This window comes from Streptomyces sioyaensis (assembly GCF_004122735.1).
GTDB lineage: Bacteria > Actinomycetota > Actinomycetes > Streptomycetales > Streptomycetaceae > Streptomyces > Streptomyces sioyaensis.
Window position 1 is genome coordinate 1 of sequence record NZ_SDIF01000035.1, and the last position, 57,671, is coordinate 57,671.

Annotated in this window: 43 protein-coding genes and 1 pseudogene (1 of these 44 running past the window's edge); 26 read left to right on the forward strand and 18 right to left on the reverse strand. The window is 70.8% G+C overall.

The annotated features are described in order from the left end of the window. The 7 genes and pseudogenes from EST54_RS34255 to EST54_RS14870 all read left to right on the forward strand — a co-directional run. Positions 1 to 674, forward strand: a pseudogene (locus EST54_RS34255) (biotin transporter BioY); the annotation flags it as partial. Beyond that, positions 671 to 1,033, forward strand: coding sequence for a nucleotide pyrophosphohydrolase (locus tag EST54_RS14840; protein WP_129248093.1), 363 nt, complete (start codon positions 671 to 673; stop codon positions 1,031 to 1,033). The pseudogene EST54_RS34255 and the gene EST54_RS14840, both read left to right, overlap by 4 nt. Before the next feature lie 419 nt (positions 1,034 to 1,452). Further along, positions 1,453 to 1,908: a DUF6099 family protein gene (locus EST54_RS14845; protein WP_129248094.1), complete on the forward strand. Its 456-nt coding sequence runs from the start codon at positions 1,453 to 1,455 to the stop codon at positions 1,906 to 1,908. Between the two features lie 421 nt (positions 1,909 to 2,329). Then, positions 2,330 to 3,295, forward strand: coding sequence for a prolyl aminopeptidase (gene pip / locus EST54_RS14855; protein ID WP_129248095.1), 966 nt, complete (start codon positions 2,330 to 2,332; stop codon positions 3,293 to 3,295). Positions 3,296 to 3,507: 212 nt separating this feature from the next. Then, positions 3,508 to 4,743 carry an arginine deiminase gene (locus EST54_RS14860; RefSeq protein WP_129248096.1) on the forward strand — a complete coding sequence of 412 codons (1,236 nt, stop codon included), beginning with the start codon at positions 3,508 to 3,510 and terminating at the stop codon, positions 4,741 to 4,743. Positions 4,744 to 4,923: 180 nt separating this feature from the next. Beyond that, the gene (argF, locus tag EST54_RS14865) at positions 4,924 to 5,928 is read left to right on the forward strand and encodes an ornithine carbamoyltransferase (RefSeq protein WP_129248097.1); all 1,005 of its coding nucleotides are present in this window, start codon (positions 4,924 to 4,926) and stop codon (positions 5,926 to 5,928) included. 213 nt (positions 5,929 to 6,141) lie between these two features. After that, entirely contained in the window at positions 6,142 to 7,779 is a 1,638-nt protein-coding gene (locus tag EST54_RS14870; protein WP_129248098.1) for an amino acid permease, read from the forward strand. Here EST54_RS14870 and EST54_RS36165 read toward each other — a convergent pair. Next, entirely contained in the window at positions 7,745 to 8,695 is a 951-nt protein-coding gene (locus EST54_RS36165) for an ATP-binding protein (protein ID WP_174857442.1), read from the reverse strand. The two genes, EST54_RS14870 and EST54_RS36165, sit on opposite strands and share 35 nt — an antisense overlap. A gap of 344 nt (positions 8,696 to 9,039) precedes the next feature. On the opposite strand from EST54_RS36165, the gene EST54_RS14880 reads away from it, so the two are divergent. Beyond that, entirely contained in the window at positions 9,040 to 9,867 is an 828-nt protein-coding gene (locus EST54_RS14880; RefSeq protein ID WP_129248099.1) for an enoyl-CoA hydratase family protein, read from the forward strand. 2 nt (positions 9,868 to 9,869) lie between these two features. Beyond that, positions 9,870 to 12,191 carry a bifunctional salicylyl-CoA 5-hydroxylase/oxidoreductase gene (locus tag EST54_RS14885; protein ID WP_129248132.1) on the forward strand — a complete coding sequence of 774 codons (2,322 nt, stop codon included), beginning with the start codon at positions 9,870 to 9,872 and terminating at the stop codon, positions 12,189 to 12,191. A gap of 107 nt (positions 12,192 to 12,298) precedes the next feature. Here the strand turns inward: EST54_RS14885 and EST54_RS14890 are convergent, their stop codons facing one another. Both EST54_RS14890 and EST54_RS14895 read right to left on the reverse strand, forming a co-directional pair. Beyond that, positions 12,299 to 13,276 (reverse strand): ScbA/BarX family gamma-butyrolactone biosynthesis protein, encoded by a 978-nt coding sequence (locus EST54_RS14890; RefSeq protein ID WP_129248100.1) that lies wholly within the window; start codon positions 13,274 to 13,276, stop codon positions 12,299 to 12,301. A 145-nt stretch (positions 13,277 to 13,421) separates the two neighbouring features. Next, positions 13,422 to 14,039 (reverse strand): ScbR family autoregulator-binding transcription factor, encoded by a 618-nt coding sequence (locus EST54_RS14895; RefSeq protein WP_006602525.1) that lies wholly within the window; start codon positions 14,037 to 14,039, stop codon positions 13,422 to 13,424. Positions 14,040 to 14,232: 193 nt separating this feature from the next. Between EST54_RS14895 and EST54_RS14900 the strand changes: the two genes are divergently transcribed. After that, positions 14,233 to 15,261: an MDR family NADP-dependent oxidoreductase gene (locus tag EST54_RS14900; protein WP_129248101.1), complete on the forward strand. Its 1,029-nt coding sequence runs from the start codon at positions 14,233 to 14,235 to the stop codon at positions 15,259 to 15,261. 64 nt (positions 15,262 to 15,325) lie between these two features. Here the strand turns inward: EST54_RS14900 and EST54_RS14905 are convergent, their stop codons facing one another. Beyond that, the gene (locus tag EST54_RS14905) at positions 15,326 to 15,961 is read right to left on the reverse strand and encodes a TetR/AcrR family transcriptional regulator (protein WP_129248102.1); all 636 of its coding nucleotides are present in this window, start codon (positions 15,959 to 15,961) and stop codon (positions 15,326 to 15,328) included. 453 nt (positions 15,962 to 16,414) lie between these two features. On the opposite strand from EST54_RS14905, the gene EST54_RS14910 reads away from it, so the two are divergent. Further along, on the forward strand, positions 16,415 to 17,179 hold the full coding sequence (locus EST54_RS14910; RefSeq protein ID WP_129248103.1) for an HAD family hydrolase: 765 nt from the start codon (positions 16,415 to 16,417) through the stop codon (positions 17,177 to 17,179). 17 nt (positions 17,180 to 17,196) lie between these two features. Here EST54_RS14910 and EST54_RS14915 read toward each other — a convergent pair whose 3' ends face one another. Together EST54_RS14915 and EST54_RS14920 are read right to left on the reverse strand one after the other, a co-directional pair. After that, complete coding sequence (locus EST54_RS14915; RefSeq protein ID WP_129248104.1) at positions 17,197 to 18,048, reverse strand: PaaX family transcriptional regulator; 852 nt, start codon at positions 18,046 to 18,048, stop codon at positions 17,197 to 17,199. 4 nt (positions 18,049 to 18,052) lie between these two features. Then, a complete protein-coding gene (locus EST54_RS14920) occupies positions 18,053 to 19,660 on the reverse strand; it encodes an AMP-binding protein (protein WP_129248105.1) in 1,608 nt (535 codons plus the stop codon). A gap of 409 nt (positions 19,661 to 20,069) precedes the next feature. Between EST54_RS14920 and EST54_RS14925 the strand changes: the two genes are divergently transcribed. After that, positions 20,070 to 21,203 (forward strand): acyl-CoA dehydrogenase family protein, encoded by a 1,134-nt coding sequence (locus EST54_RS14925; RefSeq protein ID WP_129248106.1) that lies wholly within the window; start codon positions 20,070 to 20,072, stop codon positions 21,201 to 21,203. A gap of 267 nt (positions 21,204 to 21,470) precedes the next feature. Then, positions 21,471 to 22,271: a VOC family protein gene (locus EST54_RS14930; RefSeq protein WP_129248107.1), complete on the forward strand. Its 801-nt coding sequence runs from the start codon at positions 21,471 to 21,473 to the stop codon at positions 22,269 to 22,271. Positions 22,272 to 22,300: 29 nt separating this feature from the next. Here EST54_RS14930 and EST54_RS14935 read toward each other — a convergent pair whose 3' ends face one another. The 7 genes from EST54_RS14935 to EST54_RS35905 all read right to left on the reverse strand — a co-directional run bounded on the left by EST54_RS14935 (position 22,301) and on the right by EST54_RS35905 (position 30,524). Next, complete coding sequence (locus tag EST54_RS14935) at positions 22,301 to 22,654, reverse strand: winged helix-turn-helix domain-containing protein (RefSeq protein ID WP_129248108.1); 354 nt, start codon at positions 22,652 to 22,654, stop codon at positions 22,301 to 22,303. After that, the gene (locus tag EST54_RS14940; protein ID WP_129248109.1) at positions 22,645 to 23,169 is read right to left on the reverse strand and encodes a hypothetical protein; all 525 of its coding nucleotides are present in this window, start codon (positions 23,167 to 23,169) and stop codon (positions 22,645 to 22,647) included. Before EST54_RS14940 ends, EST54_RS14935 begins: the two co-directional genes overlap by 10 nt. Positions 23,170 to 23,297: 128 nt before the next feature. Further along, positions 23,298 to 25,217, reverse strand: a complete 1,920-nt coding sequence (locus tag EST54_RS14945) for an ArnT family glycosyltransferase (protein ID WP_129248110.1) — start codon at positions 25,215 to 25,217, stop codon at positions 23,298 to 23,300. A gap of 41 nt (positions 25,218 to 25,258) precedes the next feature. Continuing rightward, entirely contained in the window at positions 25,259 to 26,299 is a 1,041-nt protein-coding gene (locus EST54_RS14950) for an NlpC/P60 family protein (protein ID WP_129248111.1), read from the reverse strand. A gap of 49 nt (positions 26,300 to 26,348) precedes the next feature. Next, positions 26,349 to 26,831, reverse strand: a complete 483-nt coding sequence (locus EST54_RS14955) for a poly-gamma-glutamate biosynthesis protein PgsC/CapC (RefSeq protein ID WP_129248112.1) — start codon at positions 26,829 to 26,831, stop codon at positions 26,349 to 26,351. After that, the gene (gene pgsB, locus EST54_RS14960; RefSeq protein WP_129248113.1) at positions 26,828 to 28,162 is read right to left on the reverse strand and encodes a poly-gamma-glutamate synthase PgsB; all 1,335 of its coding nucleotides are present in this window, start codon (positions 28,160 to 28,162) and stop codon (positions 26,828 to 26,830) included. Before pgsB ends, EST54_RS14955 begins: the two co-directional genes overlap by 4 nt. A 19-nt stretch (positions 28,163 to 28,181) precedes the next feature. Next, the gene (locus EST54_RS35905) at positions 28,182 to 30,524 is read right to left on the reverse strand and encodes a HAMP domain-containing protein (RefSeq protein ID WP_129248114.1); all 2,343 of its coding nucleotides are present in this window, start codon (positions 30,522 to 30,524) and stop codon (positions 28,182 to 28,184) included. Between the two features lie 999 nt (positions 30,525 to 31,523). Between EST54_RS35905 and EST54_RS14970 the strand changes: the two genes are divergently transcribed. Continuing rightward, positions 31,524 to 32,897, forward strand: a complete 1,374-nt coding sequence (locus EST54_RS14970; RefSeq protein WP_239012679.1) for an alpha/beta hydrolase family protein — start codon at positions 31,524 to 31,526, stop codon at positions 32,895 to 32,897. An 87-nt stretch (positions 32,898 to 32,984) separates the two neighbouring features. On the opposite strand, the gene EST54_RS14975 is transcribed toward EST54_RS14970, so the two are convergent. Beyond that, the gene (locus EST54_RS14975) at positions 32,985 to 34,514 is read right to left on the reverse strand and encodes a helix-turn-helix domain-containing protein (RefSeq protein ID WP_129248115.1); all 1,530 of its coding nucleotides are present in this window, start codon (positions 34,512 to 34,514) and stop codon (positions 32,985 to 32,987) included. Positions 34,515 to 34,602: 88 nt separating this feature from the next. On the opposite strand from EST54_RS14975, the gene EST54_RS14980 reads away from it, so the two are divergent. Both EST54_RS14980 and EST54_RS14985 read left to right on the forward strand, forming a co-directional pair. Then, entirely contained in the window at positions 34,603 to 35,595 is a 993-nt protein-coding gene (locus tag EST54_RS14980; protein ID WP_129248116.1) for an SdpI family protein, read from the forward strand. A 1-nt stretch (position 35,596) separates the two neighbouring features. Continuing rightward, a complete protein-coding gene (locus EST54_RS14985; RefSeq protein WP_129248117.1) occupies positions 35,597 to 35,956 on the forward strand; it encodes a GntR family transcriptional regulator in 360 nt (119 codons plus the stop codon). 61 nt (positions 35,957 to 36,017) lie between these two features. On the opposite strand, the gene EST54_RS14990 is transcribed toward EST54_RS14985, so the two are convergent. From EST54_RS14990 to EST54_RS15000, 3 genes are all read right to left on the reverse strand, one after another. Then, positions 36,018 to 37,313: an MFS transporter gene (locus EST54_RS14990; RefSeq protein WP_244942523.1), complete on the reverse strand. Its 1,296-nt coding sequence runs from the start codon at positions 37,311 to 37,313 to the stop codon at positions 36,018 to 36,020. 130 nt (positions 37,314 to 37,443) lie between these two features. Then, positions 37,444 to 38,328, reverse strand: coding sequence for an RNA polymerase sigma factor SigJ (gene sigJ, locus EST54_RS14995; protein ID WP_129248119.1), 885 nt, complete (start codon positions 38,326 to 38,328; stop codon positions 37,444 to 37,446). A 266-nt stretch (positions 38,329 to 38,594) separates the two neighbouring features. After that, positions 38,595 to 38,951, reverse strand: a complete 357-nt coding sequence (locus tag EST54_RS15000; protein WP_129248120.1) for a YciI family protein — start codon at positions 38,949 to 38,951, stop codon at positions 38,595 to 38,597. Positions 38,952 to 39,200: 249 nt separating this feature from the next. On the opposite strand from EST54_RS15000, the gene EST54_RS15010 reads away from it, so the two are divergent. Next, positions 39,201 to 39,983, forward strand: coding sequence for a class I SAM-dependent methyltransferase (locus EST54_RS15010; RefSeq protein ID WP_129248121.1), 783 nt, complete (start codon positions 39,201 to 39,203; stop codon positions 39,981 to 39,983). A gap of 257 nt (positions 39,984 to 40,240) precedes the next feature. Continuing rightward, positions 40,241 to 42,955 (forward strand): aconitate hydratase AcnA, encoded by a 2,715-nt coding sequence (acnA, locus tag EST54_RS15015; protein ID WP_129248122.1) that lies wholly within the window; start codon positions 40,241 to 40,243, stop codon positions 42,953 to 42,955. Between the two features lie 138 nt (positions 42,956 to 43,093). Here the strand turns inward: acnA and EST54_RS15020 are convergent, their stop codons facing one another. Next, positions 43,094 to 46,552: a GH92 family glycosyl hydrolase gene (locus EST54_RS15020; protein ID WP_129248123.1), complete on the reverse strand. Its 3,459-nt coding sequence runs from the start codon at positions 46,550 to 46,552 to the stop codon at positions 43,094 to 43,096. A gap of 433 nt (positions 46,553 to 46,985) precedes the next feature. On the opposite strand from EST54_RS15020, the gene ngcE reads away from it, so the two are divergent. From ngcE to dxs, 8 genes are all read left to right on the forward strand, one after another. After that, positions 46,986 to 48,422, forward strand: coding sequence for an N-acetylglucosamine/diacetylchitobiose ABC transporter substrate-binding protein (gene ngcE, locus EST54_RS15025; protein WP_129248124.1), 1,437 nt, complete (start codon positions 46,986 to 46,988; stop codon positions 48,420 to 48,422). Between the two features lie 42 nt (positions 48,423 to 48,464). Further along, positions 48,465 to 49,388, forward strand: a complete 924-nt coding sequence (locus EST54_RS15030; protein ID WP_129248125.1) for a carbohydrate ABC transporter permease — start codon at positions 48,465 to 48,467, stop codon at positions 49,386 to 49,388. An 11-nt stretch (positions 49,389 to 49,399) separates the two neighbouring features. Further along, positions 49,400 to 50,329, forward strand: coding sequence for a carbohydrate ABC transporter permease (locus EST54_RS15035; RefSeq protein ID WP_239012678.1), 930 nt, complete (start codon positions 49,400 to 49,402; stop codon positions 50,327 to 50,329). 307 nt (positions 50,330 to 50,636) lie between these two features. Next, on the forward strand, positions 50,637 to 51,836 hold the full coding sequence (locus EST54_RS15040; protein WP_129248126.1) for an ROK family transcriptional regulator: 1,200 nt from the start codon (positions 50,637 to 50,639) through the stop codon (positions 51,834 to 51,836). 187 nt (positions 51,837 to 52,023) lie between these two features. Continuing rightward, on the forward strand, positions 52,024 to 53,070 hold the full coding sequence (locus EST54_RS15045) for a substrate-binding domain-containing protein (RefSeq protein WP_129248127.1): 1,047 nt from the start codon (positions 52,024 to 52,026) through the stop codon (positions 53,068 to 53,070). Between the two features lie 312 nt (positions 53,071 to 53,382). Beyond that, positions 53,383 to 54,183 carry an ATP-binding cassette domain-containing protein gene (locus EST54_RS15050; protein ID WP_129248128.1) on the forward strand — a complete coding sequence of 267 codons (801 nt, stop codon included), beginning with the start codon at positions 53,383 to 53,385 and terminating at the stop codon, positions 54,181 to 54,183. Beyond that, a complete protein-coding gene (locus EST54_RS15055; protein WP_129248129.1) occupies positions 54,180 to 55,481 on the forward strand; it encodes a sugar ABC transporter permease in 1,302 nt (433 codons plus the stop codon). Before EST54_RS15050 ends, EST54_RS15055 begins: the two co-directional genes overlap by 4 nt. Before the next feature lie 215 nt (positions 55,482 to 55,696). Further along, positions 55,697 to 57,671 carry the 5' portion of a 1-deoxy-D-xylulose-5-phosphate synthase gene (dxs, locus tag EST54_RS15060; protein WP_129248130.1) on the forward strand. It continues 47 nt past the right edge of the window, so only the first 1,975 of its 2,022 coding nucleotides appear in the window; the start codon lies at positions 55,697 to 55,699; the stop codon falls past the right edge of the window.

Genomic DNA, 57,671 nt, shown 5'->3' on the forward strand with positions numbered 1-57,671 from the left:
GGAGTGCGGGAAGTGGGGAGGCGGGCGGCTGGGGCCACGGCGCGCAGGAACAGCGCGACGAGGGGCGGCTGCGGTCCGCCTGCGACAACCTGCCCACGGTGCTGGCGCGTACCAGCCGGGAGTGTGCGCGACGGCATGCGGTGCTGGTGGCGGCGGTACGGGAGGCCTGCGCCGGACCCGTCGAGGGGCTGCACACGGTGCCGCTCCGGCCGGACGGAACGGGGGCGGCCGATGCCGGTGCGGCCGTCGCCGGTGCGGTGGTGGGACGCGATGACGGGCGCCCGGGCGGCGGGTCGTCGGGTGCGCGGGCCGTGCCGGCGGCCGGGGGAGCGGAGGGGGTGCGGGCCGTCCTCGACAGGGGTGAGCTGGGGAAACTGCCCGTCGAACAGCTCGGCGACGGTGAGCTGCGGTTTCTCGCGCTGGCGCTGGTGCTGCTCACCGGGCCGGACGTGCTGGCCATGGACCCGGTCGGCGAGGTCCCGTCGGCCCATCAGCAGATGACGGTGCTGGCGGACGGGATGGACCGCTGCATGGACGGCAGGCAGGCCCGTGAGCTGGTGTCGTTGGCCGCGCGGATGACCGAGCGCGGGCATGTGCGGCTGCTGGGGACGGTGCGGGACCCCACGGTCGCCGACGGACTGCCCGGCGTACAGGTGCTACACCTGGGGGTATGAGTGAAGATCTTCATGCGCTGCAGCGACGGCTCGCCGAGTTCGCGGCCGCGCGGGACTGGCAGCAGTACCACACCCCCAAGAACCTGGCCGCGGCGCTGAGTGTCGAGGCCGCGGAACTCGTCGAGATCTTCCAGTGGTTGACGCCGGAGGAGTCGGCGACGGTGATGTCGGATCCGCGGAAGGCCGGCCGGGTCGAGGACGAGGTCGCGGACGTGCTGGCCTATCTGCTGCAGTTCTGCGAGGCGTTGGGGATCGACCCCCTGACGGCGCTCGCGGCGAAGATCGAGCGCAATGAGTCGCGCTTCCCGGCGGTGCGGTCGGCACGACCGGACCGGCCGCGGGAGGGCGAGGAGGAGTAGAGGAACAGAGGAGTAGGGGCCGGGTCCGGGCGAGGCGGTAGCGGGGCGGGGGCCGACGGGGCGGGGGCGTCGGCCCCCGCCCCGCCGCGTGAGGTGGCCGCTCGCGCACTCGCACCGCGCACTCTCGGTGTCCGGCTCCGGGGCTTCTGCGCCGACTCCCGGTGTTCACTTGGGCGTTCACTCCGGGCGTCTTGTGTGACGTGTGCCGGTGGTGTGAGGGGTGGGGCGGTCGTGGCGCGAGGGGAAGACGCGTGCATGAGCCCGCCCCTTCATCACTCTATGGAGTCATGGATCTTTCCACATCGCCTTGGTTGTCCACAGATTTGCGAATTCCCCTGGCTTTTTTGGGTGTTCACCCTCACTCTGGGTAGTGAAAAGAGTGCAGGGTGCATGCGATTGATGAGGAGAGGAGGGAGCGGATGGACGCAGTGCGGATCATCGCGGCGAGTCGGCGCGGTGTGGCGGAGGCGAACACGATTCAGGGAGTGATCGTCGAGGCCTGGCAGGCGCAAGCCCTGGCAGAGGCGATAGGCAGCCATCTGGCGATATTCGGTCCGTACGAAGTGCGGTCCAGGGCCCGGGGGTTAGGCGATGCGGGCGGGCGGTTCAGCGGGGGACTGCTGTGCCCGACATCGTCCACCGGTGCGCTGCGGGCGGGTCAGTTGACCGAAGTCCGCGACGTCAAGGAGGCGTTGACGAGCCTGTGCCGATTGCTGCGGGAGGTGTGTGAAGCGCTGGTGGCCGTGGTGCTGCTGGCGGACGAGGACGGAATGTACTGGACCTGCGTCGAGGCGATGGACACCGTCGACGAATCAAGAGACCGCGTCGCCGGAATACTGGAGAAGCTGGAGGTACGCGACCGCAACCCTGCCTGAGGTGGGACGTCCCCACCGCGACCGCGTCCACGCGGAACGAACACCCCGAGCGGTACGCCACCGCCCCGGGGCCGGGAGCGCTCACGCCCGACACGCCCACGGCCCGCCCACCGTCGTCACTGCTTCCCCGCCGGCCCCTGCCCGTCTCCTCGCCCCTCCCCGTCGTCTCCTCGCCCCTACCCGTCGCCCTTTCGTGCCCTCGCGGGTGGCGTATGTGCTTCGGGGGTACTCGGTGTGCCGTGTCCTTGGTGCGTCCCTGTCCCCATCAGTACGTATCCCCGTTGGCCAGCTGGGTCGGCTACGCCAGAGGCGACTGGGCCGAGTACGGCACCGCCCGGGCTGCGGACAAAGCGGGAGACGTCGGTCCAGCCGTCGATTGGCCTCGCGAGGTTGTTCGTCGTGCCTTCAGGAGGAGACTGTCATGGCCCAGCCGTTTCCATCCGTCGAACCGTACGCGCACGGCCTCCTCGACGTCGGCGACGGAAACCAGATCTACTGGGAGAGCAGCGGAAACCCCAAGGGGAAGCCGGCCCTCTGTGTGCACGGCGGCCCCGGAGGTGGGGGGCGCCGCGGCAGCCGCACGATGTTCGACCCCGAGGTCTACCGAGTCGTCCTGTTCGATCAGCGTGGCTGCGGTGAGAGTCGGCCTCATGCCTCCGACCCGGCCGTCAGCCTTGAACACAACACCACCGACCACCTCATCGCCGATATGGAGCGGCTCCGCGAGCACTTGGGCATCGAGCGCTGGCTCCTCTACGGCGGCTCCTGGGGCTCGACGTTGATCCTCGCCTACGCTGAGCGCTACCCCGAGCGGGTCTCCGAGATCGTCATCGTCGGCGTCACCATGACCCGGCCGGAAGAGACCGACTGGCTCTACTGCGGCGTCGGACGCCTGCTGCCCGGCCCCTGGGAGGCGTTCCGTGACGCACTGCCGGAGCCGGACCGCGGCGGCAATCTCGTGGCCGCCTACGACCGGCTGGTGAACAGCCCGGATGAGGCCGTCCGGGTCAAGGCGGCGCGGGACTGGTGCGCTTGGGAGGATGCTGTCATCGCCCACGAGGTACTCGGCCGTCCCGGTTACTACAGCGACAAGCCTGACGACGCCCTGATGGCCTTCGTCCGGATCTGCACGCATTACTTCGCCAATGATGCCTGGCTTGAGGACGGACAACTGCTCCGTAACGCGCACCAGCTGGCGGGTATCCCGGCGGTGCTGATCCACGGCCGACTCGACCTGGGCAGTCCGCTGAAGACGGCGTGGGAGCTGTCCCGGGCATGGCAAGACGCAGAGCTGAAGGTGATCGACGACTCGGGACACACAGGCAGTCCCCTGAGGCGGGACGCGATCCTGGAGGCGATCGCGCGGTGTGGAAGGAGCGGGCGGTGACCGGCTCCGCGCCACGGTGCGGGGTTCCTCACCTCAGAACAGAGCCAGGGAACGGGCGGAGTGCGCCGTCGGAACACCGCCTCAAAACGTCCCTGGCCGCGCTGCTCGCCGATCCCTGGATGTCGGCCTTGCCGCCGTCCCGCGGGCCGACCCAACCGTCCGACATCCCCCGACTCCCTCCGCAAAGTCGTCGGAGCGGCCAAGATGGGTGGATGGGATTCCAAGTCGACTCCGAGGCCGGGCGGCTGCGCCGGGTCATCCTGCATCGCCCCGATCTGGAGCTGAAGCGGCTCACGCCCTCGAACAAGGACGCCTTGCTCTTCGACGACGTGTTGTGGGTGCGCCGGGCGCGGGCCGAGCACGACGGGTTCGCCGACGTGCTCCGGGACCGTGGGGTGGAGGTCCACCTCTTCGGGGATCTGCTGGCCGAGAGCATGCAGATTCCCGAGGCGCGGAGGCTGGTCCTCGACCGGGTCTTCGACGAGAAGGAATACGGGCCGCTGGCCACCGACCACCTGCGGGCGGCCTTCGACGAGCTTCCGGTCCCGGAGCTGGTCGAGGCGCTGGTCGGCGGCATGACCAAGCGCGAGTTCCTGGAGCGCCACCCCGAGCCCACCTCGGTGCGCTTCCATGTGATGGATCTGGACGACTTCCTACTGGGACCGCTGCCCAACCACCTCTTCACCCGCGACACCTCGGCCTGGATCTATGACGGGGTGTCGATCAACTCCATGCGCTGGCCTGCCAGGCAGCGCGAGACCATGCATTACGAGGCGATCTACCGGCACCACCCGCTCTTCCGCGGCGAGGACTTCCATGTCTGGTCGGAGGGTCAGGCGGACTTCCCCTCGACGATCGAGGGCGGGGACGTCCTGGTGCTGGGCAGCGGCGCCGTGCTCATCGGGATGAGCGAACGCACCACGCCGCAGGCCGTGGAGCTGCTCGCGCGGGGGCTGTTCGCAGCGGGTTCCGCCCGCACGATCGTGGCGCTGGACATGCCCAAGCGCCGGGCGTTCATGCATCTGGACACCGTCATGACCATGATCGACGGGGATACGTTCACCCAGTACGAGGGTCTGGGCATGCTCCGCTCGTACACCATCGAGCCGGGGTCGGGCGACCAGGACCTCAAGGTCACCGACCATCCGCCGGAGCACATGCACCGCGCCATAGCGGCGTCGCTGGGCCTGTCCGACATCCGGGTGCTGACCGCGACCCAGGATGTGCACTCGGCCGAGCGTGAGCAGTGGGACGACGGCTGCAATGTGCTGGCGGTGGAGCCGGGTGTGGTGGTGGCGTACGAGCGGAACGTCACCACCAACACCTTCCTCCGCAAGCGCGGCATCGAGGTGATCACGATCCCGGGAAGCGAGCTGGGACGCGGGCGCGGCGGGCCGCGCTGTATGAGCTGTCCGGTGGCGAGGGACGCGGTGCCGGGGGCAGCCTGAGGATGCCCCGCACCCTTCGGGGCGGGGCCGGCTCCCGCAGCGGCCAGCGGCTCCGCGCTTCCGGCCAGGGGCTCCGTGCTCTCCGTGCTTCCACCGGGGGCTCCGTATAGAGATACGTATGCTCGTATACACTTCCACTATTCGAGTCCGTCCCGACCGCCGCGAATCAGGAGCCCACCCATGGCGATAGACCTCAGGGGCCGCCATTTCCTCAAGGAGCTGGACTTCAGCGCCGAGGAATTCCGCCGACTGACCGAGCTGGCGGCCGAGCTGAAAGCGGCCAAGCGCGCCGGCACCGAGGTCCCCCGCCTCCGGGGCAGGAACATCGCCCTGATCTTCGAGAAGACCTCGACCCGGACCCGCTGCTCCTTCGAGGTCGCGGCGGCGGACCAGGGCGCCTCGACCACCTACCTCGACCCGTCCGGCTCGCAGATCGGGCACAAGGAGTCGGTGAAGGACACCGCCCGGGTGCTCGGCCGGATGTTTGACGGCATCGAGTTCCGCGGCAGCCGGCAGGCCGACGTCGAGGAGCTGGCGGCCCACGCCGGGGTGCCCGTCTTCAACGGGCTGACCGACGAATGGCATCCCACACAGATGCTCGCCGACGTGCTGACCATGATCGAGCACGGTCCGGGCCGCCCTCTGGAGGAGACCGCCTTCGCCTACCTCGGCGACGCCCGGAACAACATGGGCAACTCCTACCTCGTCACCGGTGCCCTGCTCGGCATGGACGTCCGGATCGTGGCGCCGAAGCAGCTGTGGCCCGAGGAGTCGGTCATCGCGCAGGCGCGCGCGCTCGCCGGGACCAGCGGCGCCCGCCTCACGCTCACCGACGACGTCACCGAGGGCGTGCGCGGTGCGGACTTCGTGACGACCGATGTCTGGGTCTCCATGGGCGAGCCCAAGGAGGTGTGGGACGAGCGGATCGCGCTGCTCGCCCCGTACGCGGTCACGATGGACGTGCTGCGCGCCACCGGCAAGCCGGACGTGAAGTTCCTGCACTGCCTGCCCGCGTACCACGACCTGGGCACGGCGCTCGGCCGGGAGATCCACGCCCGGCACGGTCTGTCGTCGCTGGAGGTCACCGACGAGGTCTTCGAGTCCGCGCACTCCGTCGTCTTCGACGAGGCGGAGAACCGGATGCACACGATCAAGGCGGTGCTGGTGGCGACGCTCGCCGGCTAGGACGGCAGGGCGGCAGGGCGGGCAGGGTTCCCCCACGGCACCTCGGGCGCTGCCCCAGCCATCCGCACAGCCATCCGCCGCAACGGGCGATCATGCAGGTCAAGCGGTTACCATCGAGCCGCTCGCGGGGTTCGGACCCATCGGTCCGGACCCCGCTTCGTGTGTGGCCCACCCGCGCCGCGCGCACCGCACCATCAGAGAGAGAACCACCCCATGCGCCCGCCCGTCTCCCGCCGCCGTCCCCCGGAGGCGCTGCGCGCCGCACCGTCCGCGGCCTCGTCCGGACCACGGATCAAGTCCCCCGATCTGCTCATCGCCGAATCGGGTGCGGACCTCGAAGGCCACGGCCTGCGGCGCAGCATGGGGCTCTTCCAGCTCATCTGCTTCGGCATCGGCGCGATCGTCGGCACCGGCATCTTCGTCGGTCTGTCCGACACCGTCGCCCAGGCCGGTCCCGCCGTCCTCGTCTCCTTCGTGCTGGCGGCCGTCACCTGCGTCTTCACCGCTTTCTCCTTCGCCGAGCTGGGCGGCGCGATACCGGTGTCCGGCAGCTCGTACTCCTACGCCTACGCCACCCTCGGCGAGCGCACCGCCTTCCTCGTCGGCTGGTGTCTGCTGCTCGAATACGGCATCTCGGTCTCGGCGGTCGCCGTCGGCTGGGGCCAGTACCTCAACGAGCTGCTCGGCGGCCTGACCGGCTGGCAGTTGCCCGCCGCGCTCTCCAGCCCGCCCGGTGACGGCGGCATCGTCAACGTCCCGGCCGTCGTCGTGATGCTGCTCGCCGCCCTGCTGCTGGTCCGTGGCATCCGGGAGAGCGCCCGGGCGACCGCCGCGATGGCCGTCCTGAAGCTCGCGATCCTGGTCCTGTTCTGCGCGATCGGGCTCAGCGCCTTCCGGGCCGGCAACCTGTCGCCGTTCGCCCCGGAGGGCGTCGCCGGCATCACCTCCGGCGCCTCGGTCGCCTTCTTCTCCTACATCGGCTTCGATGCCATCACCACGGCCGGTGAGGAGGTCAGGAACCCGCGGCGCAACATCCCCGTCGCGATCATGGTCTGCATCGGTGTGGTCACCGTCCTGTACTGCCTGGTCGCGGCCTCCGCCATCGGTGCGCTCTCCGCCGGCGAGGTCGGCGGCCGGCCCGCCGCGCTGTCGCTGATCGTCAATCGCGTCACCCACTCGACCCTCGGTGGCGCGGTGATCGCTTTCGGCGCCGTCGTCGCCATCGCCTCGGTCGTCCTCGCGGTCCTGTACGGCCAGACCCGCATCCTGATGTCGATGTCGCGGGACGGGCTGGTCCCGCGGATCTTCGAGCGGGTCTCGCCCCGGACGTCCACCCCCGTCGCCAACACCTGGATCGTCACGGCGGTCTTCGCCGTGCCGGCCGCGGTCGTGCCGCTGGATGCGGTGATGAATCTGTCGACCATCGGGACGCTGGCGGTCATGGTGGCCGTCAACCTGAGCGTGATGGTGCTGCGCCGCACCCGCCCCGATCTGCCGCGCCGCTTCCGCGTGCCGCTCTTCCCGGCCAGCCCGCTGTTGGGCATCGCCTTCTGTCTGTATCTGAGCTACGGAACCGGTCCGGCGACCTGGCTCCAGTTCGCCGGTTTCCTGGTGGCCGGGGCGCTGGTCTACACGTGCTACGGGCGGCGCCGCTCGCGGCTCGGGCAGGCGCCGGCAGCGCAGGAACCGGTAGAGCAGGAACCGGCGGCCCGGGAGCCGGTGGCGCAGGAACCGGTGGCTCAGGAACCCGCGGACGGGGCCGGCACCGGCCTCTCCGGCACCGGCCTCTCTGGCACCGGCCTCTCCGGCACCGGCCTCACCCGCGCCGGCGTGGCACCTCGGGAAGGGTGAACCAGACGGCCTTGCCGCGCGGCGTCCGGCGGCAGCCCGAGTCGGAGCTCAGCGAACGGAGCAGCAGCAGGCCACGGCGGTGATCGTCGTGGCGGTGCGGGTCCTGGCCGGTGGTTTCGGCGGCATGCGCGGCGTCGGCGGCTTGGGCGGCGTCGGCGGCTTGGATGATCGGGGTGCCGGGGGTCCGGGTGGCCGTGGTCCGGGTCCTCGTGCTCGCTTCGGTGCCGCCCGTCTCCGCACTCTCCCCGGCGTCATCCATCAGCCCGGCGCCCTCCGTACGCTGCGCCGGAAGCCGGTCATCGGCCGCCCCGTGTCCGTCCGTCCGGCGCCCGACGGCCGTACGCGTCCCATCGGCCGTACGTGCCCCGTCCTCCGCAGGGCCCCTGTCTGCCGCATCCGCCGCAGGCACCCTGCCTCCCGCATCCGCCGCGGGGACCCCGTCTGCCGCATCCGCCGCAGCGCCACCGCCCACCGAAGAAGCCTCCTCCCCCGTAGAAGCCTGCTCCCCCGAAGGTGCCTGCTCCCCCGAAGGAGCCCTCTCCGGGATCGCGCTCTCCGCCGCCGCCCCCGCCGGCCCGGAAGCGTCCGGTGCCGCCACCAGTACCGCATCGCCCAGCTCCGACAGCGGGTTCGGATCGTCGAGCAGCACGTCGATGAGGAGTGGATCGCCGTCGTGTACCTCGATCAGGCAGCCCGTCGGATGCAACTTGACCACCAGCTCGATGGGCTCCGTACCGCGGGCGTGCTTGAGGGCGTTGGTCACCAGCTCGGCGGTCAGCAGCTGCGCGGTGGTCCGGTCGGCCGTCACCCGCAGGTCCTGGAGGGCGGTCCGGACCATCGCGCGGGCGATGGGGACGGCCGTCGCGCCGCGTGGCAGCGCGATGTGCCAGGTCGCGGGGGGTGGGGGTGCCAGCATGTGCCGTCGATCCGTTCGCGTGGGCCAGGCCGTCAGAGGCCGGTTCGGTCGGATCCAGCGTAGGAAGCGCGGGGCGCCGGGATCAGGGGCGTCCGGCCGGGGTGCACCAGACCTAGGTCATGCGGGGAGCCGGGACCTTCGGCACCCCCGCCCGCACGGTCCCGCACCCCCGCCCGTACGGTCCGTCGCCTTCAGCCCGCCCGCACGGCCCCGAGGGGGCCGCACCGCCACCGGCGGCGCGGCGTATCGCGTTCTCATGACGACAGTCATGGATGAGTGATAACTTCGAGGAGCATCCGGAACAGCATCCACCGGCCGACCGGCCAAAGGGGGCAGGCAGCCCGATGAGCCCGTTCGCAGGATCCGCCCGCAGCACAGAACCCTGGCAGCACATCCGCGTGACCAGGAAGGACGGGATCGCCACCGTCACCCTCGCGCGCCCGGACAAGCTCAACGCCCTCACCTTCGAGGCCTACGCCGACCTCCGCGATCTGCTCGCGGAACTCTCCCGGGAGCGCTCGGTGCGCGCCCTCGTGCTCGCAGGGGAGGGGCGCGGTTTCTGCTCCGGCGGCGATGTCGAGGAGATCATCGGCGCCACCCTCGGCATGGACACCGCGCAGCTGCTGGACTTCAACCGGATGACCGGCCAGGTCGTCAGGGCGCTGCGGGAGTGTCCGTTCCCGGTGGTCGCGGCCGTGCACGGGGTCGCGGCCGGGGCCGGTGCGGTGCTGGCGCTGGCCGCGGACTTCCGGGTCGCCGACCCCTCCGCCCGCTTCGCCTTCCTCTTCACCCGGGTCGGACTGTCCGGGGGCGACATGGGCGCGGCCTATCTCCTGCCGCGCGTCATCGGCCTCGGCCATGCCACCCGGCTGCTGATGCTCGGCGACACCGTCCGTGCCCCGGAGGCCGAACGCCTCGGGCTGATCAGTGAGCTGGCCGAGGAGGGGCGGGCCGACGAGGCCGCCGCGGCGCTCGCCAAGCGGCTCGCCGAGGGGCCCGCGCTGGCCCACGCCCAGACCAAGGCGCTGCTCACCGCGGAGCTCGACATGCCGCTGGCCGCCGCCGTCGAGATGGACGCCGCCACCCAGGCGCTGTTGATGAACAGCGACGACTACGCGGAATTCCACGCCGCCTTCACGGAGAAGCGGGCCCCCAAGTGGCAGGGGAAGTAGCCATGCGGGTCGCCGTCATCGGCGGGGGGCCGGGCGGGCTCTACGCCGCGGCCCTGCTCAAGCGCCTCGACCCCACCCGCGAGACCACCGTATGGGAGCGCAACGCACCCGACGACACCTTCGGATTCGGTGTGGTGCTCTCCGATGAGACCCTCGGCGGCATCGAGCACGCCGACCCGGAGGTCTACCGCGCGCTCCAGGCGGAGTTCGTCCGCTGGGACGACATCGACATCGTGCACCGCGGCCGCACCCTGACCTCCGGCGGGCACGGCTTCGCGGCGCTCGGCCGGCGCCGGCTGCTGGCCGTACTCCACCAGCGCTGCCGTGACCTCGGCATCGAGCTGCGCTTCCGTACGGAGGCTCCGCCCGCCGCCGAACTGGCCCGCGGCTACGACCTGGTGATCGCCGCCGACGGGGTGCACAGCACGACCCGCACCGCGCACGCCGAGATCTTCGGCCCGCAGCTGACCACCCACCGCTGCCGCTACATCTGGCTCGCCGCCGACTTCGCCTTCGACGCCTTCCGCTTCGAGATCGCCCCGACCGAGCACGGCGTCGCGCAGCTCCACGCCTATCCCTACGCCCGCCCGTCGACCGACGACCCCGCAACGAACCCCTCCGGCGAGCACCCCGACGGCGCCAGCACCGTCATCGTCGAGATGCGCGAGGAGGTCTGGCGGGCGGCCGGACTCGACCGCTGCGACGAGCGCGAGTCGGCGCAGTGGTGCGCCAAGGTCTTCGCGGACGCGCTGGGCGGCCGGTCGCTGCGTGCCAACAACTCCAGCTGGATCGCCTTTCGCACCGTCGTCAACGCGCGCTGGTCCCACGGCAATACGGTGCTGCTCGGCGACGCCGCGCACACCGCGCACTTCTCCATCGGCTCCGGCACCAAGCTCGCCGTCGAGGACGCCCTGGCGCTCGCCGCCTGCCTCCAGGAGCAGCCCGACACCGCCTCCGCGCTGGCCGCCTACGAGGAGGAACGCCGCCCCGTCGTCGCCTCCACACAGCGTGCCGCCCGTGCCAGTCTCGCCTGGTTCGAGGAACTGGCCACCTACCTCGACCAGCCGCCCCACCAGTTCGCCTTCAACCTCCTCACCCGCAGCCGCCGGGTCACCCACGACAACCTGCGGCTGCGTGACCCCGGATTCGTCACGGCCGTCGAGCGCGAGGCGGGCATCGAGCCCGCCACGCCCCCCATGTTCACCCCGTTCCGGCTGGGCGGGCTGACCCTGCGCAACCGGGTCGTGGTCTCCCCGATGGACATGTACTCCGCGGTGGACGGCGCGGGCACCCCCGGCGACTTCCACCTCGTCCACCTCGGCGCCCGCGCGCTGGGCGGCGCCGGGCTGGTGATGACGGAGATGGTCTGCGTCAGCCCCGAGGGACGGATCACCCCCGGCTGTACGGGGCTGTACGCACCGGGCCACGAGACCGCCTGGCGCCGGGTCACCGACTTCGTCCACGCCTCCGCGCCCGGCACCGCCATCGGCGTCCAGCTCGGGCACTCCGGCCGCAAGGGCTCGACCCGGCTGATGTGGGACGGCATCGACCAGCCCCTCCCGGAGGGCAACTGGCCTCTCGTGGCGGCCTCCCCGCTGCCCTACAGCCCCGGCGTCAACCAGCTCCCGCACGCCCTGACCGAGCCCGAACTCGCCACCGTACGCGAGCAGTTCGTCCACTCCGCCGAGTCCGCCGCCCGCGCCGGCTTCGATCTGCTCGAACTCCACTGCGCACACGGCTATCTGCTCTCCGGCTTCCTCTCCCCGCTCACCAACCGGCGCACCGACGCCTACGGCGGCGACGTCCACGCCCGGCTGCGCTTCCCGCTGGAGGTCTTCGACGCGGTCCGCGCCGTCTGGCCGGCCGGGCGCCCGATGACCGTCCGGATCTCCGCGACCGACTGGGCGGACGGCGGCACCACGGCCCGGGACGCGGTGACCATCGCCGAGGCCTTCGCACGGCACGGTGCGGACGCCATCGATGTCTCCACCGGACAGGTGGTCCCCGACGAGCGCCCCGACTTCGGCCGCTCCTATCAGACCCCGTTCGCCGACCGCATCCGCAACACCCTCGGTGTGCCGGTCATCGCGGTCGGCGCGATCTCCTCCTGGGACGACGTGAACTCCCTGGTGCTGGCCGGCCGCGCGGACCTTTGCGCGCTGGGCAGACCGCATCTGTACGACCCGCACTGGACGCTGCACGCCGCCGCGGAGCAGGGGTACGCCGGGCCGGGAGCACCCTGGCCGCTGCCCTACCAGGCGGGCAACCGCCCCCCGCCCACCGGACGCACCGACGCGCCGAAGCCCCGCCTCACACTGCGCTGACGGGGGAGGCACGGGCAGTGTGAGGCGGGGCCGTACGGGGGCCCGGCGGGGCGCCGGGCGGGCGGCACAACGGCGTGTGGCGGCCGGCGGGCCGGCGAAGCGGCCGGTCAGGACATCGGCACGCTGGTGATCTGCGCGGAGACGACGGGCTTGTCGTGCTGTTCGACGGTGACCGTGAGCTGGCGGCTGCCGTCATCGGCCCGGTCGGTGGTCCGCGCCTGCACCCAGGACGGTGCGTCGAGTTCGGCGTAGCGCGCGAACGAGCACTCCATGGAGACCGGAAGGGTGAAGCCGGGGGCGGAGGCCTGAGCGGCCTGCCGGGCGGCCTCGATCATCAGCATGCCGGGGGCGTGGTCGACGGGGTGGTCGAAGAGCACCGGGTGCGAGGTGTCCACCCGCAGTTGCCAGCGGTCGGGGCGGTCGGTGGGGGAGAGCGCCACGTCGCGGTCGTGGTCCCGGGCGACCAGCTGCGGAGGAACGGCCTCGGGAACCGGCAGCTTGCGGGAGTTGGCGAGGTCGAGATCGCAGTACTCGCCGCGGAGCCGGCGGTAGACCGCCGGGCTGTGACAGGAGTAGTCGAGCGCCGCCGTGGCCAGTTCGGCGCCGTCACACACGATCCGGAACTCCTGGCGGGCGCTGGCCAGCCGCTTGCCGCGATGGACCATGTCGTGGTCGGTGATGTGCAGTTCGATCTCGGCGGGCCGGTCGGTGGTGCGCAGCGCCTCCGGTAAGAGGTCGTAGCGGACCCGCTGCCAGATGATCGGGTGGTCCAGGGGCACCCCGTGGGCGACATGGCTGAGTAATATCCCGGCCTGCCGCATGCTCTCTATCAGCAGAAGCGGGTCGTGCAGGCCGTGGACGGGACCGTAGAAGGTGTGGGCGCGCGGCCACTGCGCGCTGACCACCCAGCTTTCGGCGTCGCCCTGACGCCAGTTGGTCAGGAACACCTCGGAGACGGCGGTGCGGTGCACGTACTCCCGCGGCACCGTCCTGGTCAGTGCGGACGGTCGGATTCCGTTGGCGTCCTCGCCTCCGTTGTCGTGGCGCTCATCACGCAAGTTCGGCGTGAGCGTGGCGCTGGCCATAGGTGTTCCTTTCTGAGATACGGCTCTTCGCGCCCTGTAGGGCTGAGCCGCGGTGACCGTCCGTGCGGCACTAAGATACGGACCATGTGGTTTGTTTTCCAGTGCCGGACGGGCCCCGGCTTCGTCGGGGCGGCGAACGGTGGTGTCAGACCGGGACCTTCACACACCGGCCGTGCGGATCCAGGTGGCTCAGCGCGCCGGGCGACGCCAGACCAGGGAGGGTGTGCTTCCACAGGGCCGTGACGCGCTCCGGGAGATCGGCGCGGTTGGTCGCGGCCCGCGAGAACAACTGCACGCCCATATAGGCCGCGACGAAGAACTCGGCCGCCCGGTCCGGCGCAACCCCGGGCAGTAATTCCCCGTTGTCGCGCGCCTCGGTGAACATCGTGGTGATGATGTCGGTCCAGGCCTGGTAGGGCACGAGCGGGTTCTCACTGAAGGTCGTCTCGACCGCGATACGGGTGCCGGCCTGCAGCAACGGATCGCTGCGCAGGGCCAGCGCCACCTGGTGGGTGAAGTCGATGGCGTCCTGCAGCCGGGATTCGCTGACTTGCGGCAAGAACGGATCCGTCTGCTCCGTGATCACCGCGCGGGCCAGTGCGTCCTTGGACGTGAAATGGAAGTACACCGCCCCTTTGGTGACCCCGGCGCGCTGGATGATCTCTGCCATCGTGGCGGCCTGGTACCCGCGGGTGCCGATGACATGAGCCGCCGCTTCGAGGACGGCCCGTCGGGTGCGCACTGCGCGTTCCTGCTTGACCACCGATCATCCTCCGTATGCTCTCTTGGAGTTGTTGTGCCTGAGTGCGACCCGCCGCCCGTGGCCGCGCAGTCTATTTCCGCATCATAAAGAAGCCAACCATGCGGTATTGATTCGCGCCCGCGACGGTGGCGCGAATCCCGCGTCGCGGTCCGGTACGACGCCGTCGAGTGATCCGAGCGCGAGGAGCTGTCCGATGCCCCCCACCGTCGTCCCCGCCATACCGGCCGTCCACCGCGAGGTCCGGCTCGCCGACCAGGCCGAAGGCGCATTGACGACAGGTCATTTCACGGTGGCCGAGGTCCCGGTGCCGGTCCCGGAGCCGGGGCAGGTACTGGTGCGTACCCGTGTGATGGCGGTGACCGCCGCGATGCGGACGCAGATGACCAAAGTGCCGCTGCCGATGCCCTCATTCGTGCCGGGTCAGGCGCTGTGGGGCGCCGCGATCGGCGAGGTCGTGGCGGCGCCCGGCGGCGGCTTCGCCCCCGGTGACCTGGTCCACCACCCCTACGGCTGGCGGGAGTTTGCGTCCGTCGAGGAGTCGCGGGTACGGCGGCTCGACCCGGACGCCCTGCCGACGCCCGCCGCGCATCTGTCGCAGGGGGCGACCGCCTGGGGGGCGCTGCGCCGGGCCGCCGAGGTGCGGCCGGGGGACACCGTCTTCGTCACCGGTGCGGCGGGCGGCGTGGGCAGCCTGGCCGGGCAGCTCGCGCGCCGGCTGGGGGCCGGCCGGGTGGTGGGCAGCACCGGCTCGGAACGCAAGGCCGCCCGGCTGCGCGCCGAGTTGGGGTACGACGACACGATCGTGCGCGGCGCCGGGCCGATCGAGCGCCAGCTGCGCCGGGCCGCACCGGGCGGGATCGATGTACTGCTGGACACCGTCGGCGGTGAACAGCTCCCGGCGGCGCTGGCGGTGGCCCGCCCCGACGCGCGGTTCGCGCTCGTCGGCGCGCTCTCCAGCCAGTTGGGCGGGAGCGGTGGTGCCCTCACCCCGGTGGAGCTGGACACCGGGCTGATCATCACGCGCAGGGTGACGCTGCGCGGCTTCGGGCTGTACGCGCATCCGGATCTGCCGCAGGAGTGGACGAAGGAGTTCGGGCAGGGCTTGCGGGAGGGCTCGCTGGTCTTCCCGCACGCCCTTCTCCAGGGGATCGAGCAGGCGCCACGGGCGCTGTGCGAACTGACGCAGGGGCGTCATATCGGGGCCGTGCTGGTCGAGTTGTGAGGCCCGGGCGCGGGGAGCGGGGCGACGCCGGCCGGGGTGCCGGCCCGGGTGGCGGCCGCGCCGGTCAGCCGGCCGCCGGGAGCTGGGCCGGTGCCGGGATACCGGCGGCCGCGATCCGGCTCGGCGCGGCCGGCAGCAGCCCCCACATGCCCACGATCGACTCGTCGTCCCACCACGTCCCGTCCTCGCCGCCCAGATGCAGCAGGCCCACCACGAGCGAGGTCAACAGCTGGGCCGTCCGGCGCGGTTCGGCATCCGGCGCGTGCGAGCCGGCCGGCCCGCACGGCCCGCAGGTCACCGCCTTGTCGAGGAAGAGCGCGTACCAGCGCTGCTCCAGGGCGTAGATGCCGAGCCCCGGCGCGGTCTCGGGCCGCAGCCGCAGTCCGGCGCGCAGCACGGGGTCCGTCCGCACCCGGCCGAACAGCTCGACGGTGAAGTCCTGTACGGCGGTGGTCAGCGGCTGCGGAGAGCGGGTGAAGGCCTCTTCGACCTCTTGCAGGGTGGCGAGTGCGGCGTCCCGCACCGCGAGCGTGAGGTCGTCCTTGGACGTGAAGTGGAAGTAGAGGGCACCTTTGCTCAGGCGGGCCCGCCGGCTGATCTCGACCATGCCCGCTGCGGGAACCCCCTTCTCCAGGAAGGTCTCTGCGGCCGAGCGGATGAGTGCCTGGCGGCTCTGGATGGCGCGATGCTGGGTGGGCACGGTGTCCGTCCCGTCTCTAGTACGGCTGCGAGCTCACTGCAGTCTACATAGAAAACCAACCATGCGGTTCGGTATGCTTCCCCGGATTGGCCGGAACTGGCGCCCCCTGACGCGAAGCTGACGTTCGGTCGGCCGTTCGGATCTTGTGGGGCTCGGGGGATGCGGTGCGTTCCCAGTCTGGCCGGGAAGCGGAGTGTTGTCGACCCGTCAGAGGCAGCAAGGATGCATTGACAAACAGCGCAGGCGGTTTTTAAATCTCCGAAGGCGGTAAACGGGGCGATCCCTTCCGTTGGCAGCCGTCGCGACGGTCGCGTACCGCCCTTGGACAGTGGTGCGCCACGGCGAGACCGCCTCTGCCTTTCACCAGTCGTCGACCGCAGGCCGCCCGACCAGCCGAGCCACAACGTCACCCGAGCGCCCTGCACCCCATAGGAATCCGGAAAGGTCTCAGCCATGCGCGTAGCAACGGAAGTCGGCGAACGACCCGCGAGAGGCGCGCGGGGCGCCGGCGGTGAAACCATCAGGGCCGCCGTCTTCGATCTGGACGGCACCCTCGCCAACACCCTCCCGGCGATCAGCAAACTTCTCGTCAAGGTTGCCTCGGAGCAGGGCTGTTCGGTGACCCCGCGGCAGGCGGCCGCCGCCATCGGCAAGCCGCCCGGCCCCGCCTTCGGCCGGCTGCTGGGCAAGCCCGAGGAGGACGGCCGGGTGCAGGCCGCCATCTCCCGCTACCGCGAGCTGTTCTCCTACGAGGTCCTGTGCCAGGGGCCGCAGCTGCTGTTCCCGGGGGTGACCGCGGGGCTGTCCGCGCTGCGCGCCCACGGCGTCGAACTCGCCGTCGCCACGTCCAAGACCACCCGCAGTGCCGAGTCACTCCTCGATGTCATGGGCATCCGTGATCTGGTCGGCCCGGTCATCGGCCAGGACATGGTCCGGCGGGGCAAACCGCACCCGGAGATGGTGCTGCGGGCCGCCGGCCGGCTCGGCGTCGCGGCCTGGCAGAGCGCGTACGTGGGGGACACCGTGGGGGACATGAGGATGGCGGTCACCGCGCGCATGGAGCCGGTCGCGGTGACCTACGGCGTCGGCAAGTTCGGCGAGCTCGCCGGAGTCGCCGGCACCCGGATGTGCAGCTCCTTCAAGGACGTGGTCTCCGTGATCGCCGCATCCAGGCCGCGGTCGGGCGTCACGGTGGGGGCCCAGCAGCGCCGACGCTGAGGCCGGGGGAGGGGGCGCTACGCTCCGGTCGTCAGCTCGTGTGCGTAACGGGCCCCGGCGGTGTGCAGTTTGGCGTGCAGCAGGCCGAACACCTCCGCCGCGCGGCCGCCCGGCCAGTCCTCAGGCAGGAGGGGAGAGGGCAGTCCGGGATCCGCATAGGGCAGCTGACGCCAGGCGTCCAGCGCCAGCAGGTAGTCACGGTAGGCCGCCTCGGGGGGCACCGAGCGGCGCGGTGACCAGCGGCGCAGGACGGGTTCCTGCGCGGCGAGGAAGGCGCGGTGCGCCGCGGCCACGGCATCGAGGTCCCACCACCGCGCCACCGCGTCCGCCGTGGGGGCGAATCCGGCGTGTGTGCCGGTGAACAGGTCGACGTACGGGTCGAGTTGCAGCCGCCGCAGGGTGTGCCGGGTCTCCTCGTAGAGCTGGGCGGGGGCGATCCACACCCCTGGTGCGGCGGTGCCGAAACCGAGCCGCGCCAGCCGGGAGCGCAGCAGATGCCGTTTGTGCCGCTCCTCCTCGGGGACGGAGAAGACGGCCAGGACCCAGCCGTCGGACAGCTGGGCGGCGGGCCGGCCGAAGATCCGCCGGTCGCCGTCCTCCAGGAGCTGGCGGGCGTCGTCGGACAGCCCGTAGGCCGCCGCCCCGGTGGCCGTGCGCGCGGGGACCAGCAGACCGCGCCGCTTGAGCCGGGAGACCGCGGAGCGCACCGACGGCGGATCCACGTCGAGCGCGCCGAGCAGCCGGATCAGGGCGGCGACCGGCACCGGCGCGGCCGGGCCGCCCGCAGTGCCGGGCTCGCCGCGTCCGTAGGCGCCGTAGAACGTGACGATCAGGGACCGTGGGGTGCGCTGCGTTTGCTGGTCGTTCACCGGGTCACTCTAGAGGGGACCCGCGCAGCCGGAAGCGCTGGAGCTTGCCGGTCGGGGTGCGTGGCAGGGAGGTGTGGAAGACGATCTCGCGCGGGCATTTGTAGGGCGCGATCCGGTTCTTGGTGAAGGCACGCAGCGCCGCGACGGTCTCCGCTCCCCGGGGGACGCCCGCCCGCAGCACGACATGGGCGACGACCACCTGCCCGCGGTCCTCGTCGGCCCGCCCGACCACCGCCGCCTCGGTCACATCGGGGTGCCGCAGCAGGGCGTCCTCCACCTCCGGACCCGCGATGTTGTAGCCGGCCGAGATGATCATGTCGTCCGCGCGGGCCACATAGCGGAAGTAGCCGTCGGGCTCGCGGACATAGGTGTCGCCGGTGATGTTCCAGCCGTCCTGGACGTACGCGGTCTGCCGGGCGTCGGCGAGGTAGCGGCAGCCGGTGGGCCCGCGGACAGCCAGCAGTCCCGGTTCGCCGTCCGGCACCGGGGCGCCGTCCGCGCCCACCACCCGCGCCTGGAAGCCCGGGACCGGCAGCCCCGTCGTACCGGGCCGGATCGCCTCGTCGGCGGCGGCGATGAAGATGTGCAGCAGCTCCGTGGCGCCGATGCCGTTGATGATCCGCAGACCGGTCGCCTCGTACCACGCCTGCCAGGTCGCGGCGGGCAGATTCTCCCCGGCCGAGACGCAGCGGCGCAGGGAGGAGACCTCGTGCCCGGCGAGCCGGGGCAGCATCGCGCGATAGGCGGTCGGCGCGGTGAACAGCACCGAGATCCGGTGCGCCGCGATGTCGCCGAGCAGCCGCTGAGGCCCGCCCCAGTCGGCGAGGAAGGCCGAGGCGCCGGCCCGCAGCGGGAAGATGACCAGCCCGCCGAGGCCGAAGGTGAAGCCGAGCGGCGGGCTGCCGGCGAACACGTCGTCCGGCTCCGGGCGCAGCACCTGCGCCGAGAAGGTGTCCGCGACGGCGAGCACATCGCGGTGGAAGTGCATACAGCCCTTGGGACGTCCGGTGGTGCCGGAGGTGAAGGCGATCAGCGCGACGTCGTCGGCCGCGGTCGCCACCGCCGGATACGCCGTGCCGCCCGGCCGGGCGAGCTGCCGCAGATCGCCCGGGCCGTCCCCGCCGAAGGGGGTGATCCGCAGCCCCGGGACCCCGGCCCTGGCGAGATCGTCGAGCGAGCGGACATCGCACAGCGCGTGCCGCACCTGCGCGATCTCACAGATCGTGGCGAGCTCCTCGGGGCGCTGCGAGGCCAGTACGGTCACCGCGACCGCCCCCGCCTTCATCACGGCGAGCCAGCAGGCGGCCAGCCATGGTGTGGTGGGACCGCGCAGCAGGACGCGGTTGCCCGGCAGTACGCCCAGCGGGCCGGTGAGCGCATGGGCGATCGCGTCGACCTGTGCCCGCAGCTGTCCGTACGTCCAGACCGGCCCGCTGATGTCGCGGATCGCGGGCCGGTCGGGGCCGAGCCGCGCGATGGTGCCGTCCAGCAGCTCGGTGCCGCAGTTCAGGCGGTCGGGATAGCCCAGTTCGGTGAGCTGCGGCCACTGGTCGTGGGGCGGCAGCCGGTCGCGCGCGAAGGTGTCGGCGTGGGCCGAGGACCGTAGCTCCATGGCGGGTGCCCCCTAGGGTCTGTCGTTTGGATCAGGCCGGGCTCGCGGGGTCTGGCACGCACATCTGCGGCGTTGTCGTCACTCTTCCCCAAGCTCTCGGCTTCGCTCGAGCAGGGGAGGCCCCAACCGCTCCGCGTCGACTCCCTCCTCCGCCTTGCAGCTGCACGCACCAGACCCCGCTCCCTGATCCGGCCTGATCCAAACGGCAGACCCTAGGGCCGGGGTGGCCGACGCGCGGCCGGGGGAGGGATGGGGGACTGTGGAGGCCGGTGCGGGAACCGGTCGGGAAGGTTCGGGTGGCGCTCGTTCTGCGGGGCGAGTACTGCCGTTCGGATCCGTCGTCAGCGTAACGTGTTCGTGACGGCAGTCAACAGACCGCGATAGAGGACCGCTACCAGGGAGCCGCCTCGTGACCGTATTCGCGCTGGGACCAGATGAGCGGAAATGGTGTGCCGAACTGCGCGCGCTCACGGCCGAACGGCTGCGCCCGCTGGCGGAGCAGGGCACCGAGGGCCGGGTCAACCGTCCGCTCGTCGCCGCCCTCGGCGAACTGGGCCTGCTGCGCCGTCTGTTCCCCGCCGACGGCGCCCTGCGCGCCCTGGACCTGTGTCTGCTGCGGGAATCCCTCGCCCAGGAGTGCACGGAGGCGGAGACCGCACTGGCGCTCCAGGGGCTGGGTGCCTATCCGGTCGTGCAGTCCGGGACCGAGGCGCAGCGCGCCCGCTGGCTGCCGGAGGTGACCGCCGGCCGGGCGGTCGCGTCCTTCGCGCTCAGCGAGCCGGGCGCGGGCTCGGACGCCGCGGCCCTGTCGCTGGCCGCCGAGCCGGACGGCCCGGACGGCTGGCGGCTCACCGGCGAGAAGTGCTGGATCTCCAACGCCCCCGAGGCCGACTTCGCCACCGTCTTCGCCCGGACCGGCGGCGGGGCGGGCGCGCGCGGGGTGACCGCCTTCCTCGTCCCCGCCGGCCGTCCCGGACTGACCGGCGAGCGCCTGGACATGCTCAGCCCGCACCCCATCGGCACCCTCGTCTTCGACGGCACGCCTGTGACCAGGGCGGATGTGCTGGGTGAGGTGGACGGCGGGTTCGCCGTGGCGATGGCCACGCTGAACCTCTTCCGGCCCAGCGTGGGCGCCTTCGCGGTCGGCATGGCGCAGGCCGCGCTGGATGCGGCACTGACGCACGCCGGCGCGCGCACCGCGTTCGGCGGCCCCCTCAAGGACCTGCAGTCCGTCGGCCACCGGCTCGCCGAGATGGCCACCCGGGTCGAGTCGGCCCGGCTCCTGGTGTACGCGGCGGCGGCCGCGTACGACACCGGGGCCCCGGACATCGCCCGCCGTGCGGCCATGGCCAAGCTGCTGGCGACCGAGACCGCCCAGGAGGTCGTCGACGCCGCCGTGCAGATCCACGGCGCTCGTGCGCTGCGCCGCGGACATCTGCTGGAACACCTCTACCGGGAGGTCCGTGCGCCGCGCATCTACGAGGGCGCCACGGAGGTGCAGCGCTCGATCATCGCCAAGGAGCTCTACCGGGAGAGGGCCTGAACTCCTCGCGCGCTCTTCCTCGGCGGGGCGGGCGGCCGGCCCAACGGGCGGCCGGCCCACCGGGGGTCGGCCCACCGGGCGGCCGTGCCGTACGCGGGCTCATGGCCATGCCTCTCGCCGCGTGCCGATGCGTGCGCCGGGCGCCCCTGACGAGTGCGGGGACGGCGTCGGCCGGCGGTCGGCGCGGACACCGGGCCCCGGCCGACGGGCGAGTGTCAGTGCCGGATGTCAGGCTGACAACAGAGAGGATCCGCGAAGGGAATCGCCATGATCACTACCGACTTCGTCCCCGGCTCCCCGTGCTGGCTCGATCTCGGCGCCCCCGACGTCGAGGTCGCCGCGGCGTTCTACCGCGCCGTGTTCGGCTGGCAGTCCGAGCCGCACGGTGGCCAGGAGGCGGGCGGCTACACCCTCTTCCGGCTGGACGGCAAGGCTGTCGGCGCGGTGGGCCCGCTCACCGAAGTCGGCGCCCGCTCCGCCTGGACGCTCTACTTCCACACCCCCGACGCGGACGCCACGGCCAAGGCGGTGGAGCAGGCAGGCGGCGCGGTCCGCACGGCCCCCGCCGAAGTGGGCGCGGAGGACGGCCGGTTCGCTCAGCTCACGGACCCGCAGGGGGCGGAGTTCGCCGTCTGGCAGCCCCTGAAGTATCCGGGCATCGAAGCCGCGGACACACCGGGCACGCTGTGCTGGACCGAGCTGTACACCACCGATGCGGCCGCCGCGCAGACCTTCTACACCACCGTCTTCGGCTGGACCACCCAGGACATGCCGCTCCCGGGCGGTGGCGGCACCTACACCCTGCTCACCCCCGCGGACTGCGGCGAGGACCGGATGCACGGCGGCCTCATGGACGTTCCGGCCGATCTCCTGGGCCCCCGCCGAACTCCGTACTGGCACCCGGTGTTCGGCTCCAAGGACTGCGATGCCACCGTCGGCCTGGTGACGGGCAACGGCGGCATCCTGTCGATGGGCCCGGACACCGCCGAGGGCGTCGGCCGCCTCGCCGTCTGCACGGACCCCGCGGGCGCGGAGTTCGTGGTGCTGACGCCGGAGGGGACGCTGTGAGGCAGGGGAAGCCGGGCGCTGCGCACTCCTCAGCCGGATGATCCGGGTGGCCCGCTGCCGGCATGCTCGTCGTCGGCAATGTGTCGGGCCGACCGGTCGGCGATGTCCTGCAGGGCCGTGAGATGGGCCTGCAGGGCGAGGTGGCCGGCGCGGCTCAGGTTCAGCCAGGTGCGCGGGACCTTGCCCACGTGCCCCTTTTTGACCTCGACGTACTCGCGTTTGCTCAGCGTGCTGATCTGCTTGGACAGGGCGGAATCCGACAGGTTCAACGAGTCCCGGACGAACTTGAACTCGGCCCACCGCGTCGCCGCCAGCAATGCCGTGATCGACAGGCGGGTGGGATCGAGCAGCAAGGGATCGAACTCGGGAGCGGTCACCGACACGCGCCGTTCCGGCTCAGCCGCTGGAGCCGTTCGAACCGCCGGGAGGACGGGAACGCCACCGTCAGCCCCAGGCCGAGCCCCAGCAGCAGGCGCCAGCCGGGGACGTACGACAGCAGCCAGGCACTCCCCACGGACAGGACTCCCACCACGCCCACCACGACGAGGAGTCCGGCCCAGGGGTAGCGCCGCCCGGCCGATCCCGGCGCCCCCGCCGGCAGGAACGCCCGCGGCTCCAGCTCGGGCGGCAGGCCGAACAGGCTGCGCCCCCGCCGGGTGTACTGGCCGAGGAGAAAGACCACGGTCAGGGGCCCGAGAACCCCCATCCACCACACGCGCCACCGTTCCAGGTGCAGCAGGGGCAGGAGGTCGGGCGTGGCGAAGGTCAGGAAGAGCACGGCCCCCCAGGCGAGGAAGAACCACCGGGGCCCGCGCTGCGCCGCAATGGCCTGGTGGCGCCGGTGCTGTACGTCTTCCAGCGCGCGGGCCGCCTGTTCGGCGTCCGGTTCAAGGGGCATGGGCCACCTCCTGGCCGTCGCGGACGGCAAGTGAAAGCACTTGCCTGAGGAGAAAGTTACTAGCCACTTTCCGCTCAGGCAAGTGCTTGCCTGTGGTGGAAGCGCACCGGCCGGCGGCCGGTGGGAGGTCAGGTGCGCCCAGCGCAGTCGTAGAGGGTGAAGCTTCCGTCCGAGGTCCGGCCGTAGGCGCGTGGGGAGACGGGGGTGCAGCTCTTCTTCACCCAGGCCGAAGCCGGTGTGGCCGGGCGGCGCGTGGTGAGCAGGGCGTAGCGCAGTTGGTGGGTGGAGACCAGGTCCCCGAGCCGTGGTGCGGTCGGGTAGGGGGTCAGGCCGGTGAAGCCGCCCATGACCAGGATGGGTTGCGGGGTGGCGCGCAGCAGGGGCTCGGCGCCGTACGCGGCCTGGGTGGCGAGCAGGTACTTCTCCCCGGAACGGTGCGCGGAGAGGTAGTTCAGCAGTGCGGTGTCCCGCTCGGACGGGGTGTTCAAGGGGTTGCGTCGGACCGTGGCCCGGTGGTGGTGCGCATCGTGGTAGCCGGGGCCGACCGGCCCGGCCAGTGGTTCGATCGGTGAGCCGGGGTAGCGCGGGTTCAGGCAGGAGACGGCCCAGACGGCCGGGGCGAGGAGGACGGCCGTCAGGGACGCCGCCAGGGCGCTGTGCACCGCCGGCCGTGTGGTCCGGGGCCCGCTGGTCCACAGGCCGACGGTCCCGCACAGGCCGAGCATCAGCACCACCGGCAGCAGCCAGGGCGCGAAGTCGCTGTGCGGGCCGTCGATTGCCGCGGCCCACAGCGCCGTGAGCCCGACGGCGACGGGCAGCGCCGCGCGACGTCGGCCACCGGCGCGGTACTCGGCCCAGAAGAGGGCGACTCCGCCACCGGTCAGCGCGGCGAGGGCCGGGGCCAGCACGGTCATGTAGTAGCCGTGGTTGCCGTTGGAGTTGCTGAAGACCACGAGGTGCACCACCAGCCAGCCGCCCCAGAGCAGGAACCCGGCCCGCGGCCCGTCGGTGCGCGGTCGTCCGGCGCGCCACCACACGCCCAGCGCCAAGGCCAGTACGGCGAGCGGCAGGAGCCAGGCGATCTGCGGGCCCACGCTCTGGTTGACCACCATGGTCCACCCCGTATTACCGCTGGTGCGGCTGGCGGCCGTGCCGGCGACGGCGCCCAGCGCGTGCGGGTCGTGGCCGAAGCGGCTCAGCCCGTTGTAGCCGAAGACCAGGGTGAACGGGTTGTTGTTGGTGGTTCCGTCGAGGTAGGGACGGTCCGCGGCGGGGGACGCCCAGACCAGCAGCACCCAGGAGCAGGAGACGACGAGTGCGGTGATCCCGGCGAGCAGCAGCCGCCGGGTCCGGTCCCACCAGGAGCCGGGCGCCGCCCACAGGTACACCGCGGCGAACACCGGCAGGACGAGCCAGGCTTGCAGCATCTTGGCCTGGAAGGCCAGCCCCACCCATGTCCCGCAGACGAGCAGCGGCAGCAGTCTCTCGGTGCGGACGGCCTTCTGCAGCGATCCCGCCGCGAGGACCAGCAGCAGAACGAGCAGGGTGTCGGGGATGTTGTGCCGGTTGAGCGCGACGGTGACCGGGGTGAGGGTGAGTACCAGCGCGGCGAGCAGCCCTGCCCAGGCGCCGGCCCAGGCACGGACGATCCGGTGCAGCGCCCAGACGGCGAGGAGGCCCTCCACTACCTGCGGCAGTACCGCCGCCCAGGTGTGCGGTCCGAGGAGCCGGACGGAAAGGGCCTGCGGCCACAGCGCGCCGGGGATCTTGTCCAGGGAGATCGAGCCGCTCGGGTCGAGCCCGCCGAAGACGAAGGCGTGCCAGTTCGCCGCCATCGACCGCAACGCCGCGGTGTAGTACGGGTGCACCGCCGCCCGTCCGATGGCCCAGGTGTAGAGCACCGCGGCGGCCGCCAGGATCAGCAGCAGGGCGTATGACTCCCGGCTGACGGCGGTGGGCCGACGCAGCGTGGCCTGGAGGGCGCGCGGGATGCCGTGCGTGCGGGGGCGGCTGTCGGCGGGGTCCCGGGTGAGGGGGGCGGTGGCCATGGCGGGGTCTCTCCTGGGGCGGCGGGCTGGGGGCGTCGGCTTCACAGGCGGCGGGCCATGCGGAATCCCTGGGCGTAGAAGCCGTCGCCGTCGAGCGTCGCGCGGCCGGCCCAGTCGCCCATGGTGGGCCCGTTGGCCCGCGAGCGGCTGGAGTAGAAGCGCGGGCGCCCGTCGGTGTCCGGCCCCAGGTAGATGCCGCAGTGGTCGATGCCGTGCGGTCTGCCGATGTCGATGGCGAAGAAGACGAGGTCACCGGGGAGCAGTTGGCTGAAGTCGGCAGGTGGCCGGCCGGTGTTCGGGAACAGCAGCACGCCGGGGGCCCGGGTGGCGAGGGCGTAGGCCCGGCGGGGCAGGCCGATCCCCGGGCTGTTGGTGGCGTGCATGGGGTAGCCCATCCGGTAGCCCCAGACCAGGCGCACGAAGCCGGAGCAGTCCACGTCCCCGTAGCGGTCCTTCTCCGGGGACTTGCGGGTGCCGTCCGGGAAGGTCCAGGGAGTGCCGAGGTAGTCGTAGAAGTCGGACTTCTCGTCGCGGTAGTGGAACGACGTCGGTGACTGCCCGGGAACGAGCGGCCCGAAGTGCGCCTTGCCGGCGTAGCGCAGACCCGACGAGTTGCGCAGATCGTGCGCCCCGTCGCCGTACTGGAAGGCCACGGCGAGGGCGTCCGGACTGCGGTCGGCCAGGGCCTTGGGGAACCACTCCCGGAACCAGCGGGTGCGCTCCTTGCCCTGGCTCCAGGCGCCGCCCATCAGCCGTACCCAGGCGTCACCGCGCACCACCGCGCCGGTGGTGCGCGGCTCGCTCCAGGTACGGGTCGGGCCGGTCAGCACCGCGGTGCGGGCGCCGTCGGTGAAGGTGGCCAGCACGCGGTCGTCGGCGGCGCGCACCACCGTACGGGCGGGCGCGGCGCGGCGCTCGAAGCGGTAGCCGCCGGCCGGTACCGAGAAGTCACTGCCCGGTACGCCGCCGCGGAAGTGGTGCCAGGCATATCCGCTGAGGGCTCCGGCGGAGGCCAGTCCGGCGGCACAGGCCAGGATCTGACGGCGACTGGGCCTGCCGGTCGGGGTGGGGTGGGTGCCCATGGTGACCTCCTCTACGGGCGGACGGGTACGGCGGACGGGTGCGGCTGGTTCAGCCGACGGGCAGTGCCCCCAGCAGCAGCCCGGCAACCAGCACCACATACGTACTGAGGGTCACCGCGGTGGTGGAGATCACGGTGGGTGCCAAGGGCTGGCGGACCAGCTGATAGGCGATCAGGCCGGGCACGATGAAGCCCAGGGTCTGCGCGGTGTACAGGAGCGGGAACTCGTGCTGGAGGGCGAGCATCACCGTGGTCTGGAGCAGCACCGCGGCCAGCACCACAGCGGCGAACAGCCGCTTCCCGTAGAGGATCACATGACGCTGGAGGACCTTGGTCGCGGCGAGGGTGAGGGCCGTGACGCCGATCATCATCGCGGCCCGGACCACATCGGTGACGAGGGTCAGCGCCAGCCAGCCGGGGGTGATCATGCCGCCGGGGGAGAGGTTGGTGGTCAGATAGCAGATCAGCGAGAAGAGCAGTCCGAGGGCGATCCCCAGTGCGGCGGTCTGCGGGGTGACGATGACGGGGATCACAGCGGCTTCCTTGCGGTTTCGTACCGGGTGTCGGCAGGGGCGGAGGAGGGGCTTGGGACGGGTGCGCCGGACGACGGGCCGTTCAGCGGCGCCACCCAGCTGTACGGCTCCGTCTCGGGCGGGTGCGCGACCGGAAGCGGCTCGTCGGCGTGGTCCGCGGGCAGCCTGCCGAGGTGGTCCAGGAGGAGTTCGCCCTGGCCGTGAATGTTGCCGACGGCCACCAGCGAGGAATCCGGGGCGAGTTCGGCGAGGAGGGCATGGGTCAGCTCCTGCCCGTCGCGCCGGTCGCCGCCCAGGTCCACCACCCGGCCCGACGAGTCCGGCGGGATGCCGTCGCGGGCGCTCTTGGTGGGATGCCCGATGAGGAAGACCGTCTCGGGGGCCAGGTCGGGGACGATCGCGCCCATCTGACCGTTGCGTTCCACCCGGTCCGGGCGACAGTTGATGACCAGGTTCAGCGGGCGGCGGATCGCGCCGAGCTCCTCCAGCTGACGGACGTTCATCAACGTCGACTCGGGGTCGTTGGCGGCGAAGACATTGGCGAAGCGCAGCCGCTTGCCGTCCGGTGTGCGGTAGCGCTCGACGGAGAGCACGCCGGGGTCCGGCGGCGCGTCCCGCATACCGCGCAGTGCGGTGGCCCGGTCCACACCGAGCAGTTCGGCCACGGCCAGCGCGATGGCGACGTTCTCCTTGAAGGTGAACCAGCTGAACGCGCGCAGCTCCTCGTCGGTGACCGACTCCGGATCGACGGCGATCAGGCGGCAATTGCGCTTGTCCGCCTCCTCCTTGAGGAGGTGCAGCCGCTCCTGTTCGGCGGTGACGCAGACCCCGCCGACCGGCATCGACCGGGACAGCGAGCGGGCCACATCGTCCAGCGTCGGCCCCATTTCGGCGAGGTGGTCCTCGCGGACGTTGCACAGCACGCCGATGGTGGAGCGGATCAGCTTGTCCTGGTTGACCTCCTGAAGTGCGGGCATCACCGCCATGCACTCGATCACCAGGGCGTCCGGCCGGTATGCCGCCGCGCGCCGGACGATGCCGATCTGCTCGACGACGTTCGCGATGCCGAACTTCCGGTACACCGGCTCCTCGGTGGCGTCAGGGTGGATGAACCGAGCCGCGGTGCCGGTGGTCTTGGCCACGGTGACCAGGCCACCGCCGCGCAGCGCCCCCGCGCACAGCCGGGTGATCGAGCTCTTGCCGCGAATGCCGTTGACCAGCACCCGGGTGGGGATCTGCGCCAGCGCGGCGTAGTGGCGCCGCTGCTCCAGCACGCCGGCGACCAGCAGCCCGGCACAGCTCAGCAGCAGGACAACATAGAGGAAAAGCACGTCGGTCGATCCTTCATTGCTACGGTGCGCTGCCGCACTCGAACGAGGGGGCAGGGACAGCGGCCAGGTCGGCTCCCGCGCCACGGTCGCGGTCCACCAGCGCCTGCCGGAGCAGCTCCAGACTCCGCGTGACCGAACCGCACTCGTCGTGGTGGACCGGGAACAGCACGGTGCGTCGGTCGCCGCCGGCCAGCCGCTCCGCGCATCCGGTGAGCGTGCGCAGCGGTCTGACCACCACGATGTGCAGCCAGCCCAGGCAGGCACCCCCCACGGACAGGGCGAGCAGCCCGGCCAGCATGGTGCGTGCCTGGACCTGATACGCCGCCAGTTTGAGCGCCGCGGCCGGCTCGGCGGACACCACCCGCCAGCCGAGTCCGGCGGCAGGCCCCGTCTGTGCCAGGGGCGCGGCGGCCGCGACCGACAGGCCCTCGCCGGGGGCTGTCCCCGCGTGCAGTACGGCCGATGCCGGGGTGCCCGCGCTGCCGGGCGCCGCGTCGGTCTTGGCCACCAGGCGGGTGAGGCGCTGGCTGGGAAGGGGCTGGAAGGCCTGAAAGCCGACGCTCGCCGCGAGCACCCTGTGGTGCGCGTCGGTCACCCACACGCTGCCGAGCCCGGGCCGGGACACCAGGTCGTCCAGCGCGTCGACGCCGATCTCCGCGACGACCACAGCCGGGGCGGTGTCCTCGGGCTTCTTGGCACCCTTGGCCTTCCCGGCCGTAGGGATCCGGGCGTAGGCGGCGATGGCAGGGATCTTGCCCGACGTGTTGACCTGGGTGATTCCGCCGCCGGCGGGGTGGACGAGGGTGCGCAGCGGCTGCTTGCCCACCTGCCGTACGACGGCACCGGTGCGGTCCAGCACATACAGCGACCGGAACGTGGGGTGGTCGGCCTGTTCGCGCCGCAGCACCTCCGTCGCCCGCTCGGGTGGCGCACCGGAGAGGGCCGACGCCGCTGCCGCGAGGTCGGTACGGCTCCGGACGAGGGACCGCTGCACCCGGTCGGCGGCGGCCTCGGTGCGCGCCCGCTGGTCGGCGACGGCGGCTGCCGGTACGGCCTTGGCTGCCGGTACCCGGTTGAACAGGAACAGCAGCGGTACTCCCCACGCGGCGATCACGAGTGCGCAGACGAGCACCAGGGCCCGGACACCGGGGCGGCGCCGCACCGGCGGCTCCGGCTCCGGCCCCGTCTCCCCCAGCAGTTGGCGGCGTATCGACTCCAGCGCCCGGCCGATCCTGCCGGGCTCACCGAACCCCAGCACCGGCACCGGCCGCACCAACTCCGCCCGTTCCCCCCGCTCCTCCGGCTCTTCGCCGACGCCCCGGGCCAGCCGGGCAGCGGACAGGTGCAGCTGCAGCAGCGGACGCTGCATCGTGCCCCACAGCACCAGGGTGACCAGTACGGCGACCACCACCAGCGCACCCGCGGCCACCAGGGCGAACCACGTATGGTCGGCTCCCTCCTTCACCGGAGGCACCTCCCGGCCCGTCAGGACGGTCAGTCCCAGGCCGGCGGCGTCGCCCTTGCCGTCCCCCGCGGCGACCGACGCCCACCCCGTGACCTTGCGCAGCCCGTCGTGTCCGGCACCGAGCACGCTGCCCGAGACGTCGCCGGTGGGGAGACCGGCGTGCGCGGCGTTCGCCGCGGCGGCAGGCAGCGCGCGGTGACCGGCAGGGGGCGCCAGGGCCGCGCGGGTGGTGGCGACGGTGGCGGCGGTGGCGCACACCTTTCCGTTCCGGTCCACCAGTTGACCGGTGCGCCCCTCGCCGTACACCGCCGGAGCAGCGACCTTTTCCGAGACGACAAGCAGAAGTTCGCGTTCCTCGTCCTCCTGGTCCCCTGTCAGGTCACCCGCCTGATCGTGGTTCTCCTCCTGCTTGCGGCCCGCAGCGGGGACGGTCACCCGGGCGAAGAGCAACACCCGCGGTGCACCACTGCCTGAAACGGCCATCCGCGGCGCGATGTTGCCGGTACCGGGCCGCACCAGAGCCGCCGCGTCCACCCCGGCCAGCGGCACCTTCTCACCACTGGCCGCCAGCGGTCTGCCCGTGCGCGGGTCGAGCAGCACACCGCCCCCCACCGGATGCCCGGTCGGGAGAAGGGACCGCAGCGCTGCCGCCGGATCACTGCTGCCGGCGGGCGGGTCCGACGCCGCGGAACGGCGCACTGCCCTGGCACTTGCGTTGATGGAGGTCCCGACCGAGTCGGCGGCATCCTCGGCGATCTGGCGTTCCGCGTCACGTAGGGCCTGGGGGACGTCCTGCTCGTGAACGGTACCGAGACCGAGTGCGGTCAACCCGGCAACTGCCAGCAGGGCGCAGAGCAGTGCGGCGATCGGCGGGCGGACGCCTCCGAGCATGGGCATGTCGGCGCGGCGTCGGGTGCGGTGCGGACGGGGCGCGCGGGCAACGGCGTGCAGGACAGCGTCCTCTCGGCGTGTGGGGATGGCCGTGCGGCAACTCAATCAGTATGAATACTGGGAACACAGGATAATCACAAGGCTGTTCACGTTGTGACTGTTTGCCGGCCCATTGTGGAAACGGGGCTCAACTAGCCCTTGCCAGAGGTCGCTTATGCGTCGTCGGCATCCACCCTGCGCGGCGGAATTTCCCACGCGGCCGCCGGCGGGGCCCGGTTGACCACTCATTTCGTTCCGCGTTCGGTGCCTCACGCACAGTTGCGGTGGTGCTGAAGGCCGCCCCCGAAGCCGCCCTTCCCGAGGGAATCCGCAAATCTCCAGGGGCGGGTTGGCGAGGTCAGTAGTTGCGTCAGTAGTTACGAACTGACGCGTAATGAAAGCGCTCAGTGATAACGGTGAGCAAAGGCAACGAACTCCTGGATCCGATGCCCGCCATCCGGCGGCGGCGTGAACCAGCCATCTTCCACAGAGGCCTTCTGACCGGGGCCGGTGCTCCGGCATCCGTCGCACCGAGACAGCGGAACGGTCGCTCGCGCCGGCCCTCTTCCGGCTCGGGGCCTTGCTTCTGCAACTGGTTTTGTGACGGTGCCGAGTGGCCGTGCGCCGACAACTGCCCCCGGTCGCACCAGGGATTTCTCCCGCGCGTGTCCCGTATGGACACGCGACGTTGCGCAACTCGGCGGCACGCTCCACAAGCGCCGACGGACAGTTTCCAGCGCATAGGTGTCCACCGAAAAAGCCGTTCGCCGGCGTCGGGCGACGACGGGGGCACGAACTCGACACCGCGCAATTCTGGACGTGTCATGGGCTCACCTCACCCACCGCCGTAGGGATAACTCCCGGCACTATCAGGTGGGTTGGCTCGGCCCCGGCAAAACTGCATATACGATGACCGCCAGCCGAACGCTGATCACGTGGCGAACGCCACCATGGAGGGGGCTGCCGATGAAGCACGCACGAAGGCGCCAGAGCCGGTTGCGCACCCGGGTCGCCGGCACCACGGGACTACTGACCCTCGCCCTGGGCGCCGGGATCGCGCCGGCCACCGCCGCGGAGAAGTCCACTACTGCGCCCCTGGCCACGGCGGCGGCCCCGGACACAGCGGCGTCCCCGGACACGGCAGCGCCCGCGGAACCGGCCCCGGCCCCGGGCCAGATGGTGGCCTTGGACGACGCGGCGCAAGCCCCGGACCAGGCGGTGGGCTTGGACGACGCGGCGCAACACCCGCGCCGGGCGGCGTCCTTGAAGGTGGCGCCGGCCCCGGGCCAGCTGACTCTCCCCGCCCCGACCGGGCGTCATCGCGTCGGAACGGTCGATCTTCACCTGCGCGACTCGAAACGCATGGATCCGTGGGTGCCCGGACAGCAGCGCGAGTTGATGGTCTCGCTGTGGTACCCGGCCATACACACCTCCCGTTATCCCGCCGCACTTCTCCCCAACAGCCAGCAGGTGCTGCCCGGCGGTGTGACCCTGCCCACCACTGCCGGGCACACCGGCGCCCCGGTCGACCGCAAAGCCGGCAAGCTGCCGGTGCTGCTGTACTCGCCCGGCGGCCGTGGGAACCGTGCGACGGGCACGGCACTGGTTCAGGACCTGGCCAGCCGCGGCTACTTGGTCGTCACCATCGACCACACCCACGACACCGGCGATGTGGTGTTCCCTGGCGGGCGACATGAGGTGAGCATGCTGCCGCCAGGCACCAAATCGCGCGACTTGATCGACGTCCGGGCGGCGGACGCCCACTTCGTCATCGACCAGCTGGCCGAGCTCGCCCGCGGCCACAACCCGGATGTGGAACACAAGCCGCTCCCCCACGGGCTGACCCAGGCCGTGAGCACGAAACACATCGGGATGTTCGGGGCTTCCCTCGGCGGAGGATCGGTGGCCGCTGCCATGCACGCGGACCCCAGGATCGACGCCGGCGCGAACCTGGACGGCCAGCTCTTCGGCTCGTCGGAACACCAGCGGCTCGACCGCCCCTACATGCTGTTCAGTTCCGAGCACCACAACCGCAACACCGACGGGAGCTGGGCGCGGCTCTGGGAAAACCTGCACGGAGAGCGGCTCGACCTGAAGCTGCGCGGCTCCGGGCACAACTCCTTCGTCGACAACCAGGTCCTGTTCCCCCAGGCGCCGGGCGCATTCGGGGTAACCCCGGAAGTAATGCAGCAGGCACTCGGCACGATCGACCCCAACCGCTCCATCGAGGTCCAACGCACCTACGTCGCCGCCTTCTTCGACAAGCATGTGCGCCACCAGCACAGCAACCTGCTCGACGGCCCCTCGCGCCAGTACCCCGAGGTCGACTTCATCCGCTGAACCGACCGAAGGCCACCGCCGGCGCCCGCCAGCCCCCTTTCGGACGCGTATCAGCGCTGGTCACTAGGGGGCTGGTGGGCTCGCCTGTCAGATGTCCCGGAAGATCTCGATCTGTGCCCCGATCGAGTTGAGCCGCTCCGCCAGGTCCTCGTAGCCGCGGTTGATGACGTAGACGTTGCGCAGGACGGAGGTGCCCTCGGCGGCCATCATGGCCAGGAGGACGACGACGGCCGGGCGCAGGGCCGGGGGGCACATCATTTCCGCGGAGCGCCAGCGGGTCGGGCCGTCGACCAGGACCCGGTGCGGGTCGAGCAGCTTGACCTGGGCGCCGAGGCGGTTGAGGTCCGTCAGGTAGATGGCGCGGTTGTCGTAGACCCAGTCGTGGATGAGGGTCTGGCCCTGGGCGCTGGCCGCGATGGCCGCGAAGAAGGGGACGTTGTCGATGTTGAGGCCCGGGAACGGCATCGGGTGGATCTTGTCCAGCGGGGCCTGGAGCTTCGACGGACGTACCGTCAGGTCGATCAGCCGGGTGCGGCCGTTGTCGGCGGCGTACTCCGGGCTGCGCTCGTGGTCCAGGCCCATCTCCTCCAGGACGGCCAGTTCGATCTCCAGGAACTCGACCGGGACCCGGCGGATGGTGAGTTCCGACTCGGTCACCACGGCCGCCGCCAGCAGGCTCATCGCCTCGACCGGGTCCTCGGACGGCGCGAAGTCCACATCGCGTTCGATCTGCGCGGCGCCGTGGACGGTGAGGGTGGTGGTGCCGATGCCGTCGACCCGGACGCCCAGCTCCTCCAGGAAGAAACACAGGTCCTGGACCATGTAGTTGGAGGAGGCGTTGCGGATGACGGTGACGCCGTCGTGGCGGGCGGCGGCCAGCAGCGCGTTCTCGGTGACGGTGTCGCCGCGTTCGGTCAGCACGATGGCGCGCTTGGGGGCGACGCTGCGGTCCACCTCGGCGAGGTAGGTGCCGTCGGTCGCGGTGATCTCCAGGCCGAAGTGCCGTAGCGCCGTCATGTGCGGGGTCACGGTCCGGGTGCCGAGGTCGCAGCCGCCCGCGTAGGGCAGTTTGAAGTGGTCCATCCGGTGCAGCAGCGGGCCGAGGAACATGATGACGCTGCGGGTGCGGCGGGCCGCCTCGGTGTCCATCGAGGCGAGGTCGAGTTCGGCGGGCGGCACGATCTCCAGGTCGTTGCCGTCGTTGATCCACCGGGTCCGTACGCCGATGCTGCCCAGCACTTCGAGGATGCGGTAGACCTCCTCAATGCGGGCCACCCGGCGCAGAGTTGTGCGGCCGGCGTTCAGCAGCGTGGCGCACAGCAGCGCCACGCAGGCGTTCTTGCTCGTCTTCACGTCGATGCTGCCGGACAGCCGGCGGCCGCCGACCACCCGCAGATGCATCGGCCCGGCATAACCGAGCGAGACGATTTCGCTGTCGAGCGCCTCGCCGATTCGGGCGATCATCTCAAGGCTGATGTTCTGATTCCCGCGTTCGATGCGGTTGACCGCACTCTGGCTGGTGCCCAGAGCCTCCGCAAGCTGCGTCTGTGTCCAGCCACGGTGCTGCCGGGCGTCACGGATGAGCCTGCCGATGCGTACGAGGTAGTCGTCTGCCATGGGGTGACCGTATCTCAGATTTGAGATGGATACGCAATTGCCACTGCGTTGGTAGTTCTACTACTATGCGAACAATTGAAAGGGAGTCATGAAGAGTGCGCTGCGTTCTGTCCCGCCCCTGACCAGCCGGCCGCGGACCGTGATTGCCGCCGGTCCCTTCGTCGTCGTGATCACGGCGTTCGCCGGCATCTATGCGGCAGTGTCCGGCCGGCTGCCCGATCCGCTCGCCACCCACTTCCGGGCCGGCGGCCAGGCCGACGGCTTCACCTCGGTCCAGGGCTTTCTGACCGGATCCCTCGCCCTGTTCCTCCTCCTCGGCGCCGTCGTCGGCTTCCTCGTCCAGCTGCGTCCGGACGCTCCCGAAGTGCCGTGGGTGATCGCTGGCGGCTATGCCACCGCCGCCGGAACCGGTTACGCCTTCTGCGTGACGCTGCTCAGCAACGCCGACGCGGCCGATGTATCAGCCGTCCGGGTGCCGCAGTGGGAGCTGGCCCTCGCCCTCGGAGTGACGCTGCTGGCCGGGGCGCTGGGGCGGCTGCTCGCCGGAGCGGCGCCCGCCGCGCCCCGGCGGCCGCGCGGTGCGGTGTCCCGGCTCGACCTTCCCGCCGCCGCGACGGCCGGCTGGTCGCGCACCATCAGCTCGTCCCCGCTGGCCGTATTGGGCGGTCTGCTGCTCGCCGCCGGGCTCCTCGTCGGCCTCCTCGCCGACTGGATCGCCGGTGCGGGCCTGCTGTTCGGCGCTGCCGTGTCCCTGCCGCTGGCCTCGGTACGGGTGACTGTGGACCGCCGCGGGCTGACCCTCTCGCCGACGCTGCTGTCCGCCCGCTGCCGTTTCCGGCGCATACCCCTGGAGCGCATCGAGGAGGCCGGCAGCCGGCGGATCGCCTGCTTCGCCGAGTTCGGCGGCTGGGGCTACCGCATCCGGGCCGGCCGCAGCGGCTTCGTGCTGCGCTCGGGGGAGGGCATTGTGGTACGGCTGACCAACGGCAGGGAGTTCGTGGTGACGGTCGATGATGCCGCGACCGCCGCCGCACTGCTCAATACGTACACCGACCGCGCCCGTTCGCGGCAAGGAGGCTGAGGTGCTCTTCCGGGTCGACCCCGGCTCGTCCGTCCCGCTGGGCGACCAGATCGCGGCTTCCGTCCGCGGTGCCATCGCCGACGGCACGGTGGACGCCGGGGAGCGGCTGCCGGCCGCCCGCGAGCTCGCCGCGTCCCTCGGCGTGAACGTCCATACCGTGCTGCGGGGTTATCAGCGCCTCAAGGAGGAGGGGCTGATCGAACTCCGCCGCGGCCGCGGTGCGGTGGTCACCGGCTCCGCCTCCCCCGCCCGCGCCCGCCTGGGTGAGACCGCCGAGCGGCTGATCGCCGAGGCCCGCCATCTGGGGCTCTCCGACGAGGAGATCGTCACGGTGGTACGGACGGGGCTGGCGGGGCGGTGACCGCCGGGTGGTGACCGCCGGGTGGTGACCGCGGGGGTGCGGGCGGGCGCGGCCCGCCCGGTCACGGGCCGTCCGATGTCTGGCCGCCGCGGGCCGGCCGGGGCGCGCGGAGGCCGCGTACCTGAGGGGAGAGCAGGGCGGCGGCCGTGGCGAGGACGATCAGCGCGGCGCAGCCGGCGAGCGCACGGCCCACGCCGAGTTGTGCCGCGGCCGGCCCCGCGACCAGGAGGCCGAGCGGTGCGAAGGCCAGTGAGCCGAACCAGTCGTAGGAACTGACGCGGGACAGCGCCGCCTCGGGGACCTCCCGCTGGAGGGTGGTCGCCCACAGCACCCCGAAGACGTCGGCGGCGATGCCCGAACCGAACATGGCGAGCGCGATCAGCGGCACCGGCGCCCGCACGGCGAGCAGGGCGATCGGGAGCGCCGCCGGGAAGGTGGCCAGTACGGCGACCAGGACCGGACGGTGCACCCGGAGACGGGCGGCCAGCCCGGCGCCCATGATGGTGCCGAGTGCCTGCGCGGCGACGATCAGGGACCAGGAGCGCGCACCGCCCAGCCCGCCTTCGGTCGCCAGCGGTCCCAGCACCCCGGCGTTGGCGTTGAGCGCGGCGACGACGACCGCGTACTGCACCACGACGACCCACAGCCACTGCCGCCCGGCGAACTCCCGCCAGCCGTCCCGCAGTTCCGACCACCCCGACGCCCTCGGCCGGACCCGTGCGGACAGCCGGAGGCCGCGGATCAGCAGCGCGCTCACCACGAACGAGGCGGCGTTGAGGGCCAGTGCCCAGCCGGCGCCGACGAGTGCCACGACCACACCGGACAGGGCCAGCCCCAGCAGCATCGAGCTGTTCGCCCCGACCCGCAGCAGCCCGTTCGCCCGTTGCAGCCGTCCGGTGGGGACGAGCAGCGGGATGACGCCGTCCATCGCGGGGGAGAACAGCGCGGTGGCCGTCCCCGCCAGCGCGGCCAGCGCGCAGAGTGCCCACAGCGGCGCATGCCCCGTCAGCACCATCGCGGCGAGCCCGGCGTAGGCGGCCGCGCCCACGAGATCGGCGACGATCATCAGCCGGGAGCGCGACACCCGGTCCGCCAGCACCCCGCCGACGAGGACGAACGCCAGCTGCGGCACCGCCTGGCAGGCCAGCACCAGGGACAGCTGCCCGGGCCCGGCCCCCGGCAGCGCCAGGACGGCGAAGGACAGCGCCACCCGGGCGAAGCCGTTGCCGAGGACCGAGATCGTGCGGGCGGCGGTGAGCAGCACGAACCGCCGGTCGCGCCAGAGGGGAGGGCCGGCGGGCGGCGCTTCCAGCGGCGGGGACGGGTGTGGGGGCGCGGGTTCCGGGGTGGCCGTCACGGCGTCAGCGTAGGGCCAACTGCCCCTGCCCATACGGGATATGGACATCGGCCATGGCCCGCCTCCGACGACGGGCCCGGCCCGCCTCACCGTCAGGCCCGGCCCGCATCCCCGACGGGCCCGGCCGTCCTCAGTCGTCGAGGAACGTCAGGTCCAGCCGTTCCAGCCGGGCCGGATCGGCGAGGATATTGATCTCGACGACCTTCCCGTGGGCGATGGTGAAGCCCATGACGGAGAGCGGCACCCCGCCCCGCGCCGTGACCAGCCCGGGTGCGCCGTTGACCAGTGCGGGTCGGGCGAACGGCGCGAACCGGGAGAACATCAGCGCCTGTTCGACGACCGCCCGCGCCCCGCGGACCAGCTTCGACAGCCCGCCGCGCGCGGCACCGGCGTCGGCGCGCAGCACCACGTCCGGGTCGAGGACGGCGAGCAGCGCATCGAAGTCGCCGCCGCGGGAGGCGGCGAGGAAGGCGTCGACGACCTCCCGCTGCCGGGCGAGATCGGGGTCGGGGGCCGGGGCGGTGCCCTGCACGCGCCGCCGGGCCCGGCTGGCGAGCTGCCGGGCGGCGGCGGGCGTGCGGTCGACGATCGGCGCGATCTCGTCGAAGGGCATCGCGAACATGTCGTGCAGGACGAAGGCCAGCCGCTCGGCGGGGGAGAGGGTCTCCAGGACGACGAGCAGCGCCAGCCCGACGGAGTCGGCCAGCACCGCCGCGTCCTCCGGGCCGTCGGCGTCCAGCCGGCGCACGACCGGCTCGGGGACATGCACCTCAAGCGGGTCCTCGCGCCGTGCCGTGCGCCGGCGCAGCTGGTCCAGGCACACCCGCCCCACGACCGTCGTCAGCCAGCCGCCCAGATTCTCCACCCCGTCCGCACCGGACCGGTCGAGCCGCAGCCAGGCCTCCTGGACGGCGTCCTCCGCCTCCGTCAGCGACCCGAGCATCCGGTAGGCCACCGACCGCAGATGGCTCCGGTTCTCCTCGAAGCGCTCCGCCAGCCACTCGTGCTCGTCCATCGCACTCATCCTTCCCCCGTTTCGCTCCCCGGTACGGTCCGTCACCGTCCTGACGCATCCGGCGGGGCGCATGTGACAGGAGGGAGACTACGGGCACGGTTTCCCTGTCCGGAGCGCGCGTGCGCCACTGCCCGGAGGGCCCGTAGCGCCCGTACGCCATGGGACGCGGCAGGCAACGCTCGGCCACGAGGGTGCCGTGGCCGAGCGGGGGCGCGACGTGCGGACGTCGGGCCTTGGCGGCGTCCGGGGCCGGGCCAGGACCCCGGTCAGCCCTCGGCGATCTCGCGGACCTCGGCGGTGACCGTCCAGTGCTCCGGGTGGATCTGGAGGAACCTCTTGGTCCACTCCAGGGCCTCGGCCTTGTCCTTGCACTGGGTCAGGGCGTAGCCGCCGATGACCTCCTTGGTCTCGGTGAACGGCCCGTCGGTCCAGTGGAGCTTCCCGTCGGACCAGGTGACCCGGGTGCCCTCGGAGGTCGGGGTGAGGCCGGCCGTGTCCAGCATGACTCCCGCCTTGGTGATCTCCTCGAACAGTGCGGCCATCCGCCCCTCGAACTCGGAGCCGGGGCCTTCGGCGGGGATGTTCTGCTCGTCGATGCGGATCATCGTCAGAAAGCGCGGCATGGTCACTCCTCGGTCGGGAGGGCGGGGCCGGTCCCCGCCTCTCACCCGTGCGTCGAACGGGAGACGGCCGGATCGACACCTTTCCCGGAATTCTTCTGAGATTTTTCCGGCGCGGCCACCGCAGGGGCTTCCTGCCGGGGGTGATGCGCGGAGCCCGCGCGTCGCCCGGACGTCGCCGCGCCGGCCCGGCCGCGCGCCGGTGTGGCCGTCCGGGGCCCGCACGAGGCGGGGAGAGGCGACGATGGGCGGATGTCTGCGATCGCGCGAGCCCAGTCGTTCAACAAGGCCGCCGCCCAGTACGCGGCCGCCCGCCCCTCCTATCCGTCCGCCCTCCTGGAGGTGATCGAGGAGTTCATGGGGCGCCCTCTCGCCGGGAGCCGCGTCGCCGACGTCGGCGCGGGTACCGGAATCGCCACCGCCCTCTTGTCCGAGCGCGGCGCCGACGTGATTGCCGTCGAGCCCGGCGACAGCATGGCGGCGCAGTGCCGCCAGGCGCTGCCCGACGTGCCGGTCGTGCGGGGCGACGGCAACGCCCTGCCGCTGGCCGACGCCTCCCATGACCTGATCACGTACGCACAGTCCTGGCAGTGGACCGACACCGGCCGCTCGGTCCCGGAGGCCCTGCGCGTGCTGCGCCGGCGTGGCGCGCTCGCGGTGTGGTGGAACACGCACGCCTTCGACGTGCCCTGGATCGCCGCGCAGCACGAGCGCATCGCCCGGCACTGCGGGGTGGCGCCACGTTCCGGGCTGCTTCCCGACGACGGTGAAGCCGTCCGCCTCGCCGGGCTCACCGGGCTCCGCGTCGTACGCCGCCACGTGCGGTGGAGCCGTACTGTCCCGCTCGATGTGCATCTCGCCAACATCGGCAGCCGCTCGGCGTTCCTCGTGCTCGGCGAGGAACACAACCGGGACTTTCTTGCCGAGGAGCGCCGTCGTATCCGGGAGATCTTCCCCGACGAGCAGGTGGAGGAGAGCTACGTGGTCGACCTGCTGGTGGCCGGACGGGCCCGGACGGGCTCCACGGGCACGTGAGGCGTGCGGGGCCGGTGGTGATCAGCGATCGATGAGGCGGCTCACCCTTATCCGGGCAGGACGACGAAGGTCAGGGCATGACCCCGGCGCGGCGATGTATTAGAGTTATCTCGACATCGAGATATCTACCGGAGAGGCGTACCGCTGCCGCGCCAGTAAGGCATGCCTAAGTTAGGCCAACCTTAGTGGATGGGGCAAGGGGCTGTGACGGCAGCATTGCGGCGGTACGCGCGAATTCATGCATGAAGGAGACTGTCGTGTCGGCGAACAGCTTCGACGCCCGCAGCACGCTGCAGGTGGGCGACGAGTCGTACGAGATCTTCCGGCTGGACAAGGTCGAAGGCGCCGCGCGTCTTCCCTACAGCCTGAAGGTGCTGCTGGAGAACCTGCTCCGCACCGAGGACGGCGCGAACATCACCGCCGACCACATCCGGGCGCTCGGCGGCTGGGACTCGCAGGCCCAGCCCAGCCAGGAGATCCAGTTCACGCCGGCCCGCGTGATCATGCAGGACTTCACCGGAGTGCCGTGTGTCGTGGACCTCGCGACCATGCGTGAGGCCGTCAAGGAGCTCGGCGGCGACCCGGCGAAGATCAACCCGCTGGCCCCGGCCGAGCTGGTCATCGACCACTCCGTCATCGCCGACAAGTTCGGCACGAAGGACGCCTTCGGCCAGAACGTCGAGCTGGAGTACGGCCGCAACAAGGAGCGCTACCAGTTCCTGCGCTGGGGCCAGACCGCCTTCGACGAGTTCAAGGTCGTCCCCCCGGGCACCGGCATCGTCCACCAGGTCAACATCGAGCACCTGGCCCGTACGGTCATGGTCCGCAACGGCCAGGCCTACCCCGACACCCTCGTCGGCACCGACTCGCACACCACCATGGTCAACGGCCTCGGTGTGCTGGGCTGGGGCGTCGGCGGCATCGAGGCCGAGGCCGCGATGCTCGGCCAGCCGGTCTCGATGCTCATCCCGCGCGTGGTCGGCTTCAAGCTGACCGGTGAGCTCACGCCGGGCACCACCGCCACCGACCTCGTGCTGACCATCACCGAGATGCTGCGCAAGCACGGTGTCGTCGGCAAGTTCGTCGAGTTCTACGGCGAGGGCGTCGCCGCCACCTCGCTCGCCAACCGCGCCACCATCGGCAACATGTCGCCGGAGTTCGGCTCCACCGCCGCGATCTTCCCGATCGACGAGGAGACCCTGAACTACCTGCGCCTGACCGGCCGCGACGCCCAGCAGGTCGCGCTCGTCGAGGCGTACGCCAAGGAGCAGGGCCTCTGGCTCGACCCGGCCGCCGAGCCCGACTTCTCCGAGAAGCTGGAGCTGGACCTGTCGACGGTCGTCCCGTCGATCGCCGGCCCGAAGCGTCCGCAGGACCGGATCGTCCTGGCCAACGCCGCCACGCAGTTCGAGCGCGACGTCCTCAACTACGTCTCCGACGCCGACGAGGCCGGCGAGGAGTCCTTCCCGGCCTCCGACTCCCCGGCCGCCACCAACGGTGTGCCGAGCCGCCCGACCACGGTCACCGCCCCCGACGGCTCGACCTACGAGATCGACCACGGTGCGGTGACGGTCGCGGCCATCACCTCCTGCACCAACACCTCGAACCCGTACGTCATGGTCGCCGCCGCGCTGGTCGCGAAGAAGGCCGTGGAGAAGGGCCTGACCCGCAAGCCGTGGGTCAAGACCACCCTCGCCCCGGGCTCGAAGGTCGTCACCGACTACTTCGACAAGGCCGGTCTGACCCCGTACCTCGACAAGGTCGGCTTCAACCTCGTCGGCTACGGCTGCACCACCTGCATCGGCAACTCCGGCCCGCTGCCGGAGGAGGTCTCCAAGGCCGTCAACGACCACGACCTGGCCGTCACGTCGGTGCTCTCCGGCAACCGCAACTTCGAGGGCCGGATCAACCCCGACGTCAAGATGAACTACCTGGCGTCCCCGCCGCTGGTCGTCGCGTACGCCCTCGCGGGCTCCATGAAGGTGGACATCACCAAGGACGCGCTCGGCACCGACCAGGACGGCAACCCGGTCCACCTCAAGGACATCTGGCCCTCCGAGGCCGAGGTCAACGACGTCGTGGCCAACGCCATCGGCGAGGACATGTTCAACAAGTCCTACCAGGACGTCTTCGCGGGCGACGCCCAGTGGCAGGCGCTGTCGATCCCGACCGGCAACACCTTCGAGTGGGACCCGCAGTCCACCTACGTCCGTAAGCCCCCGTACTTCGAGGGCATGGCGATGGAGCCGTCGCCGGTCCAGGACATCGCCGGTGCGCGCGTGCTGGCCAAGCTGGGCGACTCGGTCACCACCGACCACATCTCCCCGGCCGGTGCGATCAAGGCCGACACCCCGGCCGGCAAGTACCTCACCGAGCACGGCGTCGAGCGTCGCGACTTCAACTCCTACGGCTCCCGCCGCGGTAACCACGAGGTCATGATCCGCGGCACCTTCGCCAACATCCGCCTGCGCAACCAGATCGCGCCGGGCACCGAGGGCGGCTACACCCGCGACTTCACCCAGGTTGACGGCCCGGTCTCCTTCATCTACGACGCCTCGCAGAACTACCAGGCCGCCGGCACCCCGCTGGTCATCCTGGCCGGCAAGGAGTACGGCTCCGGCTCGTCCCGCGACTGGGCCGCCAAGGGCACCGCGCTGCTCGGCGTCAAGGCCGTCGTCGCCGAGTCCTACGAGCGCATCCACCGCTCGAACCTCATCGGCATGGGCGTCCTGCCGCTCCAGTTCCCGGAGGGCGAGTCCGCCGAGTCCCTCGGTCTGACCGGCGAGGAGACCTTCGCGGTCTCCGGCGTGACCGGGCTGAACGACGGCACCACGCCGCGCACCGTCAAGGTCACCACGGACAGCGGTGTCGAGTTCGACGCGGTCGTCCGCATCGACACCCCCGGTGAGGCGGACTACTACCGCAACGGCGGCATCATGCAGTACGTGCTGCGCTCGCTGCTGCGCAAGTAGGTCCCCCGCGCCGGCAGGACGGGCCGCACTCCCTCGGTCGAGGGGGTGCGGCCCGTTCCGCTTGCCGGCGCCCGGTCTGCCGAGAAGCTGGTTCCGAACCTGTTGCGGCAGCGGCCCCCATCGGTTCGACAACAGGCTTCACGGCGTCCCGAGCAGCTCGACCTCGGCGAGGGTGCCCCTGCCGTCGGGCACCACCCGGTAGTGCCGGTAGCTGCCCGGCCGGCCGATGCCGAAGACGCGGGTCTGGCGGTCCCAGGTGAAGGACTCCCCCTCGCGGTGGTCCAGCCGCGTCCACCGCTGCCCGTCGGCGGAGCCCTCCAGCGTCCAGCCGGACGGTGCCGAGGCGCGGTCTGCCGAGGTGAAGGTGTACGAGGTGACCCTGGCGGGCCGGGCGAGGTCCACCGGGGCATCGGTCAGGTCGGCCGAGGTGTCCGAGGTGTTGTCGTACAGCGGGTCGCCACCGGGGCCGGTCAGGTCCCGGGGTGGGGTGGGGACCTTGTCGTCCTTGGTGATCGAGGTGGGCGCCGCGTGCGCGCCGGTGCCCCAGGCGGACGGCTCGGGGCCCATGGTGAAGTCCAGGGTGCCGCCGCGGGCCAGGAGGTGGTGCGGCAGGGCGGTGGAATTCCACGGCTTGCCGTTGAGCGTGAGCCGCTGGACGTAGAGGTTGCGCGCCGAGTTGTGCGGGGCGTTGATGGTGAGATCCCGCCCGTTCTCCAGATGGACCGTGGCCTTGGTGAACAGCGGGGAGCCCACCGCGTATTCGCCCTGGCCCATCACCAGCGGATAGAAGCCCAGGGAGCTGAAGACGTACCACGCGGACATCTCACCGTTGTCCTCGTCCCCCGGATATCCCTGGCCGATCTCACTGCCGAGATAGAGCCGGGACATCGCCTCGCGGACCTTTTCCTGGGTCTTCCAGGGCTGCCCGGCGGCGTCGTACAGGTAGCCGATGTGGTGCGCCGGCTGATTGTTGTGCCCGTACATGCCCATCCGGGTGTCGCGGGCCTCGGTCATTTCGTGGATCACCTGGCCGTAGGAGCCGGCGAATTCCTTGGCCGCGGTCTCCGGGGTGGAGAAGTACGCGTCCAGCTTCTTGGCCAGGCCCGAGCGGCCGCCGTAGAGGTTGGCCAGCCCCCGGGTGTCCTGTGGCGCGGTGAAGGCGGCGGTCCAGGCGTTGGTCTCGGTGTAGTCGTAGCCCCAGACGCGGGGGTCGAACCGGTCCGCGGGCAGCCGCCAGTTGCCGTGGGCGTCCTTGCCCTGGAAGAAGCCGGCCTTCTTGTCGAAGAGCCGGACGTAGTTCTGGGCGCGGCCCAGGAAATAAGCCGATTCTTCCTTGTAGCGGGGCTTTTGGGTCTTCTCGTAAAGAGCCTGGCCCATACGGGATATACCGAAGTCGTTGAGATAGCCCTCCAGCGCCCAGGACATTCCCTCGCGGGTGTCGGTGCTGGTATAGCCGAGGAAGGGGGACGTGGTCATGCCCTTGCGGCCGACTCCGGAGTTCGGCGGGGCGACGGTGGCGTTCTTGACGGCCGCGGCATAGGCCGCCTCGGCGTCGAACGGCACGCCCTTGAGGTAGGCATCGGCGAAGGCCACATCGGAACTCGTACCGGTCATGAGGTCCGCATAACCGGGCGACGACCATCGGGAGATCCAGCCGCCGTCCTTGTACTGCTGCACGAAACCGTCGACCATTTTCCCGGCGCGTTCCGGGGTGAGCAGCGAATAGGCGGGCCAGGTGGTCCGGTAGGTGTCCCAGAAGCCGTTGTTGACGTAGACCTCACCGTCGACGATCTTCGAGCCGGTGTGGGTCGGGGTGTCCTGGCCGGTCTGCGGCGAGAAGGGGCTGGCATAGCGGCTGCGCGAACCGACCGTCTCGAAGCCGGAGTTGGGGTAGAGGTAGAGGCGGTAGAGGTTGGAGTAGAGGGTGGTGAGCTGGTCGCGGCTCGCGCCCTGGACCTCGATCCGGCCCATGAGATCGTCCCACTGCGCCTGCGCCCGGTCCTCGATCCCGGCGAAGGTGGCGTCGGCGGGGATCTCCCGGGCCAGATTCGCCTTCGCCTGGTCCACGCTGATCAGGGAGGTCGCGATCCGCATGGTCACGGTGCGGTCCGCGCCGGGCCGGAAGCGGAGGTAGCCGGTGACGTCCTTGCCCCCGGTGCAAGCACCGGCTCCACTGGAGCGGCCGGCGCCGCACCCCTCGTTGGCGAGCTTCCCGCCTCCGGTGACCGGGGCGTCGAAGACGCCGTAGACGAAGAGCCGGGTGGCGCCTACGGAGAGCCCGCTCTTGACGTCCGAGAAGCCGGTGACGACGCCGCGCTCGGTGTCCAGGCTCAGGCCGCCCTTGTTGTTGACGTTGTCGAAGATCAGGCTCGCCCGGTCGCCGGGGAAGGTGAAGCGCATCAGCGCGGCGTGATCGGTCGGGGTGATCTCCGTCTTGAGGCCGTTGTCGAAGGTCACGCCGTAGTAGTGCGGCTTCGCGGTCTCGTTGCTGTGGTGGAAGGGCAGTGCCCGGCCGGTGCGCGAGGCGTCCGGGGTGCCGGCCGCGACGGACGGCATGACCTGGAAGGTCTGCCGGTCGCCCATCCACGGACTCGGCTCATGGCTGGCGCTGAAGGCCTGGAGGGTGGGCAGGTTGTCGGCGTTGTTCTTCCGCGCGTATTCGTAGAGCCAGTCGGCGGAGCCCGCGTTGGTCACCGGGGTCCAGAAGGTGAAGCCGTTGGGGACGGCGGTGGCGGGGAAGGTGTTGCCGCGCGAGAAGCTGCCGCTGGAGAGCGTGCCGCGGGTGGTGACGGCGTAGTCGGAGAGGTGGCCGAGCGGTTTGTCCGGGGCGGCCGGACCGAGGGTGATGTCATCGACCCAGCCGCGGAAGGCCGTGGTGGTCCGCGGGGCCCGCGGCGCGTCGTAGGCGACCAGGATGCGGGCGACCGTCTTGCCCGCGGCGACCGCGCCGATCCGCGACTCCCGGTGGTTCCACTGGTTGACGTAGAGCGTCTTGGAGGCGCCCTGCCCCTGCGGGGTCAGCGGTGCGCCGTGCTGGTCGACGGCGGACAGCTCGCTGAGGTAGGTGCCGTCGGTGAAGGCCAGATCGAGGGCGGCATGGGTCGCCGGGTAGTCCGCGTCGCTCCGCGCCATCTCCGGAAAGATCTCGTACGAGAGCGACGTGTCCGCGGTGACGGGGATGCTGACATCGAAGACCTTGTTGTACGCGTAGCCGCGGCCGCCGGCGGTGTGGGTGCCGGCGTAGCGCAGCGCATGGCCGCCGCTGAAGCCGGCGTGCGCCTTGGCGGTCGGGGAGTCGCCGGGGCCGGTGTCGGTGCCGGTGCTCATCCCGGGCGCCGCGGGGGCGGTCTCCTGGGTGACGCCTAAGACCCTGGGCTGTCCGTCGGGCCCGGTCTCGACGGCGTCGTGCCAGTCCGGCTGGGGGTCGCCGGCCTCCAAGGACGAGTGGAACTCCGTTGCCCCGTGGGGACGTTGGGGCGGTGCGGCCTGCGCCGTACCGGCCGGTCCGGGCCCGGTGACGACGAGCAGAGCGGCCGCCACGAGGGCGGCGGGGCGGGCGATCCCGCGCAGTGGACGGTGCCGGTGTCTGAGCCGCACGCGAGCCCTCTCAACCAGGGTGACATCGTTGTCAGTTGGGTGACGCCTAGCTAAGCAGAGATAAGTAACGTGCGTGGGGGCTTTGGTGTCAAGGGTGGTGCCGGGATCGGTGGGTCGGTCGTGCCGGCCGGCGCTCGCGGGGGTGACGACCGGAAAATCCCCCGCATACCGGGGAGGTCTCAACTAGGGAAAGACTGCCGTCCGACCCTGCGTTCGATCTTGCCCCTGCGGCCGGAAGTGGACTATACCTGTCGGCGTCCGACCGGCCGTGCGACACGGCCGTGGATCCGGGGGGAAAGCGGGGGACGGACGATCTTCCCGCACTTCCCTGGCTTCCCGGTGCACATCCCGTACAACTCAGCTTCATCTGACCCGCGGTGCCGGGGTGGCTCCGGTTCACCGCCTGAGTCCTGAAGAAGGCGAGGACTTGAGCATGGGATCCACCTCTGCATTCAACCGTCGCGATCTGGTCAAGCGAGCCGCTGCGCTGGGAATCATCGCCGTACCGGCCATGGGAACGCTCTCGGCGTGTGCCACCGGAGGCGGTGGCGGAAACGACGACAACGGCGCCAAGAACAAGGGCGCGACCTCGGCGAAGAACCCGCTGGGCGTGAAGAAGGGCGTGGCCCTGGAGGCGTTCATTTTCAAGGGCGGGCTGGGCGACCAGTACGCCAAGGACGCCGAGGCCGATTACGACAAGACCTATGGCGTCACCGTCAAGCACACCGGAACGCAGCAGGTCGGGCCGAAGCTGCAGCCGCGCTTCGCCGGCGGAAATCCCCCGGACATCATCGACAACTCCGGGGCCGACCATCTGGACATGAACAAGCTGTCCGCGCAGGGCCAGTTGCAGGATCTGGCGGCGCTGCTCGATGCGCCGTCGCTGGACGATCCGAAGAAGAAGATCCGGGACACGCTCTACCCCAGCACCCTGGAAAAGGGCAAGCACAAGGACGTCTTCGACGTCTTCTACTATGCGTTCACGGTCTATGGCACGTGGTATTCCCACAAGCTGCTGAAGGACAAGGGCTGGGAGTACCCGACCTCTCTCGACGACATGGTCAAGCTCTGCGGCGAGATCAAGAAGGCGGGCGTGGCGCCCTGGACGTACCCGGGCAAGTACCCCTACTACGTCCACTTCAATATGTTCGCGCAGATCGCCAAGATCGGCGGGCTCGACAAATGGATCGCCATCGACAATCTGGAGCCCAAGGCCTGGACGTCGAACGACGCGGTCAAGCAGGTCGTCGAGCACTATGCGGAGCTGGCCGCCAAGGGCTATTTCCTCCAGGGCAGCCAGGGCCTGACCCACATCCAGTCGCAGACCGCCTGGACCCGGGGCAAGGCCGTCTTCCTCCCCAACGGCTCCTGGGTGGAGAACGAGGCCGCGCCGACCACGCCGAAGGACTTCGACATGGCCGTCGGCCCGCTGTTCAACGGCGGCAGCGGCGACAAGATGCCGCACGGCACCCTGCGTGCCGAGCCCAGCGAGCCGTTCATCGTGGCCAAGGACGGGAAGAATCCGGTCGGCGGTATGGAGCTGCTGCGCATTCTGCTGTCGAAGAAGCATGCGCAGAATTTCGCGACAAAGGTCCGGTCGCTCACCACGGTCCAGGGTGCGACCGAGGGAATGCAGCTCTCACCGGGGCTCTCCTCGGCCGCCGAGGCCGTCAAGGCGGGCGGCCAGAACCTGCTGATGATCCAGCTCCAGGAGTGGTATCCGAAGCTGACCGACGAGAAACTGGGCGGTCTCACCAGCCAGCTGCTGACCGGTGACATGAAAGCGGCGGAGTGGATCAAAAAGGCCCAGCAGTACGCGGATGAAACCGCCAAGGACGACTCCGTCACCAAGTTCCACCGCGAGACCTGAGCCACCACATACGCCACTTGACGAGGGAGGGCCGGGGAGCGCATGCAACACGGCAAGTACCGATTCATCGTGGGGTTCCTGGCCCTGCCTCTGCTGATCTACGCGATCTTTGTGATCTCGCCGTTCGTCCAGGCATTCCAGATCTCGACGACGGAATGGAGCGGCCTGCGCGGCGCCGCCAAGAGCGTCGGTCTGGGCAACTACGACAAGCTGCTGCACAGCGACGAGTTCTGGAACGCGCTGCGGCACAACGTCATCATGCTGGTGCTGGTCCCGATCGCCACCCTGACGCTGGGGCTGTTCTTCGCCTTCATGCTCAATGTCGGCGGCCGGGCCCGCCGCGGCGCGGTCATCACCGGCGTCCGCGGAGCCTCGTTCTACAAATTCGTCTACTTCTTCCCGCAGGTCATCTCGATCACCATCATCTCGGTGATCTGGTTCAACATCTACAACCCGGACCCGCACGACGGCATGCTCAACTCGCTGCTGGGCGCGGTGGGGCTGGACTCGCTGCAGAGTTCCTGGCTGGGCGAACGCGGTATCGCCCTCGCCTGCATCATGGTGGTGATGGTCTGGGCGAACGTCGGCTTCTACGTCGTGCTCTTCTCCGCCGCCATGGCCTCCATTCCGCGGGAGATCTACGAGGCCTCGCTGCTGGACGGCGCCAACCGCATCCACACCTTCTTCCGGATCACCCTTCCGCTGCTGTGGGACACCGTGCAGACCGGCTGGGTGTACATGGGCATCATCGCGATGGACGCCTTCGCCCTGGTGCAGATCATGTCGGTGAACATGGGCGGTCCGGACGGCGCCACCGATGTCGTACCGCTCCGGCTCTACCAAACCGCTTTCCGGGACAGCCAGTTCGGCTATGCCGCGGCGATGGGTGTCGCCATGCTCGTCGTCACGCTGTTGTTCGCCGTCCTCACGATGCGCTTTGCGCGCCGTGAGCGGATCGAGTTCTAGGGGCAGGGCGCATGACGACGGAAACCAATGCGGTGGAGAAGCTCTCGGCGGTGCCCGGGCAGCGGTCCGACGGCAGGAAGAGCGCCGGGAAGTCGCGCCGGGGTGCCGAGGGCGGCGTGCTCAACGTCTTCTCGCACGGCATGCTGATCGTGTGGGCGCTGATGGTGGGCATGCCGCTGCTGTGGGTGCTGTGGAGCTCGTTCAAGAGCAGCGGGGACATCCTCACCACGCCCTGGTCGCTGCCGGGCCGACTGCACGTCGAGAACTGGGCCAACGCCTGGAACAAGGCGAACATCGGCAAGATGTTCCTCAACACCCTGATCGTGGTGGGCGGTTCGGTCACCGGAACGATGGTGCTCGGCTCCATGGCGGGCTACGTCCTGGCGCGGTTCACGTTCCCGGGCAACCGCGTCATCTACTACCTGTTCGTGGCCGGGATGTCCTTCCCGGTGTTCATGCTGGTCATCCCGCTGTTCTTCGTGATGCGGGACTTCCCCGGGATTCCGCTGCTGGCCACGTACCAGGGCCTGATCGCGGTCTACATCGCCTACTCGCTGCCGTTCACCGTCTTCTTCATGACGTCCTTCTTCCGCACCCTGCCGACGTCGGTGGCGGAGGCGGCGATGATCGACGGTGCCTCGCACGCCAGGACGTTCTTCCAGGTGATGCTGCCGATGGCCAAGCCCGGCCTGATCAGCATCGGGATCTTCAACTTCCTGGGGCAGTGGAATCAGTATCTGCTGCCGATGGTCCTCAACCAGGACGAGGACAAGTACGTGTTGACGCAGGGCCTGGCCAACATCGCGCTGCAGCAGGGATATGAGGGGGACTGGGGCGGGCTGATGGCCGGCATGATGATCGCGATGCTGCCGGTGCTGCTGGTGTACTTCATCTTCCAGCGCCAGGTGCAGGCGGGGCTGACGGCGGGGGCGATCAAGTAGGGGCCCGGCACTCCGTTCGTACCGCCGATTGTTTTGCGCCATCTTGGCGCGTGTCTGTGTGTGCCCTCCCGCGCGCACCCCGGGGCGACTCCGCGGCAACGGAGCCGCCCCGCGGGTTTCCCCGCCGGGGCCGGCCTTCGATCATGCCGGACTCAACGCCTTGACGAGACTTCCCGGCTGGCGTTCTGCTTAGAGTTCACATGTTGAATCGATGGCCGTCCCCCGATGAGGGGGGTGCGGTCGGGAGGTCGTCGTGCCTCCCCGGCCACCGCTGGGGGAGCCCGGCCCGAGACGGGAGTATGGGTCAATGGAGACTCCGGGGTCGCAGTCCTCGCTGCACCGGGCCAATCTGGAGCGGGTCGTCCGCGCGGTGCGCATGGCGGGCTCGCTCACCCAGGCGGAGATCGCCCGGAGCACGGGGCTGTCCGCGGCCACCGTTTCCAACATCGTTCGTGAGTTGAAGGACGGGGGGACCGTTGAGGTGACCCCCACCTCGGCGGGCGGGCGGCGGGCGCGCAGCGTCTCGCTCTCCGGTGACGCGGGCATCGTCGTCGGCGTCGATTTCGGCCACTCCCATCTGCGGGTGGCCATCGGCAACCTCGCCCATCAGGTGCTCGCCGAGCAGGCCGAGCCGATCGATGTGGACGCCTCCGCCGCGGAGGGCTTCGACCGGGCGGAAGAGCTGGTCAACCGGCTGATCGAGGCCACCGGGATCGGCGCCGGCAAGGTCGTCGGCGTCGGGCTGGGCGTGCCCGGGCCGATCGACGTCGAATCCGGGACGCTGGGCTCCACGGCGATCCTGCCGGGCTGGGCGGGGACGAACCCGCGCCAGGAGCTGTCCGGGCGCCTCGGGGTGCCGGTCCACGTCGACAACGACGCCAACCTGGGCGCGCTGGGCGAGCTGGTGTGGGGCGGCGGCCGCGGGGCCTCCGACCTGGCGTACATCAAGGTCGCCAGCGGTGTCGGCGCCGGCCTGGTGATCAGCGGCCAGATCTACCGCGGACCGGGCGGTACGGCGGGCGAGATCGGGCACATCACGCTGGACGAGGCGGGTCCGGTGTGCCGCTGCGGCAACCGCGGCTGCCTGGAGACCTTCACCGCGGCCCGGTACGTCCTCCCGCTGCTGCAACCGAGCCACGGCCCGGATCTGACCATGGCCCGGGTGGTGCAGCTGGCCCGCGAGGGCGACCCCGGCTGCCGGCGGGTGATTGCGGACGTAGGCCGCTATATCGGCAGTGGTGTGGCGAATCTGTGCAATCTGCTCAATCCGAGCAGGGTGGTGCTCGGCGGCGATCTCGCCGAGGCCGGTGAGCTGGTGCTCGCACCGATCCGGGAGTCGGTCTCGCGGTACGCCATTCCCAGTGCGGCACGGCAGTTGGGGATCGTGCCCGGCACGCTCGGCGGCCGTGCAGAGGTGCTGGGCGCGCTGGCGCTGGTGCTGAGCGAGATGGGCGATTCGACCCTGTTGGACGGCGGGCAGCCGGTGGATGCCCCGGCCCTAGCGTGAAAGCACTGAGTTCACACAGCTAACGCATGGCACCGTTGCCATCTCGTTAAGGATTTACTTCTTGACGGTCGGCTGGGGTCCGAGTTGACTTCCAGCCACCTCGGCCGCACGACGCGGCCACGTCAGGGAGGCAACCTCAATGAACGTATGGACGCGTCGCGTCGTGATAGGTACTGCTGCCGTTTCTATGGCGCTCTCCGTGGCCGCCTGTGGCAAGGCCGGTGACAGCAAGGCCGGCGGCGGTGGCCAGAACAAGACCATCGGTCTGCTCCTGCCGGAGAACAAGACCACGCGTTACGAGACCTTCGACCGCCCGCTGATGGAGGCGAAGATCAAGCAGCTGTGCAGCGACTGCACGGTGCGGTACAACAACGCGGCGCAGGACACCGAGACCCAGAAGAAGCAGTTCGACGCGCTGATCACCCAGGGCGTGAAGGTGATCATTCTGGACTCGGTCGACTACAAGGCCACCAGGTCCTGGGTGAACCAGGCCGCCAAGAAGGGCGTGAAGGTCGTCGCGTACGACCGGCTGGCCGAGGGCAACATCTCCGCCTACGTGTCCTACGACAACGAGAAGATCGGCCGCCTGCAGGGCCAGGCGCTGGTCAAGGCGCTCGGCGACAAGGCCAAGGACAGCAATGTCGTCATGATCAACGGTTCGCCGACCGACCCGAACATGCCGTTCTTCAAGAAGGGCGCCCACAGCGTCCTCGACAAGCAGGTCAAGAAGATCGCGTACGAGCAGGACATTCCGGACTGGTCGCCGGACGAGGCGAACAAGAAGATGAGCGCGGCCCTCGACTCGCTCGGCAAGGACGGCTTCCAGGGCGTCTACTCCGGTAACGACGGCATGGCCGGCGGCATCATCACCGCGCTCAAGCAGAAGGGCGTCAAGGTCCCGGTCGGCGGCCAGGACGCCGAGCTCGCGGGTCTGCAGCGGGTCCTCAAGGGCGACCAGGCGTTCACGATCTACAAGCAGATCAAGCCGCAGGCCGACTCCACCGCCGAGATCGCCGTCAAGCTGCTCAAGGGCGAGAAGATCGACTCCCTGACGCCCACCAAGGTCGACAGCCTCAGCGGCGAGGTCAAGGGCATCCCCGCGAAGCTCTACGACGCGCAGATCGTGACCAAGGACAACATCGAGTCCACGATCATCAAGGACAAGGTCTACAAGGCGAGCCAGATCTGCACCGGCGACGTCAAGAAGGCCTGCGCGGCAGCCGGCATCAAGTAAGGCCCCGGGCCACCGGCCCCGGCACTCCCGCCGCGGCCCCACCGGCCCCGGCACTCCACGGCCCGGCGCCCAGGCGCCAGGCACCCCCGGTCGGACGGGGCCGCGCGGCACCGCCCGCGGTTCCCGTCCCGACCCGGTCCGGACCTGGTGTTCCTCTCTCCCCACCGGTCCGCACTCCGTCCGGTCACCACTCCGACCCGGTCCGTCCCCCGCCCCGCGATGCCCCCTTTCCCGGCGCGGACCCGGACCGTTCCCCGCAAGCCCCCCGCTCCACGCACCACCATCCCCGCCGTTGTCACGGCGGCGAAGGAGATGATTCACGTGTCCGCTACGCCTGTGCTGGCGTTGCGCGGAATCTCCAAGCGGTTCGGCGCCGTCCAAGCACTCACGGACGTCACCCTGGAGATCCACCCCGGTGAGGTGGTCGCCCTCGTCGGCGACAACGGCGCCGGCAAGTCCACGCTCGTCAAGACCATTTCGGGCGTCCACCCGGTCGACGACGGCGCCATCGAATGGGAGGGCGGCGCGGTACGCATCAACAAGCCGCACGACGCCCAGGACCTCGGCGTCGCCACCGTCTACCAGGACCTCGCGCTCTGCGACAACCTCGATGTCGTCGCCAATCTTTTCCTCGGCAACGAGACCCGCACCGCCGGTGTCCTCGACGAGATCGCGATGGAGAAGCGCGCCAAGGAGCTGCTGGACACCCTGTCCATCCGCATCCCCAGCGTCCGCATCCCCGTCGCCGCACTCTCCGGAGGTCAGCGGCAGGTCGTCGCGATCGCCCGGGCGCTGATCGGCGACCCGAAGGTCGTCATCCTCGACGAGCCCACCGCCGCCCTCGGTGTCGAGCAGACCGCACAGGTCCTCGACCTCGTCGAGCGGCTGCGGGAGCGCGGGCTGGGCGTCATCCTCATCAGCCACAACATGGCCGATGTGCAGGCCGTCGCGGACCGGGTCGCGGTGCTGCGGCTGGGCCGCAACAACGGTGTCTTCGATGTCGAGGGCACCTCCCACGAAGAGATCATCGCCGCCATCACCGGCGCGTCGGACAACGCCGTGACCCGCCGCAAGGCGCGTACGGACCAGGTGAAGAAGGAGGCCGGGGCGTGAGTGACCTCACCAAGCAGCCGGCGGACGACGCGACGAAGGACGCACCGGTCGCCGCGGACGCCCCCCAGCCGGCCGCCGTCGACCCCCGTCTGCTCGTCCGTGAGCAGGGTTTCGCCGGCTACCTCAGCGACTTCAAGCGCCGGGTGCGCGGCGGTGAGCTGGGCTCGCTGCCGGTCGTCATCGGCCTGATCGTCATCGCGATCGTCTTCCAGTTCAAGAACAGCAGCTTCCTGTCCGCGGACAGCCTCGCGAACATCGGTGTCTACACCTCCGGCCTCGGCATCATGGCCGTCGGCATCGTCTTCGTGCTGCTGCTCGGCGAGATCGACCTGTCGGTCGGCTCGGTGGCGGGTGTCGGCGCGGCCGTGTGGGCCGTCCTCAGCGTCACCAAGGGCGTCAACGACTGGCTCGCGGTCCTGATCGCCATCGTCGCGGGACTGGCCATCGGCGCCCTGCACGGGTTCTTTTTCGCCAAAATCGGTGTGCCGGCCTTCGTCGTCACGCTGGCCGGTTTCCTCGGCTGGAGCGGCCTGCAGATCTGGATGATGGGCAACGAGGGCTCCATCAACACGCCGGCCGGCAGCCTGGTGGAGAACCTCACCGGCTACTACTTCGAGGACAAGGCCGCCGGCTACGGCCTGGCGCTGATCGCCGTCCTCGCCTACGCGGGCTCGCTGCTGCTGGAGAGCCGCCGCCGCAAGGCCGCCGAGCTGCCGTCCCGGCCGCTCAGCGAGATCCTGCTGCGTACCGGCGTGGTCGCGCTGATCGCCTTCGTGGTCGCCTACGTCCTGAACGAGCCGGCCGGCGCCCGCGGTCTGCCGCTGGCCCTGGTGCTGTTCCTCGCGGTGCTGGTCCTCGCCGACTTCGTGGTGCGCCGCACCACCTACGGCCGGCAGATCTTCGCGGTCGGCGGCAACGCCGAGGCGGCCCGCCGGGCCGGTATCAACGTGAACAAGATCCGGATCAGCGTCTTCGCCATCTCCGGCATGCTCGCCGCCTTCGGCGGACTGTTCATCGCCAGCCTCTCCGGCGGCGCCACCAAGAACCTGGGCTCCGGCAACACCCTGATGAACGTCATCGCGGCGGCCGTCATCGGTGGCACCAGCCTCTTCGGCGGCCGCGGCAAGATCTGGTCCGCGCTGCTGGGCATGCTGGTCATCCAGTCGATCCAGCAGGGCCTGAACCTGCTCGGCATGGCGAGCGAGATCCAGTACATGATCACCGGCGCGGTGCTGCTCGCCGCCGTCGTGATCGACTCGGTCTCCCGCCGGACGCAGAAGACAGCCGGCCGGACCTGATCGCACCGGTCGTCGTTCGACGGCAGCGGCCCCCACCGGGCATGATCCGGTGGGGGCCGGTCCGTGTGCGCCGGCGGGGGAAAACGGTGTGCCGGAGCCCGAGTCACCCGAGTGACATACATCGCAAGGCCCGGGCGTGCCCGCGGCGGACGCAACATTAGACTCATCTGATCGGCAAGCTCGATCCACGGCAGCAGAGCAGCAAGGAGGCAGGGGTGCAGGAGGTGCCGCGCAAAGCGAGTCCGGCCGGGGTGGTGGCGGGCAACGGGAGGGCGTTGCTGTCCCGTATCAGGGGACCGCGCGATCTGGACCGACTGGACCCGGAGCAGCTGGTGCAGCTGGCGGGGGAGATCCGTACCTTCCTTGTCGACGAGGTGTCCAAGACCGGCGGACACCTCGGCCCGAACCTCGGTGTGGTCGAGCTGACCATCGCCCTGCACCGTGTCTTCGACTCGCCCAAGGACAAGGTGCTCTTCGACACCGGGCACCAGTCCTACGTCCACAAACTTCTCACCGGCCGTCAGGACTTCACCAAGCTCAAGGCGAAGGGAGGCCTGTCCGGGTACCCCTCCCGCGCCGAGTCCGCGCACGACGTCATCGAGAACAGCCACGCCTCCACGGTGCTGGGCTGGGCCGAGGGCATCGCGAAGGCCAACGAGGTCCGCGGTTCGAGCAATCGGGTCGCCGCGGTCATCGGCGACGGCGCGCTGACCGGCGGTATGGCCTGGGAGGCGCTCAACAACATCGCCGCCGCCAAGGACCGCCCGCTCGTCATCGTCGTCAACGACAACGAGCGCTCCTACGCCCCGACCATCGGCGGCCTCGCCAACCACCTGGCCACGCTGCGCACCACGGACGGCTACGAGCGCTTCCTGGCCCGCGGCAAGGACCTGCTGGAGCGCACCCCCGTCCTGGGCAAGCCGCTGTACGAGACCCTGCACGGCGCCAAGAAGGGCCTGAAGGACTTCATCGCCCCGCAGGGCATGTTCGAGGACCTGGGCCTGAAGTACGTCGGCCCGATCGACGGCCATGACATCGAGGCGCTGGAGTCCGCCCTGACGCGCGCCAAGCGCTTCGGCGGTCCGGTCATCGTCCACTGCCTCACCGAAAAGGGCCGCGGCTACCAGCCCGCCCTCCAGGACGAGGCGGACCGCTTCCACGCCGTCGGCAAGATCCACCCCGACACCGGCCTGCCGCTCTCCTCGGGCGGCAAGGACTGGACGTCCGTCTTCGGTGACGAGATGGTCGAGCTCGGCAAGGAGCGGGACGACATCGTCGCCATCACGGCGGCCATGCTGCAGCCGGTCGGACTGGACAAGTTCGCCAAGGCCTTCCCCGACCGCGTCTACGACGTCGGCATCGCCGAGCAGCACGCGGCGGTCTCCGCGGCCGGGATGGCCACCGGCGGCCTGCACCCGGTCTTCGCCGTCTACGCCACCTTCCTCAACCGCGCCTTCGACCAGGTGCTGATGGACGTGGCGCTGCACAAGTGCGGGGTCACCTTCGTGCTGGACCGGGCCGGTGTCACCGGCACCGACGGCGCCTCGCACAACGGCATGTGGGACATGTCGATCCTGCAGGTCGTCCCGGGGCTGCGGATCGCCGCGCCGCGCGACGCCGACCAGGTCCGCGCCCAGCTGCGCGAGGCCGTCGAGGTCGATGACGCGCCCACCGTCGTGCGGTACTCCAAGGGTGCGGTCGGGCCGGCCGTCGAGGCCATCGGGCGCATCGGCGGGATGGACGTGCTGCGCGAGCCCGCCGAGGGCGTCAAGCGGCCCGATGTCCTGCTGGTGTCCGTCGGTGCCCTCGCCCCGATGTGCCTGGAGATTGCCGACCTTCTCGACAAGCAGGGCATCTCCACCACTGTCGTCGACCCGCGCTGGGTCAAGCCGGTCGATCCGGCGCTGCCCGGGCTCGCCGCCACCCACCGGGTCGTGGTCACCGTCGAGGACAACATCCGCTCCGGCGGCGTCGGTTCGGCCGTCGCCCAGTCGCTGCGGGACGCCGGTGTGGACCTGCCGCTGCGTGACTTCGGCATCCCCGAGCGGTTCCTCGACCACGCCTCCCGCAAGGAGGTCCTGGCGGAGATCGGGCTCACCGCGCCGGACATCGCGCGCCAGGTGACCGGCCTGGTCTCCAAGATCGACGGCCTCTCGCAGTCCGAGCTCCGTTCGGACGCCCCGGAGGCGG

Coding starts and splice junctions, on each gene's coding strand:
- EST54_RS14945 (WP_129248110.1), bottom strand. CDS start 25,217: ATGGCCACCGCCCCCCTCACCCGGGACCCCGCCGACAGCCGCCCCCGC.
- EST54_RS15040 (WP_129248126.1), top strand. CDS start 50,637: ATGGAGACTCCGGGGTCGCAGTCCTCGCTGCACCGGGCCAATCTGGAG.
- EST54_RS14845 (WP_129248094.1), top strand. CDS start 1,453: ATGGACGCAGTGCGGATCATCGCGGCGAGTCGGCGCGGTGTGGCGGAG.
- EST54_RS14860 (WP_129248096.1), top strand. CDS start 3,508: ATGGGATTCCAAGTCGACTCCGAGGCCGGGCGGCTGCGCCGGGTCATC.
- ngcE (WP_129248124.1), top strand. CDS start 46,986: ATGGGATCCACCTCTGCATTCAACCGTCGCGATCTGGTCAAGCGAGCC.
- EST54_RS15030 (WP_129248125.1), top strand. CDS start 48,465: ATGCAACACGGCAAGTACCGATTCATCGTGGGGTTCCTGGCCCTGCCT.
- pip (WP_129248095.1), top strand. CDS start 2,330: ATGGCCCAGCCGTTTCCATCCGTCGAACCGTACGCGCACGGCCTCCTC.
- sigJ (WP_129248119.1), bottom strand. CDS start 38,328: ATGGACGAGCACGAGTGGCTGGCGGAGCGCTTCGAGGAGAACCGGAGC.
- EST54_RS14910 (WP_129248103.1), top strand. CDS start 16,415: ATGCGCGTAGCAACGGAAGTCGGCGAACGACCCGCGAGAGGCGCGCGG.
- EST54_RS14930 (WP_129248107.1), top strand. CDS start 21,471: ATGATCACTACCGACTTCGTCCCCGGCTCCCCGTGCTGGCTCGATCTC.
- EST54_RS14840 (WP_129248093.1), top strand. CDS start 671: ATGAGTGAAGATCTTCATGCGCTGCAGCGACGGCTCGCCGAGTTCGCG.
- argF (WP_129248097.1), top strand. CDS start 4,924: ATGGCGATAGACCTCAGGGGCCGCCATTTCCTCAAGGAGCTGGACTTC.
- EST54_RS15045 (WP_129248127.1), top strand. CDS start 52,024: ATGGCGCTCTCCGTGGCCGCCTGTGGCAAGGCCGGTGACAGCAAGGCC.
- EST54_RS35905 (WP_129248114.1), bottom strand. CDS start 30,524: ATGCCCATGCTCGGAGGCGTCCGCCCGCCGATCGCCGCACTGCTCTGC.
- EST54_RS14980 (WP_129248116.1), top strand. CDS start 34,603: ATGAAGAGTGCGCTGCGTTCTGTCCCGCCCCTGACCAGCCGGCCGCGG.
- EST54_RS15035 (WP_239012678.1), top strand. CDS start 49,400: ATGACGACGGAAACCAATGCGGTGGAGAAGCTCTCGGCGGTGCCCGGG.
- EST54_RS14885 (WP_129248132.1), top strand. CDS start 9,870: ATGCGGGTCGCCGTCATCGGCGGGGGGCCGGGCGGGCTCTACGCCGCG.
- EST54_RS14900 (WP_129248101.1), top strand. CDS start 14,233: ATGCCCCCCACCGTCGTCCCCGCCATACCGGCCGTCCACCGCGAGGTC.
- EST54_RS15050 (WP_129248128.1), top strand. CDS start 53,383: ATGATTCACGTGTCCGCTACGCCTGTGCTGGCGTTGCGCGGAATCTCC.
- EST54_RS14970 (WP_239012679.1), top strand. CDS start 31,524: ATGAAGCACGCACGAAGGCGCCAGAGCCGGTTGCGCACCCGGGTCGCC.
- EST54_RS14975 (WP_129248115.1), bottom strand. CDS start 34,514: ATGGCAGACGACTACCTCGTACGCATCGGCAGGCTCATCCGTGACGCC.
- EST54_RS14920 (WP_129248105.1), bottom strand. CDS start 19,660: ATGGAGCTACGGTCCTCGGCCCACGCCGACACCTTCGCGCGCGACCGG.
- EST54_RS14880 (WP_129248099.1), top strand. CDS start 9,040: ATGAGCCCGTTCGCAGGATCCGCCCGCAGCACAGAACCCTGGCAGCAC.
- EST54_RS36165 (WP_174857442.1), bottom strand. CDS start 8,695: ATGCTGGCACCCCCACCCCCCGCGACCTGGCACATCGCGCTGCCACGC.
- EST54_RS14940 (WP_129248109.1), bottom strand. CDS start 23,169: ATGCCCCTTGAACCGGACGCCGAACAGGCGGCCCGCGCGCTGGAAGAC.
- EST54_RS14890 (WP_129248100.1), bottom strand. CDS start 13,276: ATGGCCAGCGCCACGCTCACGCCGAACTTGCGTGATGAGCGCCACGAC.
- EST54_RS15000 (WP_129248120.1), bottom strand. CDS start 38,951: ATGCCGCGCTTTCTGACGATGATCCGCATCGACGAGCAGAACATCCCC.
- EST54_RS15010 (WP_129248121.1), top strand. CDS start 39,201: ATGTCTGCGATCGCGCGAGCCCAGTCGTTCAACAAGGCCGCCGCCCAG.
- EST54_RS14950 (WP_129248111.1), bottom strand. CDS start 26,299: ATGGGCACCCACCCCACCCCGACCGGCAGGCCCAGTCGCCGTCAGATC.
- EST54_RS14870 (WP_129248098.1), top strand. CDS start 6,142: ATGCGCCCGCCCGTCTCCCGCCGCCGTCCCCCGGAGGCGCTGCGCGCC.